Origin of the sequence: Sanguibacter sp. A247, assembly GCF_052324925.1 — a bacterium.
In the GTDB taxonomy this organism is placed as follows: domain Bacteria; phylum Actinomycetota; class Actinomycetes; order Actinomycetales; family Cellulomonadaceae; genus Flavimobilis.
Window position 1 is genome coordinate 228886 of sequence record NZ_JBQPRE010000001.1, and the last position, 57671, is coordinate 286556.

Below are 57671 nucleotides of genomic sequence, written 5' to 3' on the forward strand. Positions count from 1 at the left end.
GGCTATCGGTCGAGTGGGCCGCGCTAAAGTTCGAGCGTGCCACTTCTCTCGCTAGGACGAGCCGCTGCCGCTCGCTATTCGGAGGGCAGCATGGTGGATGCGCAGACATCGGTGCTCGCCGACGTGCCATGGGGCATCTGGTTGGCCATCGTCGTCGGCCTCGTGGTGCTGCGCGTGCTGCGAGGCACCCTCCGGAGTCGGCGGCGGAGTCGGCGGCGTCGAACTCCGGCGCTGCCGTCTCCTGGCGAGTACTGGATGGCCCACGTCCCCTTCCGTGACGGCACCGGGAGCAAGGACCGGCCCTGCCTTGTCGTCCGGTCGAACCATGGCGAGTACCGGGTTCTCTACGTGACGTCGCAGGACAGGTCTGCCGACGATCGGTACGTACCCGTCGACACCCAGGCGTGGCGGGGAGGCGACGGCCGTCGAAGCTGGCTGCAGACCACGGAGCGCCGCGACGCCGACCCGACCATCGCCGTCGCGCGCGAGGGCTTCCGCCGGTACCTCGGCCCTGTCGAACCCTTCAACCGTTGGGTGGTCGAGGCCCACAAGGCGTAGCCCAGCCGCAGCCCGGCCCCGAGCCGGGCATTGATAGCGGATCGGGACACCTCCCGTGCGCGGATCGGCTATCGAGGGGGTTGGGACGCCTCTCGTGTGCGGATCGGCTATCGGTTGAGCGCACCCCGGCCCGGCCCGGCCCGGCTCCGAGCCGGGCCTTGATAGCGGATCGGGACGCCTCCTGTGTGCGGATCGGCTATCGAGTGGGGGTCGGGAGACCTTCCGAGTGCGGATCGGCTATCGGTTGAGCGCACCCCGGCCCGGCCCCGAGCCGGGCATTGATAGCGGATCGGGACACCCCTCGTGTGCGGATCGGCTATCGAGTGGGGGTCGGGACACCTCCCGTGTGCGGATCGGCTATCGAGTGGGGGTCGGGACACCTCCCGTGTGCGGATCGGCTATCGAGTGGGGGTCGGGAGACCTTCCGGGGGTGGATGAGCTGCCGTTCGTGGGGACAGTGGCCTCACTGCTCGACCGCTCGCAGGTCGAGGAGCAGTGCCTGCGCGGGAGCGAGCGTCGGGAGGGGCACCCCGACATGGGTGAGCATCGACCCGGGCACGACCACGCCCGCCGTCGTCCCGGCGAACCACGCCGGGTCCGTCACGACGGCACGCGCCGCGGGCCCGGTCTCGGGCCGCACGCGCACGACGTAGTCGAGCGCGGGATCAAGTCCGGGGAACGTCACCCGCTCGGTCACGCCGGTCGCGCTCGTTACCGTTCTCCCCCATGCAAAGACCCCGTCGCGACGATCGCGCGACACGACACCGTCAAGGAATGCACCCGCGTCCACGTCATCGGCATGCACCACCCGGCCGGAGTGCAGCAGTGGGCGCAACTCACGGTAGAGACGAGCCCAGCGCGTCAGCATGTCGAGCTCGTCGGGCGGGCACGCCGTGAGGTCCCACTCGATGCCGGCATGCCCGAAGAGCGCCGTGATCAGCCGGAACGACAGTGACGTTGCGCGGTGCGTCGTGTGTGCGGTCGGGGGCCCGACGTGTGACCCGACGACCTCCGGTGGCAGCACGAGCGACGTCCACCGCTGGATGCGCTGACGCTCGACCGGGTCGTTCGTGTCCGAAGCCCACACGCGCTGCGTGTGGGAGAGCACGCCCAGATCCACGCGCGCCCCGCCCGAGGCGCACGACTCGATCTCAAGCCCTGGGTGGCGCGCCCGGAGCTCGTCGAGCATCCGATACAGCGCGCGCGTCTGCTGGTGGATCCGCCGCGCGCCGCGTGCCGCCGTGAGCGATGCGTGGAGCTCACGATTGTGGTCCCACTTGATGAAGTCGACGCCGAGCGCCGCAACCGTCGCCGAGATGCGTTCCAGGATGTAGTCGACGACGTCCGGGTTGGTGAGGTCGAGCGCGAGCTGGTTGCGCCACGTGAGCCCCTCAACCTCGCCGAGCACCCAGTCCGGGTGAGTACGCGCGAGATCCGAGTCGGGGTTCACCATCTCGGGTTCGAACCACAGGCCGAACTCCATGCCGAGGCTGTGGACGTACTCTGCGAGCGGCTCAAGCCCACGTGGCCACACCGTCGCGTCGACATACCAGTCGCCGAGGCCAGCTGTGTCGTCGCGTCGGCCGCGGAACCAGCCATCGTCGAGCACGAACCTCTCGACGCCCACCTCGGCTGCCCGGTCGGCAAGCGTGGTGAGGCGAGCAAGGTCGTGATCGAAGTAGACGGCCTCCCACGTGTTGAGGACGAGCGGGCGTGGCGTCGCGGGAGCCGAAGGGAACGCCCGCACGTGCGCGTGAAAGCGCTCGGAGAGGCCGTCGAGCCCTGCGTCGGACCAGGCGAAGACCGCATGGGGCGCGCGATAGGACTCACCCGGGGACAAGACGACCTCGCGCGGCTCAAGCAGCTCGCCGCCGCCGACGACAGAACGCAAGACGCCCGCACCTTCAGGAAGTCGCTCGACGATCTGTGTGCGGTCGCCTGACCATGCGATATGCGCCCCCCACACCTCGCCCCGCCGTGAGGTGAAGCCGGACGTCCCGACGACGGTTGCCCCCGGATCGTCGTGCCCAGGCCGGCCGCGCCGCACGGCGCGCAGCCATGTCCCGTCGGCGACCGGACGCCGTTGCGGGTGGCGCTCCCCGCCCCACCGCCCCGTGAGATCGAGGATCTCGGCTGCGCGGCCGGGAAGCGGCAGGAGCGCGGTGAGCGCGCGGACATCAAGGGTTGTGCCCGTCGCGGTGATCGTGGCGGCGACGGACAGGACGCCGGCCGCGTCGATCGTGAGCGTGAGCTCAACGGCTCCTCGCCCGTGAGCGTCGCGGAGCGCGAGGACCGCGGAGGCCCCTGCACGCACGACCGGGTCGGCTGCGAGAGGTGAGTCTGAGGTGGTCGTGCGTGCCGGGGCGACGCCACCGTCGCGAACGGTGACACCCTCCCAGACGAGGGGTCCGAAGGTCGCGCCCTGCGCATCGACGACGTCGAGCGCGGGAGTTCCCGACCAGCCATGGTGACGGGTCGCGGTCAGTGCGAAGGTGCGCGGAACTTCGAAGGACGACGGCATGATGGCGGGTGCCGACGTTGCGACGAGTGCGCTCACGTCGCGGTCCTCGAGCGCGCGACCCCAGTGCATGACAGCCGGCTGCCCCCACTGATCGGCGGCGACGAGCACGCTCGTCCCTGCGGCGCGCAGGTGGATGGGAACGGCTGGGGTGGGCGACATCGCCAGTCCTCTCGAGGTCGCGCGGCATGGATGGCGCCGCGCATCGGAACAAGGCTTCCCCGCGAGGGTGTCGGCGTGCAAACCGAGGGTGCGATCTGTGGGGTGAAGGTGCCGATGCGAGCCGGTGGTCATGGTGCGGGAGCGGCGCGACGGCACCGTCGTCGTCGGGCACTTGCGCCTGCCCCTGGGGCAGGCCCTAGCGTCAGCGTCATGCCGCTTCTGACGACTGGATCCCTCGCCCGAATCCTTGGTGTCTCCGAGAAGGCCGTGCGCCTCTGGACCGACCGGGGACTCCTTGCCGCCACACGCGATGGTGACGGGCCGCGGAGCTATGACGTCGACCAGGTGGTCCGGGGCCGCACCGTCGTGCTCCTGCGTGCGCTCGATGTTGCACTCTCGGACGTCGCCGCCGTCCTTGACGCGACTGATCCGGTCGCCGAGTTTGACGAGCTGTGGGATGCGGCTCGGGCGACCCTCGAGGGGCGGCTGGCGGCTGCGACCTATGTGCGGTCCGTGCTCGCGGGCCGGCCGGCCCTCGACCTTGAGCACGAGGTGCGCGAGGTTCCGGCGCGGCTGCTGCTCACGATCGGCTCAACCGCGACGCTCGGTGAGCTTGCCGGGTGCATCCCGGCGCTCACCGAGCGGCTCTTCACTGCGCTCGAGGAGGCTGGGGCTGCGCTCGCCGGTGCGCCGGCCGTCGTCTATCACGAGCGCGCGACGGAGCACTCGGCCGCGCGGATCACGGTGCAGGCTCCCGTCGGGGAGCCGCTCGCGCCGCCCCCGGGCATGGCGCTCATCGCGGACGAGCCGGGACGTGAGCTGGTTGTCGGGCTCAACCAGGAGCAGGCCGCTGACCAGTCGTTCGTGGTTGCGGTGCACGACCATGTGGCACTGGGTGCGGGCGACGGGACGCTCGCAGTGGTCGGTGACAACCGCGAGACGTACCTGCCGTCGTGGGGGCGTGGGCTCGGCGGACCCGTGATGGAGGTCTCGGCGCCCGTGACGCCACGCTGATCCTCGCGACGGAGCGACGCGTTCCCGCCGTCGAACGGCGAGGAGGCCCCAAGCCATCAAGGCTTGTTCTAGTTGTGTGCGAACAAGTATGATGATGTCATGCTTCTGAAGATCGACCCCGCCGCTCCCGAGCCGCTGTTCGAGCAGCTCGCCGCGCAGGTGCGCGCCGCGATCGCCGCGGGCGAGCTTCACGCGGGCGACCGCCTCGCCCCAGCACGCGACGTCGCCGCAAGCCTCGACGTCAACCTCCACACCGTCCTGCGCGCCTACCAGGAGCTACGCGACGAGGGCGTCGTCGAGCTCCGCCGGGGCCGCGGCGCCACGGTCGCGCACACGCTCGACGACCCTGCCCTGCGCGCCGCCATCAACCAGCTCGTCACCGAGTCCCACCGCCTCGGGCTCGACCCCCGCACCACGACCGCACTCGTCAAGGAAGCGCTGCGATGAACACCACGACGACCCGAACAGCTCCCCACCGTCACGTCACGACGCTCCTCACGCTCGCCCTGCCGCTCGCCATCATCACGGCCGCGGTCGCACTCGTCCTCAGCTGGCGCGACGAGCTCCCCACCCAGGTCGCCACCCACTGGGGCAACGACGGCGTCGACGCAGTCGGATCGATGGCCAGCGTGATCTTCCCGTTCACCGTCATCTGCGTGGTCCTCTCCGTCGGCATGTGGGCCCTGGCCCGGTTCTCGGGGCAGGCCGCCATGACCCGACGGTTTGCGAGCGGGATCGCCGTCTGGCTCGCCGTCTTCCTCGGCGGACTGCTTGTCGTGACGTTCGACGCCCAGCGCGGCCTCGACGACGCGACTACCGCGACCGGCATCGGCGGCGGCGTCCTCCTCACCGTCGGAGCTTCCTTTGTCGCGGGGATCGCTGCCGGCTGCGTCGTCCCCCGCGACCCCGCGCGACCCGCCGCGACGACATTGCCCCCCACGACCGCGACGCTCGCCCTCAAGGCCGACGCCCGCGCGGTCTGGGTGCAGACCGTCGGGCAGAGCATGGCGACGACGCTCACGTTCGCTGCGCTCGTCGTCGCTGGCGGGGTCCTGCTCGGCATCGCCACCGCCTGGTGGATCGGTCTCGTCCTCGCCGTCGGGCTCCTGCCGCTGCTCGCGCTCATGCGCGCTACCGTCATCGTCGACCGCCGCGGCCTCACCGCGCGCACCATGGTGCCCTGGCCCAAGATCACCGTCCCGCTCGACGAGATCGAAGACGTGAGCGTCACCCACGTGAAGCCGCTCAGCGAGTTCGGCGGTTGGGGCATCCGGACGGCGCTCGACGGCAGCATCGGCATGGTCCTGCGCAAGGGCGAGGGCATCGAGGTGCGCGCGACGGGCGGACGCCGGATCGTCGTCACGGTCGACGACGCCGCGACAGGCGCGGCCCTCCTCGCGACGCTCGCGGGGCGGGGGCGCTGACGAACGTCAGGGACTCGTCACGCCGTCGCGTCGAGTAAGGCCGGCCAGCGCCGCCGAGCGTCCCAATGCTGCCTCGCCCGCGACCCGGGGGCACGAGCCGAGCGCCGACGCCTCAGCCCGCGAGCAGTCCGCGGATCCGCTTCTCCGAGACGGTGCCGTCCGTGCCGAGCTGCTGCGCGAAGAACGACACGCGCAGCTCCTCGAGCATCCAGCGCGCCTCGTCGAGCGCCGCGAGGCGGGCGTCGTCGGGCTTGCCCGCCGCGTACGCGGCTCGCGCGCGGTCATAGACGTCCTCGATGTCGCGGATCTTCCACGCGAGCTCTGCGTCGCGGTTCGGGTTCTGCTCGGCCTTCGTCAGGCGGTGCGAGGCCGCGCGCAGGTACCGCGGCAGGTGGCGCAACCGCTCGGGCGGGGTCGCGGTGACAAAGCCGTCGAACACGAGCCTCGCCGCGTCGTCGCGCACGTCCGTGAGCGTGTTGAGCAGCGCGAGGCTTGTCGATCCACGGACCTGCGTGTCGAGCTCGCGCGCTGCGGCCAGGGCCGCGACGACATGCCCGACGATCTCGTGGACCCGCTCCTCGAGGCGCTCGCGGACGACGGTGCGCGCGGCCTCGTATGCTGCGCGCGAGCGGATCGTCGACGCCTCGGGGATCCCGGGCTCCGTGCCCCACGTCAGCGCGGCGATCGCTGCCTTCTGCACGTCGGCGACGAGCGCGTCGGTCGTGCGGTACGGGCTCGACGCGAGCGTGAGCGCCTGCTGACCCGTCCACCGCGTCGTCACGCGCTGCGTCTGCAGGCCGGTCTCCGCGAGGAGGAGTGCGCGCACGCCCGCCGCGTGGTCGGGTGCCTGGCGGCGGCGGTCCGCGAGGATGCGCAGCGCGACGGACTCGACGTTGCGGCCGCCCTGCGCGCCCGCCGGGCGCTTGCCGCCCGCCCCGGACCCGCCCGACGATGCGCCCTTCGCGCCCGCGGGCGCGAGCTCGACGACGAGCGTCGGGTAGCCGCGCACGGTCGTGGCCGACGGGCCTGCGCCGAGTCGTGTGACGACCTCGTCAGGCAGCGCGTCGCCGGGGACAGGCTCGCCGGTGGGCGTCGTGAGCGTCGGCCAGGTGGTGAGCCGCTCCTGCTCGGCGAGCAGCACGGCCGCCTCCTCGACTCGGAGGTCTTCAGCACCGTTCGATGGTGCTACGACGCTACGAGTCGTTTCAGGGGACGCGACTTGGAGGTCTCCAGCACCGTTCGATGGTGCTGCAGCCCGACGAGTCGAGCCCGTGGAGGGTGACGACGCGCTCGACTCCCGGAGGGCGTCGGCCAGAGCCGTGCGGACCGCCGTCCGGACCTCCGCCTGCGTCCGCGACCGTAGCCGGCGTTGCAACGCGAGCAGGTCGGCGCCCTCGTCAACGATCGTTCCCCGCGAATCGACCACCCGGAACTGCATGCGCAGATGGTCCGGCAGCGTCGCAGCACCCCACGCGTCGTCGGGAACGACGACGTCCCGCAGCGCGCGCACTGCGCGCGCGAACGCCTCATGGAACGACGGAGCCATGTCACCCGCACGCGTGACGTCGAGCCACTGAGCCTCGTGCTCGCGCAGCCACGCCACGACGTCACGTGCGACGTCCGGCGCCGGAACAAGCTGCACGCGAACGCTCTTCGGAAGAGCCCGGATCGTGGCCGTCGCGAGCTCATCCCACACGCCGGGGACGAGCCAGTCGAAGCCGTCGGGCACCACGCGGTCGAGGACCGCGAGCGGCACGTGGACCGTGACGCCGTCGGACTGCCGCCCCGGGGAGAGCTCGTACGTGAGCGGAAGCCGCAGGTCGCCCTGCTCCCACGTGTCGGGATAGTCAGCGAGGTTGACGTCGGTCGCCGCGGGGACGAGGAGCTCGGTCGTGAACGTCAGCAGATCCGGATCGGTGCGTCGAGCATCCTTCCACCAGCGGTCGAAATGCTGGGCCGAGACCACGTCCGCGGGCACGCGCGCGTCGTAGAACGCGTAGAGCGTGTCGTCATCGACGACGAGGTCACGCCGCCGCGTGCGCGCCTCAAGCTGTTCGGCCTCGTCGAGCAGCTCGCGATTGCGCGCGAAGAACTCGTGCCGCGTGCTCCACTCACCCTCGACGAGCGCCTTGCGCAGGAACATCTCGCGCGCACCCACCGGGTCGACGCGCGAGAACAGCACCTTGCGCTGCGCAACGACCGGCAGACCATGCAGCAGAACCTTCTCGAAGGCCTGCGCCGCCCCCTGCTTTGAGGACCAGTGCGGCTCGGAGTACACGTGCTTGACGAGGTGTGCGCCGACCTCCTCGGCCCACTCAGGTTCGATGCGTGCAACCTCGCGCGCCCACAGGCGGCTCGTCTCGACGAGCTCACCCGCCATGATCCACGCGGGCGGCTTCTTCGAGAGGTGCGAGCCCGGGAAGATCGCAAAGTGCGCGTTGCGCGCCCCGACGTACTCGTTGCGTGCCTGCCGCGCCGCCCGACGATCCTCGCGCGCGGGCCGCCCCGGCCGCTGCGCGCCGACCTCGGTCACCTGCTGCATACCGACCTGCGAGAGCATCCCCGCGAGCAGCGCGCGGTGGATCGTGTCGCCGTCCCAGCGGAAGCGGTGCGTCTCGGCCTCCGGGGCCGTGCCCCCGTCGCGAGCCTCGGCCTCAGCCATGGCCTCGGCCACCGTGAGCGCCCGCGCGCCGGGCGCAGAACGACGCACGACGCCCGAGCCCGAGCCGTCCGCGACGACCGCGCGCGACGCCGGCTTGATCTCGAGGTCGAGCTGCTCCGCCATGTCCTTGAGCTGCCCGACGAGGTCCTGCCACTCGCGGACCCGCAAGAAGTTGATGAACTCCGCCTTGCACAGGCGGCGGAACGCCGACGACGACAGGACGCGCCGCTGCTCCTTGAGGTACTCCCACAGGTTGAGGTACGTGAGGAAGTCCGACGTCGGATCAGCGAAGCGCCCATGCATCTGATCGGCGTGCTGACGCTGCTCGGTCGGACGCTCACGCGGGTCCTGGATCGACAGGACGGCCGCGACGATGAGGACCTCACGGCCGACGCCACGCCGGGCACCTTCGATGATCATGCGGCCCAAGCGCGGATCCATCGGCAGGCGCGCAAGCGTGCGGCCCGTCGGCGTGAGGCTCGCGCCCTCACCGAGGGCACCGAGCTCGGTGAGGAGGTTGACGCCGTCGCGCACTGCGCGGACGTCGGGCGGGTCGACGAACGGGAAGCTCGCGACGTCGGCGGGCCCGGTCGCCACCCCCGACGAGATCATCTGCAGGATGACGCTCGCAAGCGAGGTCCGCAGGATCTCGGGGTCCGTGAACTCTGGGCGCCCGTCGAAGTCAGACTCGGAGTACAGGCGGATCGCGATGCCGTCGGCGACGCGTCCACAGCGCCCCGACCGCTGGTTCGCGCTCGCCTGGGAGACGGGCTCGATCGGCAGACGCTGCACCTTCGTCGCCTTCGAGTACCGCGAGATCCGGGCCGTCCCGGGATCGATGACGTACCGGATCCCTGGGACCGTGAGCGACGTCTCCGCGACGTTCGTCGCGAGCACGATGCGTCGGCCGCCGTGCGACTCGAACACTCGGTGCTGTTCAGCGGCCGACAACCGCGCGTACAGCGGCACGATCTCGACCGACAACGGCGTGCCACGCCCGTCGACACGGTCACCGAGGTGACCGCGCAGCGCGTCGGCCGCGTCCCGGATCTCACGCTCACCCGAGAAGAACACGAGGATGTCACCGGGCCCAGCGGCGAAGAGCTCGTCGACGGCCTCGCACACCCCCGTCATGAGGTCGCGCTCGACGGCCTTGGCCGGGCGCTTCTTCTTCGCGGCCTTGCCCCCGCCGACCGCGCCCGTGGACGTGCCCTTGTCGTCCGCGGGATCAGGCAGGTCCTCGACGAGCGGCCGGTAGCGGATCTCCACCGGATACGTGCGGCCGGAGACCTCGATGACGGGTGCTGGCGCCCGAGACCCGTCGGCCGCCACGGACGCGAAGTGCTCCGCGAAGCGTTCCGAGTCGATCGTCGCCGACGTGATGACCAGCTTGAGGTCGGGGCGCTGCGGCAGCAGCTGCGTGAGGTAGCCGAGCAAGAAGTCGATGTTGAGCGAGCGCTCGTGCGCTTCGTCAATGACGAGCGTGTCGTACGCGCGCAGCAGCGGGTCGCGCTGGATCTGCGCGAGCAGGATGCCATCGGTCATCACCTTGACGAGTGTGCGGTCCGAGCTCTCGTCCGTGAACCGCACCTGGTAGCCGACGACGCCGCCGGTGCGGCCCCGCCGCACCTGCCCGTCGGAGCCCGTGTGCTCGTCGCCGACCTCCTCGGCGATGCGTTCCGCTACCGTGCGTGCCGCGAGACGGCGCGGCTGCGTGTGGCCGATCTGACCCGCCCGGCCCCGGCCGAGGTCGAGCAGGATCTTCGGCAGCTGTGTCGTCTTGCCCGAGCCCGTCGCGCCCGCGACGATGACGACCTGGTGGTCGCGGATCGCGTTCGCGATCTCCTCACGCTGCGCCGAGACCGGGAGATTCTCCGGGTAGGTGATCGCGGGGACGTCGACGAGCGCGCGGACCTCCGCGGCGCGCGTCGCCCGCGCGAGAGCGCGGACGTCGAGCACCTCGCGGTCGAACGTGTCGCGCCGACCGCGACCCCGACCCTTGCCGCCGCCCCGCGACGGGCCCTGCGGGGACCCCTGTGCCGGGCCGCGACCGCGGCCGCCGCGACCCCGACGGGGACGCCCCTCGGACGCGTTGGAACCGGACGGTGTGCTCACGGGCACCCATTCTCCCAGGGCGATGCAACCTCGATTCTCGGCGGCGCCCCGAGCATCAGCCCTGGAGGTTCCCGAGGAGGCTCTCGAGCTCGGCCTCGACCTTCGCGAGCGCCTCGTTCGCCGCCTTCCCGGCGGCCGAGTCGTCCTTCTCCAGGCGCTCACGGGCCGCGTCGAGGTCAGCCTTCGCCTTGTCGAGCGCCTCGCGAGCGTCGGCGACCTTTGCCTCCGCGTCGCCCTTCGCGGACTGAGCCACCCCGAGCGCCGAGCGGGCCTGCTCGGCTGCACCCTGCGCCTCGCCGACCGCCTTCTCCGCGAGGCCTCGTGCCTCGCCGGTCAGACCCTCAAGACCCGCGCGGGCCTCGTCAGCCTTCGCGGCGAGCTCCTTGGCGCGTTGCGTGCCCGAGTCGATCATCTGCTTGAGCTGGTCGCCCGACGGTAACGTCACCGACCCGTCGTCGGAGCATCCGGCGAGCACGGACGCACCGAGCATCGCGGCGACGGCGAGAGCGGTGAGACGACGGGCGGTCATGGGTCCTCCGTGAAGTGTGGGGGCGTGACGGTCCCGAGCCTAGTCGGGGGCACCGACACTGGCGCAGAACGCCCGCGGAGATTCAGCGCACCTCGAGCCGGAGCCATGTGTTCCGGACGCGGACGGGGCAGGATGGTGCACATGAGCGTCGACCGCCCCGTCACCTATGCCCGCACGGGCCAGCGCTGCACGCCGCCCGCGCCGGGGGACGCGACCGTCGGGCTGCTGCTCCTCGTGCTGCCGCTGCTCGCGCTCGTCGTGTGGGTGAAGGACGAGGACTCGGAGCTGACGAAGGGGTGGCTGCTCGCGTTCGCCATCGTCTACGCAGCTGGCGTGACGATCGCACTGCGCGGGTTCACGTCCGACGCGTCGCCGCTGCGCATGGACCGGCGCTTCGTGCCGATGCGATTCCTCGTCCTTGCCGGCGTGTGGGCGGTCGGGCTGCCGTGGGGCGTCGCGATGCTGCTCGCGCCCGGGACGGCCGCGGCCCAGGAGGCCGCGACCCGAGGCGAGATTCTCGGGACGCCGACGCCCACCGCGACCGCGTCCGACGGGTCACTGCTGCCCGTCGAGCCGCCGTCGGACCTCGAGCTGTGGGTCGCGTCGGGCGGGACCGTCATGTACGGGCAGGTTGTCCTCATGCTCGCGTTCGCGGCGTTCGTCGTGCTCGTCGCGCTGTTCGTGCGGGCGCGTCGGGCGCAGCTCGCGCAGTTCCCGCGCATCCCACAGGACCCTCGCGCCGACGAGACAGAGATAGGCGCGCGTGCGGGGGACCGCGCGGGGGACACAGCCGGCGCACCCGCGGGTGGGCTGGACCTGGACCTGGACCCGGACCCGGACCCGGACCTGGACCCGGACCCGGATCGGGACCCGGATCGGGAACGGGATGGGGATCGGGACCGGGATGGGAACGGGGATCGGGACCGGGATCGGGATCGGGACGGGGATAGGGACCGGGGCCGGGATGGGGATCGTCGAGGATACGACGCATGACCGCCTCTCCCGACGGCGCCTCCCGCGCCCGCGCGGCCCTCGAAGCGGCCGGCCTCACCTTCACGATCACGACGCACGGGCGCGTGTCCTCGCTCGCGGAGGCCGCCGCGGCTCGCGGCGTGGAACCGTCGGGCATCGTCAAGACGCTCGTGGTGCGGCGGGGGGAGGGCGACTTCCTTCTCGTCCTCGTCCCCGGCGACCGGCAGATCTCCTGGCCCAAGCTGCGCGAGCTGCTCGGCGTCACGCGCATGTCGATGCCCGACGCCACGACGGCGTTCGAGGTCACCGGCTATGAACGCGGCACGATCACCCCGTTCGGCTCGACGACTGCCTGGCCCGTCGTCGCCGACACGCGGGTCGTCGGACAGGTGTCGATCGGCGCAGGTGCGCACGGCACAGCCGCGACCGTCGACGGGGCGGACCTCGTGCGCGTGCTCGCCGCGACCGTCGCGGACGTCACGGACCCCGCCTGACCGAGCCGGCGTGACCGAGCCGGCCTGAGCGAGCGGGTCTGAGCGAGCTGCTTGCGTCCAGGCACCCCTCGGGGGTGCCTCGGCGCAGTCTTCTCGTCTACGTCGGCGAGTACGTTGCGTGTCGGCACCTCCTGGGGGTGCATGGACGCAGCTAAGCGGGCGCGGACTTCGGCGCGGGCGGGGCTTCGTCCCTCGGCGCAGTTTCCTCGTCCACGTCTGCGAGTACGTTGCGTGTCGGCACCCCCTGGGGGTGCGTGGACGCAGCTAAGCGGGCGCGGCCTTCGGCGCAGACGTGGGCGCAGTCTTCTCGTCCACGCCTGCGAGTACGTTGCGTGTCGGCACCTCCTGGGGGTGCATGGACGCAGCTAAGCGGGCGCGGACTTCGGCGCAGCCCTCGGCGCGGCCTCCGGCGCGGGCGGGACCTCGTCCCTCGGCGCACGGCGCCGTCCGGAAATGTCTGTGGCTCGGGGTAGCGTGCGGCGCATGCGGATCCTCCACACCTCCGACTGGCACCTCGGGCGCACGCTGCACGGCGTCGACCTGCTCGGGCACCAGGCCGAGTTCCTCGACCACCTCGTCGGGGTCGTCCGTGAGCGTGAGGTTGACGCGGTCGTCGTCGCGGGTGACGTCTACGACCGCGCGATCCCGCCTGTCGAGGCCGTCCGCATGCTCTCCGACGTGCTGCGACGCCTCTCCGAGGTGACGCAGGTCGTCCTCACCCCCGGCAACCACGACTCCGCGACGCGCCTCGGCTTCGGGGCTGAGCTCATGCGCGACGGCCTCCACGTGCGCGCGTCGGTCGCGGACGTCGGTGCGCCCGTCGTCCTGCGTGACCGCGACGGCGGCGTGGGCGCGTACGTCTACGCACTGCCGTACCTCGACCCCGACGACGCTCGCCACCGGCTCGCCGAGCCCGGTGATGAGCCGCTCGCCCGGTCGCACGAGGCCGTGACGGCCGCCGCGACCGCCCGGGTGCGCGCAGACCTCGACGCGCGGCGCGCCGCCGATCCCGCGCGGGTTCCGGCCGTGCTCATCGCCCACACGTTCGTCGTCGGCGGCGAGGCGAGCGAGTCCGAGCGGGACATCCGCGTCGGCGGCGTCGACAACGTGCCCGCCGGGGTACTGCGTGGGGTGGACTACGTCGCGCTGGGGCACCTCCACGGCCCGCAGCGCGTCCCCGTTGCCGACGGGCCCGGCGGTACGCGCACCGTCGCTCGCTACTCAGGGTCGCCGCTCGCTTACTCCTTCTCCGAGAAGGACCACCGCAAGTCGACCGTCCTCGTCGAGCTCGGCTCCGACGGCGTCGTCGGCGAGCCCGTGCTCGTGCCCGCACCCGTGCCGCGCCGGCTCGCCGACGTGCGCGGCACGTTCGACGAGGTCACGGGCGCGCTCGGTGCGGCGCACGCCGCGGACTGGGTGCGTGTCACCGTCACCGACGCGCAGCGTCCCGAGCACCTCGTCGCGCGCGTCAAGGACGTCATGCCGCACGCGCTCGTCATCCTCCACGACCCGCCCGAGCGCGGCGCGGCCTCCGGCCCGCGCACCGTCACCGCCGCCTCCGACCCCTTCGACGTGTGCTGCGACTTCGTCGAACACGTCCGCGGCGGTGCGCCTGACGACGCCGAGCAGGCCGTCCTCCGGGACGCGCTCGAGGCCGCGCAGCGCACGGAGGTGAGCGCCTGATGCGCCTCCACACCCTCACGTTCCAGGCCGTCGGTCCCTACCCCGACCGCCACACGATCAACTTCGTGCGCCTCGGCGCGAGCGGTCTCTACCTGCTCGAAGGCCCGACGGGCGCCGGCAAGTCGACGATCATCGACGCGATCGTCTACGCGCTCTACGGCAAGGTCGCCGCCGACGCCGCGAGCGACGACCGGCTCCGCTCCACGCACGTCGGGCCTGGCACCGAGTCGTACGTCGACCTCGTCCTCGAGACCGGAGCAGGCCTCTATCGCGTGCGTCGCAGCCCCGCGTACGACCGTCCCAAGCAGCGCGGCAACGGCACGACGAGGCAGCAGGCGACCGCCAAGCTCTGGGAGCTGTCCACGACCGACCTCGATGCCCTCGACCTCGACCGCGACCTCGGCGACCAGACCCCGGGCACGTTCCTCTCCGGGCGCGCCGACGAGGTCGGCACCGAGATGACGCGGATCGTCGGGCTCACCCGTGAGCAGCTCGTCCAGACGATCGTTTTGCCGCAGGGCGAGTTTGCGAGCTTCCTCCGGGCCAGGCCCGAGGACCGCTCCACGCTCCTCCAGAAGGTCTTCGGAACCGAGATCTACCAGCGTGTCCAGAGCGGGCTCGTCGACGCCCGCAAGGCTGCGCTCGCCTCCCGCAAGGACTCTGACGCCCAGATCACCCTCGCCGTCGCAGCGTTCGCGAGCGGCCTCGACGAGGCTGCCGCCGCCGAGCTGCGCGCGCTCGCTGCCGCGCCCGACTCCTCCGAGGCGCTCCTCGCGCTCGTCGCCGCGCACCAGGCCCGCCTCGAGACCGAGCACGGCCTCGCGCTCGCCGCACGCGACACCGCCACGGCCACGCACACCGAACGCGAGGGGGTTGCCCGGCTCGCGCGATCCGCGCTCGCGCTCGTCACGCGGCGCGAGTCCGCTGCCAGGCGTCTCGCCGAGCTTGACGCGCGTGCTGAGCAGCAGGCCCACGACGTCGCGCGTCTTGCCGCTGCCCGACGAGCCGCGAGCGTCGTCGCCCGGCTCGACGACGTGGAGAAGACCACGACCGCGCACGCCGCTGCGACGCATGCGCACGACGACACCCTCACGAGCGCACGCGAGCACCCCGTCGTCGCCGCGCTCCTCACCGCCCCCGACGCTGACGCCGCAGTGCTGGCCGCCGCGCGTCGCACCGCTGCCACCAAGCTCGAGCATCTCGTCGAGCTCGAGGCAGGACTCACGGAGCGAGCAGCGACGCTTGAGACACGTGTCGTAGCGCTCGCGCGCCAGCGTGCGACCGCCGAAGCCGACGCCGCAGCGCTCGCCGCACGCCCCACCGAGCGCGCCGCGCTCGCTGAACGCCTCGGTGAGGCGCAGCAGGGCGCCGCGCTCGTCCCACAGCGCGAGGCCGACCACACCGCAGCGCTCGCCGCCCGACGCGCGGTCGACGCGCTCGCCGCCCATGACCAGCGCATCGCCGAGGCCGACACCGTCCTCGCCAACCGCCTCGCGGCCGCCAGAAGCTCCGTCGAGCGTGAAGCAGCGTTGCGCCTCGCACGGATCGACGGAATCGCGGGCGAGCTTGCGCGCGACCTCGTCGACGGCACGCCGTGCGTCGTGTGCGGGGCGACCGACCATCCCGCCCCCGCACCGCGCGGGGACGACCACGTCTCGCCCGAACAGGTCGAAGCCGCAGCTGACGCCCGGGTCGCAGCCGAGGCGCAGGCCCAGGAGGCGCGCGACGCACGCTCCGCACTCGACGCCGAGCGTGCGACGCTCGTCGAACGCACCGGCGGGCTCACCGCCGTCGACGCGGACGGTGCCGTCGACGCGGCGGCCGCGGCGCTCGCCGCCGCGACCGTCGCCGCGCGCGACGTCGAGACCCTCACTCGGCAGATCGCCGACCACGACGTCACAACCAACGCCCTGCGCACCACGGTCGACGCCGAACGCGACGCCGCGAACACCGCCGAGGCCGCGATCGAGGCCGATCGAGCCAACCTCGTCGCCGACACGGACAAGGTCGCCGCGGCATGCGCTGAGCATGCCGCACCGGACGCAGAACCACCGACGCTTGCCGCCGTTCATGACGACCTCGTCGATCAGGAGGAGCATCTCGCAGCGGTCGCCGCCGCCCGATCCGCTGCAGAGCTCGCCGCCGGAGCGCTCGATGCCGCTCGGATCGCGCTCGCGACCGCGCTCGCCGAGGCCGAGCTCGGCGACGCCGACGAAGCCCGGGCCGCTGTCCTCGACCGCACATCGGTCCAGGCCCTCGAGTCGTCGACCACGCTCTACGACCAGCAGGTCGCCGCGGAACGCGCGGCACTCGCCGAGCCCGAGATCGCAGCGCTCCCCGCCGAGGTCGACACCGCCACCGCAACCGCAACGCTCGCGGCCGCCGAGGCCGCTCTCGACGAGACCCGCGCACGACGCGACGCAGCCGTCGCCGCCGCCGCCACCGCGGACGGCGCACACACCCGCGCCCGCAGCGGCGTCGCCGACGTCGTCGCGGCCGTCACCGTCGCCGCAGGCACCCACGCATCGACGGCCCCCATCATCCGCATGGCCAACCTCGCCGACGCGTCGACGTCCGACAACGCCGCGGCACTCACCCTCTCGACGTACGTCCTCGCGCGCCGCTTCGACGAGGTGCTCGACGCCGCCAACGATCGGCTCCGCCAGATGTCCTCCGGCCGCTACGAGCTGCGCCGCTCCGACGCTAAGGAGAAGGGTGGAGGGCGCAGGCTCGGCCTCGCGCTGCGCGTGCGCGACCACAAGACTGAGGACGACCGCGAACCCACCACGCTCTCGGGCGGTGAGACGTTCTACGTGTCGCTGTGCCTCGCGCTCGGCCTCGCCGATGTGGTCACCGCCGAGGCCGGCGGCATCGACCTCGGCACGCTCTTCGTCGACGAAGGCTTCGGATCCCTCGACCCGGACACGCTCGAGCTCGTCATGACCGAGCTCAGCCACCTCCAGGCCGGCGGACGCACCGTGGGCGTCGTCTCTCACGTCGACGCGATGAAGCAGGCGATCGCGGACCGCATCTCCGTGACGCGTCGCCCCGACGGCTCCTCGACCCTCGACGTCATCGCAGGAGGCTGACGGTGAGCACCCCTCCGGAGCGCAACCTGCGCATCTTGTGGTTCGTCGGCGCAAGCGGCTCGGGAAAGTCCGACGCGTCGTACTGGACGTACTCGACGCTCCTCGAACGCGGCATACACGCTGCCCGTATCGACACTGACGACCTCGGCATGTGCCGGCCCGCGCCCGCCGACGACAGCGCCAACTTCCGCGTCAAGGCCGCCGGCCTCGCCGCGATGATCGGCGTCTACCGCGCTCACGGAGCCGATGCCGTCGTCGTCTCAGGGTGCGTCAGCACCGGCGCGCAGGCTGCGCTCCACACCGACCTCGTGCCCGGTGCCGACTGGACGATCGTCCGCCTCCACGTCGACGCCGCAACGCGACGCGAACGCCTCGCCGCCCGCGAGCGAGCTCGACAACGAGACGACGCATGGATCGACGCGATGTACGCGAGCTCCCTTCGCGACGACGACGAGCTCGACGCAGCAGGCCAGGGGACTGCCCCCTTCTACGACCACCGTATCGACGTCACACACCTTGACCGCGCCGCCGTCGCGACGCACGTCCTCGCCGTCACCGGGTGGCCGGGCGACCCGGTGATGGCGGTAGCGCCCACTCGCCAACGACCCGAGTCGTACGACCGGGCCCGGCGGTCAACCTCCGGGTGGACGCCACCCCCGCGACCAACGCCCTAACCTCCCCGCATGAGAGTCTTCCGCCGTTGTGTCGCGGTCTTCGTCGTCGCACTCGTCGCCGTCGTCGTCGTCGCCGTCACCATGAAGTCCACGACAGCGGGCTCGACCGACCCCACCGGCGAACCGACCGCGCAGACCGCGCAGACCGCAGCCAACGGTCGCCTCCCGCAGGACGACCTCGCCCTCATCTGCGAGGGTCACGCCCTGCGTCGCGATGCCGCTACCGCCTTCGAGTCCCTGCGGAGCGCCGCCGCAGACGCGGGCGTGACCTGGACCATCAACTCCGCCTACCGCGACTACGACACGCAGCTGCAGATGGTCGAGAAGTACGGCCTCCTCGCCGACGGTGGCCGCGCCGCCCCACCCGGTGAGTCCGACCACGGCCTCGGCCTCAGCGTCGACCTCACGCTCGACTGGGACGAGGTCGAATGGATGCGCGCGCACGCAGCGGCTCACGGGTTCGTCGAGACCATCGCGGACGAACCCTGGCACTGGACCTACCGGCCCTGAAAGCCGTCCGGTCAGCGTGCCGTCCGGTCAGCGTGCCGTCCGGTCAACGGGCCGCGCGTGCGAGCGTGCGCGGCGGGTGCGGTGCCGTGAGCAGAGAGAACAGGTCGTCGGGGCGTCTGCCGGCGCTGGCTGCAGCGACGATGTGCGCCCACGGCGGCGCACCGCGATGGTGGCGCAGGTAGAACGCGAACAGCTCGGCGGTCGCCAACGTGTCACCGAGCGCCGAGTGCGCATGAGTGTTGACGATGCCCGCCTGCTCGCAGCAGATCGCAAGCGTCCGCTTCGGCCCGGGAAGGTAGTCGGGCGCGAGCCGCTGCGTGCACAGCGTCCCGCCGAGCGTGAACGGCTCGTTCACCGCCTCGAGCTCCGCGGTGAGGAAGCGGAGGTCGAAGTCGATGTTGTGCCCGACGACGACGTGCCCGGCGAGCAGGCCCGTCACGTGCGAGGCGACCTCGCTGAACTCGGGCGCGCCCGCCACGTCGGCTGCCGTGATGCCGTGCACGTGCGTCGCACCCACGCTCCGGCGCGGATTGAGGAGCGTCTCCCACGTGTCGACCACGTCCCCGCTGTCGTCCAGACGGACGACGGCGATCTCGAGCACGCGGTCCCCGGTGCGGGGCGAGAATCCAGTGGTCTCGGTGTCGATCACGGCGTAGGGCACGGCCCGATCCTGCCACGAACGGCCTTGCCGGTGGCGGAGCCGCGCGTGCCGCGCGTGCCGCGCGTGCCGCGCGTGCCGCGCGGGTGGTGGCCGCGTCAGCCGTCGGCCCGGAACACCTCGACGCCCCGCACCCACGTCGCCACGACGCGCGCGGCCCCGATCTCCTCAACGCCACCGGCAAAGATGTTGCGATCGATGATCGCGAGGTCGGCGAGCAGACCCGGCGTCACGGTGCCAGACTCGTCCTCGCGATGGTTCGCGACCGCCGAGCCGTACGTGTACATGCGCACCGCATCGGCGAGTGTCAGGGCCTCAGCCGGGTAGAGCGCCGCACGGTCCTCACCGAACAGGCGCCGCGTCACGGCCGTGTGGATGCCCTGGAGCGGGTCAGCGGTCGACACCGGCCAGTCCGAGCCGCCCGCGAGCTGTGCGCCCGCGGCGGCGAACGACGCGAACGGGTACTGCCACGCGGAGCGCTCCTCACCGAGGAACGGCATCGTCAGCTCGGTCTGCACGTCCTCGCAGTTCGCCCACAAGGGCTGCGCCGAGACGACCATGCCGAGGGGCGCGACGCGCGCGCGATCGTCGGGGTGGACGACCTGGACGTGCGAGAGGATCGGCCGGACGTCCCGCCCGGACCCGTCGGGATGGGGTGCGGCGTCGAGCGTCGCTCGCGCGTGCTCAACCGCGTCGATGCACTCGCGCACCCCGCGGTCACCGATCGCGTGGAAGTGAGGCTGGAAGCCCTCGGCCATGAGGGCCGTGACGAGCCGGTCGAGCTCGGCAACCGGGTGGTAGGAGTCCCCGCAGTTGTTCGACACCGTGCCGTCGACGTCGAGGTAGGGGTCGAGCATCGCCGCGGTGAGCGACCCGTCGACGACCCCGTCTTGCATGATCTTCACGCTCGTCGGACGGAACCGGGACGAGCCCTCGCCGCGCGCACGCGCGCGGTCCTCGACGTCCCGCCGACGCTCGACGAGCTCGGCCACCTGCTCAGACCCGCGCTCGTGCTCCCAGCGCAGCGCGCCGACGACGGTCGCGACGAGCGTGCCCTGCGCGGCGGCGAGCTCGTACACCTCCTGCTCGGCCGGCCGGACCGACGCGTCCTGCCAGGCGGTGATGCCCTGGGACAGGAGCGTGCGCTGCCCCGAGAGCAGGTGGGTGAGCCGGTCGGCGAGCGGTGCGTCGGGCACGTGCTTCTCGACGAGGCCCGTCGCCCACTCGATGAGCACGCCGGTGGCCTGCCCGTCGGCGTCGCGCTGCACGTACCCGCCGGGCGGGTCGGCGGGCGGGCGGCCCGTGCCGTCGTCGTTGAGGCCCGTGAGCTCGATCGCGCGCGTGTTCACCCACGAGGCGTGGCCATCCGAGCGGTGGAGGAACGCGGGACGGTCAGGTACGAGCGCGTCGAGCTGCTCGCGCGTCGGGAATCCGCCCTCGAAGTGGTCGGCCTGCCAGCCCCACCCGGTCACCCACTCGAGCTCGGGGTGCTCGGTCGCCCACGTGCCGATCGCGGCGAGCGTGCTCGCGAGGTCAGGCTGCCCGAGGACGTTGAGCCGTGCGTCCATTCCGGCCGCGAGGATCGGGTGAACGTGTGTGTCCTGGAATCCGGGCACGACGAGCCGTCCCGTGACGTCGACGATGCGCGTGTGCGGGCCGGCGAGTGCGCGCAGCTCAGCGTCGGGGCCGACGGCCGTGATGCGCTCGCCCGTGAGTGCGACGGCGGCGGCGACGGGAGCGTCGACCCCGGGCGTCGCGGCGAAGACGTGCCCGCCGACGAGGACGACGTCGGGGGCGGGCTGGCTGGTCATGTGCTGCTCCGGTCGTGCTCGGCTGGGAGGGGTTCCCCGAACGGTACCCGGCCCCGGCCCGGCCCGCCCGCGCCGGGCCCGCGCGGGCCCGGCGGGGCCTTGGATAGCGGATCTGCACAGCTGAGATGTGCCGATCGGCTATCGAGGGCCTGGTGAGGAGCTGCTGGGGGACTATTGGGTGGGAGGGGGCGGGGCGGTGGGGGATCCCGGGACCGCCGCGAGGAGCGCGCGCGTGTAGGGGTGCGCGGGCTCGGCGAGCACCTGCGACGTCGCCCCTGACTCGACCACATGCCCCGCGCGCATGACGTAGACCCGGTCGGTCACCTGCTGCATGACCGTGAGGTCGTGGGAGATGAAGAGGATCGTCAGTCCGAGACTCCGGCGCAGCTCGCTCAGCAGGTCGAGGATCTGCCCCTGGACCGACACGTCGAGCGCCGAGACGGACTCGTCGCACACGAGCAGCCGCGGCTCGGGCGCGAGGGCGCGCGCGATCGCGACACGCTGCCGCTCACCGCCCGAGAGCCGGGCGGGGAGGCGTCGTGCGTACGAGGTCGGCAAGCCGACCATCGTGAGGAGGTCGTCGACCGTCCGCGACCGCGGCCCCACCGCCAGCGCCTCGTCGAGCATCGCACCGATCGTCAATGCTGGGTTGAGCGCGGAGTACGGGTCCTGGAAGACGATCTGGACGTCGCGAGGGTCGCGTCCGGTCCCGTGCGGCGCCCGTGAACGCCGCCCGACGGCGCCCTTGCGCCCACCATCCGAGCCCGGGGCGGAGCCCGTGCCGGAGCCCAAGCCCAAGCCCGTGTCCGAGCCCATGCCCGTGTCCGAGCCGGAGCCCGTGCCCGTGCCCGAGCCGGAGCCCGTGCCGGAGCCCGTGCCGGAGCCTAAGCCCGTGTCCGTGCCGAAGCCGGAGCCCGCGCCCGCGCGACCAGCGTCGGCCCGCACCTCGTGCTCCGCGTCCGCGAACCGCACGACCCCGGCGTCCGCAGTTTCGAGCCCGACGATGATCCGGGCGACTGTCGTCTTGCCCGACCCGGACTCGCCGACGATTCCGACGCACTCGCCAGGTGTGACGTCGAGTGAGACGTCGGCAACGGCTGGCCCGGCTGCCCCATGGAACGTCTTGCGCAGGCCTGAGACCTGCAACAACGCACCCGAGGCGGGTGCGGCTCCGGCGCGCACGCGGCCCACGGCTGCCTCGTGCAGCTGCCGCGTGTATGGGTGCCGTGGGTGGGTGAAAACCTCGTCAGCGGTACCGTGCTCGACGATCTCGCCCGCGCGCATGACGGCGATGTCGTCGCAGCGCTCGCGGGCGAGCGCAAGGTCGTGCGTGATGAGGACGACGGTCATGCCGCGTGCGGCCTGGATGCGACCGAGCAGGTCGAGAATTTCGCGCTGCGTCGTGACGTCGAGCGCTGTCGTGGGCTCGTCGGCGAGAAGCACGTCGGGGTCGGCGGCGAGCGCCGCGGCAAGTGCGACGCGTTGCCGCATGCCGCCTGAGAGCTCGTGCGGGTACTGCTGCCCGACGTGTGCGGGCAGCCCGACCTCTGCAAGACGTCGCGTGATCTCGGCCGCGTGATCGGCGCGGGCCGTGCGCGACCAGCGCCGTGAGTGCTCCGTGCGGCGCCCGGCAAGGATCTGCGCGCCGCAGCGGCGCATGGGGTCGAGCGAGGTGAAGGGATCTTGCAGCACGAGGACGATGCGGCGTCCGCGGACTCGCGACCAGGCGCGGGGGCTGCCGTTGAGCGCGAGGCGCGTCCCGTCGAGCTCGTACGTTCCTGTGGCGGTGACGCCCGCGGGCAGGAGTCCCGTGAGGGACCGCACGAGCATCGTCTTGCCGGATCCTGACTCGCCGACGATGCCCAGGGTGCGGCCGCGCGGCACCGTGAGCGAAACTCCGTGCACGATCTCTCGGTCGTGCGCACCTGAGCGCGCAGTGATGCGCAGGTCGGTGAGGGTGAGGGCCGCGTCGGTCATGCGTCCTCCCCTTGGTCGAGGCGTTCGGAGAGATGGTCGCCGACGATGTTGACGGCCGTCGCCACGAGGATGATGGCGAGCCCCGGGATGACCGACGCCGCCGGATTTGTGTAGAGCAGATCGCGACCGTCGGACAGCTGCAGGCCCCAGTCGGCTGCGCCCGGGCTGACGCCGAGCCCTAGGTACGTGAGGCCGGACATCGACACGAGCGCGTAGGCGATGTTGAGGAACATCGTCGTGAGCACGAGGGGTCGCACGTTCGGCAGGATGTGGCGCATCATCACGCGCCAGGGCGAGAGGCCGAGCACGCGCGTCGACTCGATGTAGGGCCGGTGGGCGTGCTGCAGCACTGCGCCGCGGATGATGCGGATGTCGCTCGGCGAGAAGAGGACGACGAGCACTGCCACCGTGATCCAGTAGCCCCCACCGATGACGCCTGCGACGACGATGGCGAGCAGGAGCGCGGGCATGGCGAGGGTGAGGTCGACGTAGCGGGACACGACGGCGTCGATCCAGCCGCCGCGGTAGCCGGCGAGCGAACCGAGGATGATGCCGAGGAGCATCGAACCGAGCGCGACGACGACTGGCCCGACGACCGCGGACTGCGCGCCTGCGAGGGTGAGTGCGAGGACGTCGCGCCCGAGGTTGTCCGTTCCGAGGGGGTGCCCGGGGGTTCCCGCGGGGGTCGTGCCGAGCAGGATGTCCTGGTCGAGGGCGTGGGGCGCGAACGGAACGATGACGAGGGCGGCGACGCCGAGGAGCAGCAGCGCCGACACCGTGACGGAACCGGGGACGCGCCGCAGCGCTCGGATCGCGCGTGCGAGGCGGGTGCGCACGCGCGATTCGGTGGGTGTGCGGTGGGCCGTCGGGGTGCGTCCGGTCGTGGTCATGAGCGGCCTCCCGCGGCGTCGTCGGGCGCGGTTGTGTGCGGTCCGTGCGGGGTCGTCCCGGCTGGGTGCGTCGCCGTCGCGGCGCCGTCCGTCCCCCCGGGCAGCGGGCGACGGCTGCGTCCGTGCCCGACGGTTGCCCGACGCACGCGCGGGTCGGCGATCGCGGTGTAGAGGTCGACGAGGGCTGTCGTCACGCCGATCGTGGCGGCGACGAGCAGCGTGATCGCTTGGACGACGGCGACGTCCTTGTACGTGATCGAGTCGGCGAGCAGAACGCCGAGCCCGGGCAGCGCGAAGACGTTCTCGACGAGCACTGAACCGCCGACGAGACCGGCGACGACGAGACCGGCGCTCGTGACGACGGGGACGGATGCGTTACGCAGGTACATGCGTCGCACGGTGCGCTCAGGGACGCCGCGTGAGCGGGCGAAGGTCACGTAGTCCTGCTCGAGCTCGCGGGCCACGGCGGTCCGCGTCACCTTGACGACCATGGCGCCCGTGCCGAGTGCGAGTGCGACCGCGGGGAGCGCGAGGTGTCGCAGCCGGTCGAGCCCGGGCTCGCCCGTCCCGTACAGCGGGAACCAGCCGAGCATGACGGCGAAGACGTAGAGGAGCAGCAGGCCGACGGCGAATCCGGGGGCGGAGACGCCGATGACGGCGGAGCCGACGATGACGCGGTCGGTGAGCGAGCCGGTGCGCTGGGCTGCGCGGATGCCGAGGGGGACGCCGATGCCGATCGCGAGGAGCGCTGCGATGCCTGCGGTGAGGAGCGTGAGGCCGAGCCGGTCGCCGAGGACGGTCGTGATGTCGGTCCCCGTGCGGGCCGAGACACCGAGGTCGCCGCGCACGACCCCGCCGAGCCAGTGGACGTACTGCGCGAAGAACGGCTCGTCGAGGTGGTAGCGAGCGCGGATCGCGGCGACGGCTTCGGGGGTCGCGGGACGGGGTCCGAGAAGGTTCTTCACGAGGTTGCCCGGTGCGATGTGGAGCAGCGAGAACACGATGAAGGACAGCGCGACCAGCAGTGCGGTCAGCGCTGCGAGGCGACGCAGCAAGAAGCGGACGACGGGCACGGTGGCGGTTCTCGGCTCCTGAGGAGTGGCGGGCTGTGGCCGCGCGGGGTTGTGGCGTAGCCGGGGTGTGACACGGGGGTGGCCCGCGAGTGCGGCCCACCCCCATTGTGCGTGACGTTGCGGTGAGACGGCCCCGTCAGGCGGTGGGAACGACGCGAGTCGGCCAGGGCGTCTGGAAGAAGTACTGCGAGAAGCCGTCCGTAGCGACGCGTGAACCGATGGCCGTGGTCGAAGTGCCCCAGTAGACGGGTGCAAAGAGCTGCTGCTCGAGCGCGAGCTTCGAGGCCTCGGTCACCTTGGCGAGGCGGTCGGCGGGCGTCGCGGCGACTGCGGCCTCGGCCTGCAGGCCGGTGATCGCCTCGTTCTTGAAGCCCTCCGGATTGAACTCGCCCAGGAGCCAGTCGGTCGGCCAGTCGGTCGGGACGGGCGGCGTGTAGCTCATCCACTGGATGCCCTCGCCGTTGCCGAACGAGTTCGACCATTCGCTCACGGGGATCTGCTTGACCTCGAGCGTGATGCCGATCTGCTTGAGCTGCTCGGCGATCGCGAGCGAGGCGCGCCCGAGGGCGGGCATCGAGTCAGGGTAGGCAATCGTCGTCTCGAAGCCTGAGGGGACGGACGACGTGGCGAGCGCGGCGCGGGCAGCATCGAGGTCGAATGCGGCAACGGGCAGCTCGGCGACGGCAGCCTTGGCCGCCTCGGGGCTCGTGCCCACGGCGAGCTGGCCGGGGGCGGTGATGCCGGTGGCGGGGGTCGCCTTGCCCTTGAGGAGCCCGGTCGTGATGGAGTCGCGGTCGATCGCGTGGGCGATGGCCTGACGCACTCCGAGCTCGTCGAACGGCTTCGTCGCGGGGTTGAACATGAGGCCCTGCCACGAGTTGTCGTCGACGGTCTCGAGGCGCGCGCCCTCAACCTTGGACCACTGGTCGGCCTGGTCGACGGGGACGTTGAACGCGATGTCGAGCGAGCCCTCCTGGAAGGCGAGCAGGCGCGTGTTGTCATCGGTGATGAAGTCGAGACGCACGGTGGCGGCGCGGCCCTTCGTGCCCCAGTACTTCTCGTTGCGCTGGGCGCTCACGTGCGAGCCGGGGACGAACTCGGTGATCGTGTACGGGCCGGTTCCCACGAGAAGGTCGGCCGGGGAGCCGATCGTCTGTGCGCTCTCGAGCCACTTCTTGGGAGCGATGAACAGGCCGGCGGCGGCCGAGGGGGTCCACGCGAAGGTTGCCGACGGCGTCTCCAGGGTGATCGTCACCTCGCGCTCGCCCGTCGCCTCGACCGACTTCACTGCTGGCCAGTAGTAGGCGGTCGACGGTGCCTTCTCGGCGTCGCGGTAGTGGTTGATCGATGCGACGACGTCGTCGGTCGTCACGGGTGTGCCGTCGGAGAACGTCGCCTCGCGGAGCGTGTAGACGAAGGTCTGGTTGTCGGTCGTCGTCCAGCCCTCGGCGAGCGCGGGGACGATGGCGCCGGAGTCGTCGATCCCGACGAGTCCTTCCTGCGCGAGGACGGCGATCGTGTAGGCGACCATGAGGCCGGAGTTGGCGACGTCGAGGGTCTCAGCGCTCGCGGCGAGGCCGACGGTGAGCTGGTCGAGCTCCTTGGTCGGGTCGGTCGCGACCGCGGAGGGCGCGGTCGAGGTGCCCGGGGCGGGGGTCGAGGGTGCGCACGCGGCGAGGGCCAGGGTGAGGCCGAGCGCGAGCGTCGTCGCGAGGGCGCCGCGGGTGCGGCGGCGGGTGATGGACATCGAGGTACCGAGTCCTTTCGTGACGGTCAGGGTGTCCCTGCTCCGGGTGGTGGCGTGGTGCGCGTCGGGTAGTCGTCGCGTCGTGCGGCGCGGGGTTGGGCCCGTGCGTCGGCGGAAAGATAACGCTCGTTGGACGACACCCACAATCCTCACTGGAATAGTCCAGAAGGCGGACGGTGGTGTGCATCACGGTGTCGTGCCGGACGTGAACTCTAGTGCCGCGCGACCCCCGGCGTCACCGTGATCTCGGCGACGTCGCACGCGTCCAGCGCGCGCTCGAGAGCGCCGCGTTCGTGCGGCGCGAGCGCAAGGCCGTAGGCCGTGCGCACACGGACGCGCAGCACCGCGTAGTGACAGCGGAACGGCTGATGCGGGGGCAGCCAGGTCGCGGCATCCTGCGCGCCCTTGTCCTCGTTCGTCGGGCCGTCGACCGCAAGGAGGTTGGCCGGATCGTTCGCGAGCCTTAGCCGCTGCGGGTCGTCCCACGCCCACGCGCCTGTGCGCCACGCGTCGGCGAGTGCGACGACGTGGTCGACCTGCACGCGTGCGCTCGTCGTCGGCCCTCGACGGAACGGCAGGGTGTGGCCGGTGTATCGGTCGACGAGCACCCCGGTGAGGACGGTGCAGCCGTCGGCGTCGGTCCGCGGGTCGGTGAGGTCGCGCGCGAGGATGTCGTCGCGCGTTCCGCACCCGTTGCCGTCGACGTCCGCCCAGGGAGTTCCGAAGCGGCTGCGTTCGTACGGCTCGGCAGGTTCGGCTGTGAGCTCGGGCAGGGCGCCGAGGGCCGCGCGGGCGGAGGCAAGCTCGTCACTCGTCACGGGGTAGGTGAGGTCGGGTGCGCGCCACGGCGCCGACGCCCACCACGCGAGCGCAACCAGAAGTACGACGAGCACGACGAGCATGGCGAGAGGACCGCGGAGGGACGGGCGACCGCCGCGAAGCAGCGCCTGGCTGCGCACGCCACGGCGCACGCCGCGACGCATGCCGTTGCGCGCGCCACGGCGTTCGCCGCGGGCGGGCGTCGGACGTCGGTCGGGGGCGTGGAGCACGGGCTGAGCCAACCGCGGTCGCGGTGCGAGCGCGAGGCGGTCGCCGCTCTCCGTGGAGAGCGCGGCGCCCGGGCCCGTTGTGGGCAGGTGCGCCGGCCTGGCCGGCGGCCGCCCGCGGCAGCCCCGCGGCGGCCCCCGCGGCAGCCCCCGCGGCGGAGCCGACCGCGTGCACCGCGGTGCGGCAGCCCGCGTGTGTGAGCGGGACGGGTGCTCAGTGCCGGTGGCGCAAGCAGGGCGCCCACGCGCCCGCGAGGATGAGCCCGGCGATGGACACGCCCAGCGCGATCGCCCACTCGGCGCGCACAAGGCAGCCGAGAACGACGACGACGTGGGTGGCGAGCATCGCGATCGCCGCCCACGCGAGGGGGCGCGAGGGCGCGCCCCGTCGGGCCCGGTGCCTGATGATCGCGACGGCCATCGCCAGTGCGGCCCCGACGAGTGCGAGCAGCGCGACGATGACGAAGGTGCGGCTGAGGGCCTGGGCGCCGGGGGCGGCCCCGTATCCGGCGTCGTGCATGGTCCGGTAGGACAGGACGGAGACCCCGACGAGGCCGGCGATGACTTCAAGACCGAGGACGGTCACGGCGACCCACGCGACGGGCCGTGCGAGTTGCGCGCCGGCAGGCGGACGGACGTAGACCTCGCTCATGTGCGGCCCCCCTCGCCGGCTCGTGCCGACTCCGCACTGTCCGTGAGCGGGCGGCCGTGCGCTGAGCGCACGTAGCGATCCTCTCGCTTCCGGACAGAAAGATCACGGGGCCGAAGGTCCCTGTTCGTATCGTGGGACGTGTGCGCGTCACTCTCGCTGCCGCGCGAGCCCGCGACCCCGCGCGCCCCAGCAACGGCCTCCTACCAGCGATTCATTGCCTGTTCGGCCCACCCTTCGAGGCCGTCGACCCGCACCCGCTCCCCCTGGGCCGTCGCAACCCATCCCTCCCACACCCCGAAACACTGGGTGGTATCACCCGCGAGGATCCCGAGGTTCGTCACCGCGTGCCGTGCATGGAACGGCGTGAACGTGACGTCGAGCCGCGACCCGCGCACGCGCCACGGCCGCAACCAGTCCTCGTCGTCGTACTCCCAGACGACCTCCTCGGAGATCTTGTCGACGACGCCGTCGAGAATGAGCGCGTTCTCCGTCGAGCCTGAGCCCACGGTCCACCGGCCCCCGAGCTGCAGCCCGGTCCGCACGCCATCGACGACGCCCGACCCGGCCGCCCAGTTCCACGTGCGTGAGTACGGCCAGCGGCCACGACCGTGGTCGAGCACAGCCCACGCTCCCTCGCCGACGTCGACCGTCTCCCCGTCGACCGTGAGCGTGCCGACCAGCGGAATCGCCAGATCCTTGACGGTGTACTGGTAGCGGCCGCGCCCGAACGGCACGACGACGCCCATCGACTCCCAGCCCGGGCCGCGGACCGCGCGGACGTCGAGCTCGACGCGCGAGGTCCGCGCCCGCAGGCGCGTCGTCCGCCCCGGCCGCACCGCACCCGGCGGGAGGGCGAGCCCGGACGCGGTGACGTCGTCGGCTGGGCTGCCCGCGACCTCGTCGATCGCGAGATGGAAGCCTCGTCCGTTGCCGCGTGCGGGCCCTCGGCCGAGCGACTCGGGCAGGCGCGTGCCGCGCCCGAACGGACTGATGACAGACGCGTCGACCTCCTCGAGCGTGCGCCGGTCGAGCACGTAGAGCTGGTGGACCGCTGCGTAGTCGAGGTTCGAGATCGTCAGGCCGACGACGTGCGTCGGCGTCATGAGACCCCAGTACTCCCACCGTTTGTTGCGCCCCCAGAAGCCTGGGCCGGACGGCAGCGTCGTGTCGTGCAACGGTGTGCGGCTCCACCCGTGAGCGTCTGGGTTGAGGTGGCCGTCGGGGCCGACGAGGCGGACGGGCGCGGTGATCTCACGTTCGACGTAGGGCACGGTCTCTCCTTCGCGGCGGGGCCTCCTCGCCCCAGGTCCCAGCATCCTTGCACCTCACGGTGCGGGCGGTTGCCCGGTGCGTGCCGGGCGACGACGCTGCGAAGTGCGGCGACCCGCACTTGCGCGTACGGACGCGGGGAGCGGACGGCTTGTCACGATAGAGGTATGCCCGACGCCCCCCGCAGCCCCGCACCTGCCGCAGACGACCCGGCGCCCCGCCGCACCGAGCCGACCGCGCGCGACATCCGCCGCTGGCGCCACCACCTTGCCGACGAGCTCGCCGAGGCGGCGATCTACCGCGACTTGGCGGCCGCCCGCACCGGGTCGGAGCGTGAGATCCTCCTCGAGCTTGCCGAGGCTGAGGGCCGGCACGCTGAGCACTGGCGCACCCTGCTGGGTGCGGAACGCTCGGCGTCGGTCCGTCGGTCGCCGTACTCGAAGGTGCTCGGGCTGGGCGCCCGCCGGTTCGGGTCGGTGTTCACGCTCGCGCTCGCCCAGCACGCCGAGTCACGCTCGGCCTACGAGGTCGACACGGACGCGACCCCGCAGATGGCGGCCGACGAGCGCATCCACGAGGAGGTCGTGCGGTCGCTCGCGACGCGCGGGCGCATCGAGATGTCAGGCAACTTCCGCGCCGCTGTCTTCGGGCTCAACGACGGCCTCGTCTCGAACCTTGCCCTCATCCTCGGCATCGGCGCGACGGGCGTCGGCACGGGCACCGTCCTCGCGACCGGTGTGGCGGGCCTGCTCGCAGGTGCCATGTCGATGGGTGCGGGCGAGTTCGTGTCCGTGCGCTCGCAGGTCGAGCTTGCGCGGGCGTCGCATCCGTCGCCGCACGCGCACGACGCGCTCGCGCACCTCGACGTCGAGGCGAACGAGCTCTCGCTCGTCTACCGGGCGCGTGGCCTCGACCCGGCGGCGGCCGACGCCAAGGCGCGGCGAACGCTCGCGCTCGTCGCGCGCGCCGACGCTGCGGAGCGGCGTGCGACCGTGCCGGACGACGCCGCCGACATGGTCGACGTCGGGCTCGCTGCTGATGCGGCGGCCGTCGAGGCCGCGCTCGCGGAGTCGGCGAGCGAGCACGTCGAGGTCGTCGGCCCTGACGCGGAGCTGCTCGGAAGTGCCTGGGGCGCCGCGATCTCGAGCTTCTGCCTCTTTGCGGGCGGTGCGCTCGTCCCGCTCCTGCCCTTCCTCATTGGCATGTCGGGCGGTGCGGCGATGATCGTTGCTGCCGTGCTCGTCGGGCTCGTCCTGCTGGTCACGGGCGCCACTGTCGGTGTCCTGTCGGGGGCGTCGCCGTGGACGCGTGCCGTTCGGCAGATCGCCATCGGCTACGGCGCGGCGGCGGTCACCTATCTGCTGGGTCTCGCGTTCGGTACGACGCTCGGGTAGGTCCGAGGCGTCGACATGTCTGGATGGGGGCTGACGCGCAGGAGGAAATTCTTGGTGTGGATAACCCCCATTGTCAGCGTGACTCCGCTAGGTTGACGCTGATCCACGACAGGAGACCTCATGGCTTGGCATCCCGACCCGACCGGACGCGCCGCATGGCGCCTCGAGGACGACAACGGCTGGACCCCGTGGCTCTCCGACGGTTCCCAGACGTGGCACGATCCGCGGCCCATGCACCGTCCGCTCGGGCCTGGCGATGCCCTCGCCCTCGCGTTCGTCACGGACGTCTTCCTTCCTGAGGCTCACGCGGCCGGTGCGCTTGATCCCGCACGCGCTGACGCGCTCACGGCCGTCGTCGAGACCCTCCGGGCCGAGGTCGGCGGGCAGGCGCCCGCTGGTGCGGCCGCGGCGGTCGGTCCCGGGGTCGTGCAGACCCCTGTTGCTGCGCCCGGGGCACCCGAGGTGGCGTTCGCAGCCCCACCCTCTGTCGTTCCCAGCCCCGCCATCTCCGGCCCAGCAGTCTCCAGCCCAGCAGTCTCGAGCCCTGCGGTTCCGAGCCCTGCTCCCCAGCCCCTTGCGACGTCCACGCCGGGCGCGATCACGCTCTCGCGGGTGCCGGCAGCGGAGCGTCGGACACCCCAGGCGTACCCACCGCTCGGGCCGCCGCCGGCCCGCACCCCGCGCCCCGTCCCGGCGTGGCGCCGCGCTGTTGCGGCGTCGATCGCCGCGCACGGCCTCACGTACCTCGGCGTCGTGCTGCTCTTCGTCGGCGTCTTCGGCCTGGTCGCGTTCGCGTTCGGCGACGTGCGTCCGTCGCTGCGCCCTGTCGCGGAGCTTGCGGCCGCCGCGGTTCCGTTCATCGCGGCGTGGCAGCTGAGGCGTGGGGGCGCGACGGATGTCGCGCGTGCGCTTGAGGTTCTCGGCGGACTCCTGCTGCCGCTGCTCGTCATCACGTCGCTCGTCGACGGCTTCCAGGTTCCGCCTGACCCGCGTGGTGGCGCGCTCGTCGTCGCGCTCACCGTGGTGCCGCTGGCCTGCGCGGGCGGCTATCTCGTGGCTGACCGGCGTCGTCGGGGGACCGCTCTGCGACACGCTGTCGTGCCCTCCCTCGTTCTCGCCGCCGCGATGGCGACGATCGGCGTCGGTCGTCCGCTGCCCACGGGGCAGGACGTCGCGGAGCCGAGCGTGTGGCAGGCGGGGGCGATGGCGCTCGCTCTCGCGCTCCTCGCGGTCGTCGCGCGTGTGCGTGGCGTGGCGATCGGCCCGTCGGGTCCTGCGACCCTCGTCGTCGTCACCATGCTCGCGGCGCTCGCGCGGGCCGCGAGCGACCCGCAGGCGGGGCTCGTCCTCGCGACGGGTGCGGCGCTCGTCGTCGCGCTCGCCGCGATGCGGCCCGCGTTGCCGCCCATGCTGCCCGACGTCGCCGCGCCCCTCGCCTGGGCAGCGACGGTGCTCGCGGCGGGCGGGACGGACGGCCTGCTCGGCGAACCGGGCGCCCTGGGTGTGGTGGCCGCAGCCGGATTCCTCGTGCTCGCTGAAGAAGCAGGCCGACGTGGTCGCCCGACCGTGTCGCTCGCCATCCCCGTCGTCGGGTTGGGCGCGTCGACCCTCACGACACTCGTGGAGCCGTGGGCCGCCACTGCGGTCTTCGCCGCCGTCACCGCGTGGGCACTCCTGCGCAGGACTCGTCCGTTCGCCGGTACGCATCAGCTGTTCGACATCGTCGGTGGCGCGGCGCCCGCGCTGGGTCTCATCGCGCTCGGTTTCGCCACGCGCCCGACGATCGCGCTCGGCGCCGCTGTTGTCGCGCTCGCGGTGGCTCTGGTGCCGGAGCGCGAGGGCTACTGGCGGACGTGGCGTCGCGTGGGCACGCTGCTCGTCGTGCTCGGCGCCGTGGTGGTGCACGCCTGGGCGAACAACAGCCCTGGCGCGACATCGGCCGACGTCTGGAGCGTCGTTGCGGGGCTCGTCGTGCTCGGAGTGCTCGTCGCGTACGGCCCGTTCGTCCCGCTGGCGCGCCTGTGGGGAGCGTCCGCGCTGCTCACCTGGGCGTGGCTGACCGCCGCGGCGCTCCTCGGCCTGCCGATCGTCGTGCTGGCGGGCGTGCTCGCGCTCGTCGGCCTCGCGTTCGTCGCGTCGAACTGGACCGTCGGTGCGGACGGGGCTGGGCATGCGCTCGGCGTCGGCGCCCTCGCCCTGGTCGTTGCACGAGATCCCGCCATGAGCTGGGAAGAACGCGCCAGCGACCCGACCCTCGCCTGGGCATACGCCCTCGTCCTGGTTGCTGCGACAGCGGCTCTCGCCGTGTCGGCGGTGCGCCTCGACCGCCGCGAGTCGGCAATAGTGCTCGCTCCGGCTCCGACCCCGGCTCCGGCCACGTCTGCGGCTCTGCCGCCAGCTCCCGTGGCCGCACGCCGAGCCCCCACGCCCCTCGCCGCGCCGCGACTCCTGTGGCTGCTCGTCACCGCAGGCGTACCCGTCTCGATGCTTGCCGTCCTCGACGCGGCCTACGCCTCGGCCGGTGCCGTCATGCCCGGCTGGTGGCCGCTCGCGATCCTCGCGTCGTGGGCGCTCGTCATCGCTGCCGCGACGCACCTCATCCCGGCCTCCGAGTCCAGCACGAGCGGAGAAGCTGAGGCCCCCGCCCGACGCCCCATGCTCGGCATCGCCTTGATCGCCCCTCGCGCGGCCGCACTCGTCGCGATGGCTGCGGTCGTCCAGCGGCTTGCTGTCGGCGACACCGGATGGAACGCGCCCGACGTCACCGACCTGGTCCTCGAGGCCGTCGCGATCGCGGCGCTCGTCCTCGTCCCCGTCCTGCTGCCCGTGGAGCGGCGCCCGCGGGTGGTCGTCAACCTCGCGTGGGCCGCGGTGCCGTTCGTCGTCCTCGACGTCGCGGTCGCGTCCTCCGCGTGGCTGCGCGGCCACATGCCCGAGACCGTCTCGTTCGTCGCGGCCGCTGTGGGCGCGCTCTACGTCATGGGAGCGGCTGCGGTCGCGTCCCGCGAGGTATGGCAGGCGGTGCACCGCGTGCGTGCGCCCTACGTCTACGGGCACGTGCTGCTCGTCGTCGCCGCCCTGCTCGCTCCGTCCGGAGGCGCAGCCTCGAGCGGCGTGCGCGATGCCGCGCTGGGCGCCGTCCTCGGTGCGACCGTGCTCGGAGCCGTCGCCCTGACCCTGCTCGCATCCGGTGTGCGCTGCCGCACGCCGTGGTCGCTCGCGCTCGGCATCGTCGCGGCGTGGGCCGCGCTCCTGCGCGCATGGCCCGGACTCGTCGACGACCACCCGTGGGTGGCGCTGCTCGCCGTGACGCTCCTCGTGGCTGGAGCCGAGGCGCTCCACCGGCTGCATCGCTTCCACCCGCGCTGGTCGATCGCGATCCTCGCCTCGGCCTCACCGATCGCTCTCACGGCGCTCGACGGCGAGCTGGCCACCCACCTCGCGACGGGCGTGCTCGCCGGCGCGGTCGCCATTGTCGTCGCCCGTCGAGGCCGGCCCAGGTCCGCCGACGCCATCGCCGCCGCAGCCGTGCTCGTCGTCTCCCTCGCCCTCGACGCAGGGACCTGGGCGATCGTCGCCGCGACAGGTCTCGTCACGCTCACGGCCACCGGCCTCGCACTCGTGCGACGCGATCCTGGGCGGGCACTCATCGGTGCCGCGGGTGCGTTCGCCACGTGGGGAGCACTCATCGCCGCGACCGAACCGCACGCGCAGCAGGCGGCCGGGCTCTCGCTCGTCACCGGAGCCGCCATCGCACTCGTCGCGGCGAGCGCGCGCGTCTTCGCGCGATCGTTCTGGCCGACCGCCAAGGACCGGGCGCATCTCGCACTCGCGTGGTGGAGCACAGGACTTGCCATCGCTGTCGTCGGCGGGATCATCACCCTCGCCGTCTTCCGGGTCGACTGGCCGATCGTCGGCGGAGCCGCGCTCGTCGTCGCGGCACTCATTGCCGGGGCGCTCGCCTGGCGTGACCGGCGCGCGGTCGATGCCGCCGCCGTCGTCGGCGCGCTCACGACGCTCGCCGCCGGCACGGCAGCGAACCTCGGCCCGACGGCGCAGGTCGCCGTTCACGCCGCGGCGGCCGCGCTCACAGCGGTCGCGGCCGTCATCGTCGTCGTCACCGTGCGCGGCCCCGCCCGGCCGGTGGTCGCACTCCTCTCCCGTGCCCTCGCCGTCTACTCCGCCGCGGCGATCATCCTCGCCGCGTTCGCGGCGGTCTACGGGACCGCCACCCAGGCCGCGGACCCGCTGGGTTCCTTCGACCTCGACACCTCGCTCCCGTACGCGATCATCCTGGCGACGGCGGCCGTCCAGGTCGCGGCATGGGGCCTCGGCAAGAACGCGCTCCCGGGCCAGATCCTCAGCCCGATCCTGGCGACAGGTGCGTGGCTCGTCGTCGCACCGCACCTGACGACGGGCGCAGCCTGGTCGACCGTCCCCGTCGGTCTCGCGCTGCTCATGGTCGCTAGCCTGCTCCGCGCGGAGCGCCGCCGCCGGGTGGGGGCACTGCCGGGCGCATCGTCCCGGGTCGAGCCAGGCGGGGCTCCCGCGCCTGGTTCGCCCACCGTCCGGTCGACCGACCCCGCCCTCGACATGATCCTGGGGGCCGAGGCCGCGACCGAGCTCCTCGGCGTCGCCTTCCTCGTGGGCGCGTTCGTCGTTCGGGCGGTCGACGAGTCGGTCGCCTGGGCGCTCGCGGTCCTCGTCATCGGTGCGGCCATCGCCGTCTGGGGCCTCACGTCCAAGGTGCGCCGCCGTGTCATGACCGGTGCAGCGCTCGTCCTGGTCGCAGCAGTCCTGCTCGTCGGCGTGCCGCTCGTCGCACTGCTCCCCGGCTGGGGGTCAGCCGGGGCATGGCTCGTCGTCGCCGGGCTGGGCGCGATCGCCGTGCTGGGCGCGACCGTCATGGAGAGGAGCCGCTCGGCGGTCACCGGCATGTGGCGGCGCCTCGGCGACGACACCGAAGGGTGGGAGTAGGCCGGCAGGGCAGAGAGCAGGCGGGCGGAACGCAGAACAGGCGGGCACGGTCGAGAGCAGGGCCCGGGCTACGCCCGCGCCAGCTCGTGCCGCGCGAGCAGGAACGTCGGGTCCTCACGCAGCAGGGGCACGATGACCTCGATGTACCCGCGTGCTTCGACGAGCGTCGCCGCACCCGCGCCGACCACCCCGTCGCGCTGCATGCCCGCGGCCCGCAGCGGCGCCGCCGCACGGTCGAAGTGACGATCCCAGCCCCACAGGTGCAGGCGCCCGCGCACGACGACCTCGTGGCCGTCGGGCATCACCACGACCCCGTTGGTCGGCTCGTCCTGGAGGTGATGCGGGACGCCCGCACGCTCCTCGGCCCCGTGCAGGGACGTCGAGCTCTCGTGCGTCACCCCACCGAGCAGCAGCACCCGGCCCCTCCCGTCCGCCAGCAGGCCATACGGGCTCGAGGCGTCACACGGCGTGACCGAGCGCGCATGCCCTGCGGTCAGCTCGCGCGACCGAGCGCCGATCGCGACGACCGAGTGCGTCGGATGCGCCGACCGCACCGCGCCCGGCCAGAGTCGGGCGGCCTCGGGAATCGCACCCGTCCACCCGGGGGCGGTCGCGAGGTCCAGCCGTGGCGGATGAGCGGGACCGTGCTCGGCCGTCGCGGTGATCGTCGGGAACAGAACCGTCCCGTCCGGACCCACCGCGTCGATGAGCGCGGCGACGACCGTCGTGGCGCCGCCGTCGACGTACCCGAGGCCACGCAGCGAGGAGTGCACGAGCACGTCGTCGCCCGGTCCGACGCCAAGCGTCCGCAGGGCGTCGACGAGATCCGTGCGCGTGAGAGGTGAGGGCATCATCGTCCTTCCGTCGCCGTCATCCTAGGCACGTCGCAGCGCGCATAGGCTCGTGCGGTGCCCCGCCTTCTCATCGACACGAGCCCACTGCGCCAGTCGCCCGCGTTTGCCCGTCTCTGGTGGGGACTCGGGCTCTCGAGTCTCGGAACACAGCTGACCGTCGTCGCCGTCGGGCTCGAGGTCTACGACCTCACGGGCTCGACGCTCGCCGTCGGCGGGCTTGGCATCGCAGCGCTCGTGCCGCTCATCATCACGGGCCTGTACGGGGGCGCGCTCGTCGACATCCATGACCGGCGCAAGGTTGCCCTGCTCACCTCGGCGGGGCTGTGGCTCGTCACCGTCGTGCTGGCTGCGCAGGCGTGGTTGCGGGTCGACGAGCTGTGGGTGCTGTACGCGCTCGTGGGCGCCCAGGCGGCGGGCTTCGGGATCAACAACCCGGCGCGGTCGGCGATCATCCCCATGCTCGTGCCGCCCGCGCGACTGCCCGCCGCGAACGCGTTGCAGACGCTCTTGTTCAACACCTCGCTCATGCTCGGTCCCGTAGCGGGCGCGGTTCTCGTCGCGCACTGGGGGTACGCGGTCGCGTACACGATCGACGCGGTGCTGTTCCTCGCAGCGCTGTGGGCGCTGCTCAAGCTGCCGTCGCTGCGCCCGGGCACGATCGCGTACGCGGAAGCGGCCGACGCCGGTGCGGCAGTGCCCGACGACGCGCCCGCGCCCGCCGGTCTGCCACGGGAAGCCGCGGCTCCCGCCCGGCGTCGGGTCGGCCTGACCTCTGTCGTCGAGGGCTTGCGCTACCTCGCCACGCAGCCGAACGTCCGCATGACCTTCCTCGTTGACCTGGCGGCGATGGTCCTGGCGATGCCGCGTGTGCTGTTCCCTGCGCTCGGCGTCGTCGTCCTCGGTGGCGGTGAGCAGACGACCGGTTACCTCACTGCCGCGATCGCGGTCGGCGGGATTGCCGCGGGTCTGCTCTCGGGTGGCCTCGTGCGCATGCGCCGGCAGGGCGCGATCATCGTCTGGGCGATCACGGTGTGGGGGCTTGGCGTCGCGGGCTTCGGTGCCGTTCTGCTGAGCGCGGGCCGTACGGTTCCTGACGTCGTGCTGTGGCCTGCGCTCGCTGGCTCCCTCGTGCTGCTCGCCGTGTGCGGGGCTGCTGACAACGTCTCGGCGATCTTCCGTACGTCGATTTTGCAGAGTGCCGCGCCGGACCAGATGCGAGGTCGGCTGCAGGGCATCTTCATCGTGGTCGTGGCGGGTGGTCCGCGCGCGGGCGACGTGTGGCTGGGCGCGCAGGCATCGTGGTGGGGGGAGGGTATGGCTGCGGTCGTCGGCGGGCTCTCGTGCGTCGTCGTGCTGTGGCTCCTGGTGCGGCGCTGGCCGCGCTTCTATGCCTACGACGCCGTTCACCCCGAGCCGTAGCTCCGGCGCGCCGGGCGAGAGCCCGGCGGACTCCGGCCGGGCTCTTGGGTTAGCGCGCGTAGCGCAGCGCCCGTGCCCGGATTCCTCGAAGCATCTGTTGCGTCATGAGCCAGCTCGCGAACGTCACGGGTTCGACGATGAACGCGGCCGACGACGAGAGGTACTCGTAGCGTTCGCGCACGACGAGACGGGTCGAGTCGCCGGGCAGCTCATCGAGCACGAAGGCCCAGGTGAAGCGGAACGGCATGGTCGCCCCGGGGCCGCCGGTGTTGTCGTCCTCGGGGAGTCCGGCGAGGACGAGGGCGTGGCCCGGCTCGAGCGTGCGGACCTTGAGGGCCAAGCCCTCGGCGAGCTCGACGAGGTCACCGACAGCGAGGCCCTGCAGGCGCGCCTCGATGCGGTCGGTCGACCGGATGCCCAGGCCCGCGAGGTTCTCGAGGACGTCGTAGGAGTAGAAACCGCCGCGACCCCGCCCGAGCTGCACGAGCCAGGGCCAGACCGCTGCGGCGGGTGCGTCGATCGTCACGGCGCGTGTGACGACGTGGTGCGCGGCAGGGGTGAGCTCGTCGCCGGGGAGCTCTGCGTCGAGCTCGGCCTCGGTCGAGCCCCACTGCATGGCCCACGTGCGCAGGACGGGTAGGGCGCTCAAGGCAGTGAGGACGGCGCCGGTCGTGGCGACCGCGCGCAGGGACGGGCGACGGATCATGCCCCCATCGCATCACGAACTGGGCCCTCGGGCTAGGTCCGCAGGTCCCGGACTCCGCCTGGGACTATGGTCCTCACCTGCGACAACGCTATTGACGGCCTGTCAATAGCGAGGCTAGCGTCTGCGGCATGACGACCGCGAAGGCTCCACGCAGCCCCCGTACCGCGCCTGACGTTCGCTCTGACGAGCTCGTCACGGCCGCGCGCGAGCTGTTCGCGGAACAAGGGCTGACACGCACGACGCTCTCGGACGTCGCCCGACGCGTCGGGGTTGCCCGCACGCTCGTCTACCACTACTTCCCGAGCAAGGACGCGCTCGTCGACGCGGTGCTCGACGGCTACGTCGAGCACTTCGTCGAGTGCGTGCGTGCATGGGACGCGGACCGCACGACCGGTGACATCGAAGGTTCGCTCATCAGCGCGATCGCGCTCTTCCGCACGCAGCTGCGCGCGATGGACCCGATCCGCCCCGACCTCGAACGCGTCGAGGCGACGGGGATGTACAACGCGTTCCTCGACCGCGCGGTGCGCGCGATCGTCGACTGTCTCGAGGAGACGACGGTCCGGGCGTACGCCGCTCGCCACCGCATCCGCATCGACCACGTGCGCGAGACGTTCTACGTCCTCGTGTACGGACTCGTGGGCCTCGCACGCAACACGCCGGGCATCGACGACGGCCTCCTCGTCGCGCTCGTCCGCCAGGCCTTGCGTCTCGAACCGGAGGAGGCCCCCGGCCGCTGAGATCCGACGCGTCGGGCGAGCCGACGCACACGTGCGCAGGTCCTTCTCGGTGCGCCGGGACCATTCTGCGCGAGGGGAAGGCGCACCTTCTCACGGCGGCAGCGCCGCCCCGTTTCAAGGAGTGGTGACAGGTGTTCCTGTTCGACTCGATCCCCTGGTACTCAGCCCTCATGTGGCTGGTCGTCCTTGCGGTTCTCATCGGGCTCAACGAGCTCGTCCGTTGGTCGAAGATTGCCGCCGTGGCGATCTTCATCGTTCTTCCGGTCGTCCTGACGATCTTCGTGTGGCCGATGACGGCAGGCGCGGGCAGCTCGACCGGTTCGTGGTTCCACTGGGTCAAGGTCTACTCAGCCCTGGCGGGCTGTATCGGCTTCATGCTCATCCGCTACAACAAGCGCATCGCCGCCAACAAGTACGCGCTGTGGTTCCCGCCCGCGATCCTCGCGCTCAACATCGCCGAAGCGGTCGTGCGTGACTTTGAGGTCGCGAACCTGCAGGGCATGCACGACGGCGTGTTCATGGTCGGTGGCGTGTGGAACTACATGAACGGCGTCGCGGGCATCCTCAACCTCGTGACCATCTGTGGCTGGGTCGGCATCTTCGTCACCAAGGACCGGTTCCAGGACATGGTGTGGCCGGACATGCTGTGGTTCTGGATCATCGCGTACGACCTGTGGAACTTCGCCTACGTGTACAACTGCGTGGGAGACCACGCCTTCTACGCAGGCGCTGCGCTGCTCATCTCGTGCACCGTCCCGGCGTTCTTCCTGCGCAAGGGTGGCTGGCTGCAGCACCGTGCGCACACGCTCGCCTTCTGGATGATGTTCACGATGGCGGTCCCGTCGTTCGTCTCGGACTCGAAGTTCTCGGTCGAGGCGTCGCACGACCCGAAGGCCCTGTTCATCGTGAGCCTGCTCGCGCTGCTCGCGAACATCGCGGTCTTCGTCTACCAGATCCGCACGATCATCGTGAAGCGCCGCAACCCGCTGCGCGACGAGCTCTTCACGCACCTCGAGGCCTACCTGGTGCTCAACGCTGAGCGTCCTGTCGCGGAGGGCGCGGAGGGCGTGGAGGTCGACGCTGACGCGGAGGCTGCCGCGGCCGCCCCGACTGTCTAGGCAGGGGAGAACGCCACGTACGTGAGGGCGGACCGGGGAATCCCGGTCCGCCCTCACGTATATGTGGCGTCTCGCATATGTGGCGTCTGCCCGACGGGGCCGCTGCGCGGTCGCCGTCAGCCGAGGTCGACGACGAGCCCCTCGGCAGTCTTGCGGACGTTGACCGCTGAGTAGACCGTTCCGTCGGGTCCGACGAGCGTGATCGAGTCCTTCGCCGGGCCGGTCGACGTCGCACGGGCGAACGTCAGCTGGCGCAGGAAGCCCTGGGAGTCGAGCGCGTCGGCCGGAGCAACGTACGCAGCGGGACTCGGTGCGGGTGCCTCGACGGGCAGTGCTGCCGTGGCTGCGTCCGGCTCGGCCGGTGCCGCTGCTGCTTCCGGTGCTGCTGCCGGCTCGGCCGGTGCCGCTGCCGGTTCCGGAAGTGAGGACTGGGCGGCGAGCGCAAACGCGGAAACCCGGGTGGGGGTCTCGCCTGCGGGCTCGTCGATGAGGAGGGGCGCACCGTCGGTGGTCTCAGGTGCGAGTGAGCCCTCGGTCGTGACCTCGGGAGCGGCCTGGGCCATCTCGGGCTGCGCGTCGGTCAGCCAGGCGGGCAGCTCGGAGTCGGCGCGCTCTGCGTCACGCACCTCCTCCTCGAGGTCGAGGGCGACCGGCTCGTCGCCGTCAAGGCTCGCCCACGGCGACTCGTCCGTCAGGGAGAGGAGCGGGGCCTCGTCGACGGCCACAGGCTCGGGGGCGTCGACGGACGCGTCCGCTGCGGCGGGCTCGGTGGGTGCGGACCATTCGTCGTTGGTGAGTGCCGCCGGGGCGGTGAAGCCCCAGTCGGGCGTGGCGATCGGCGTTGCGGGCGGCACGAATCCGGGCTCCCACGGCGCGGGCGCCTCGCTCGCGGCAACCCCGTCCGCGGCAACTCCGTTCGCAGCGACGTCGCCTGCAGCAAAGCCGCCTGCACCGTCTTCGCCTGCAGCAATGCCGCCTGCAGCGTCTTCGTCCGCAGCAACGTCGTCTCCAGCGTCTACACCCGCAGCGTCTTCGCCTGCGGCGACGTCGCCGGTGTCAGCGAGCTCGTCGACGTCGCCCGTCTCGTCCACGGCCTCGGCCCCGGAGGTCGGGGCCGTCCAGCGCGTGGCCTCGGGCGGAGCCCACGGCGAGGTCTGCTCGGTCGGCTGAACCCAGTCGTCACCGTCGGCAGGAGCGGGCTCGCCGTCGGGCTCAGGTGCGGTGCCGAGCCCAGGCTCTCCGTCGAGCGCGGGCTCGGTGGAGAGCACGTCGACGCTCTCGAACGTCAGTGCCGTGTCGGGTGCGGGCTCACGGTCGAACGCGTCGTCCGTGGCGAGTGCCGCGTCATCGAACGAGCGGGTCTCGTCGTCTGCAGCGGCCGCGGGCTCGAGCGGAGTCACCACTGTGGGGGCCGGAGCCTCCCATGGGGACGGCGTGACGGCGGTGCTCACGGGCGGAGCCCACACGGGCTCAGCGGGGAACGTGCCAGGGAAGGTGTCGTCCGAGGGAGTGTCGGCAGAGAAGGCGTCAGAAGTGAGCGCGTCCGCCGCGCCGGCCTCGGCGACGTGGTCCTCGAACGCGGCGAAGCCGTCCGAGAGGGTGTCACCCGACGGGGCGACCTCGTCGTCCGACGGAGCGACGTCGGCGCTCGACGGAGCGACCTCGTCGTCCGCGGGGGCCGCGGACTCTGCCCCGGTGTCGTCGAGCTCGGCGTCGGTGCCGTCGACGGCACCCGCACCGACAGGCTCGTCCTCAGCAACGCCGGCCGCGTCGTGCGCAGAGGGCATCGGCTGAACAAGCGGCTCGCCGCGTTCGGCGCGCCCGATGTACGTGTTGAGGGCATCGATGATGCCGTCGAGCAGGTCATCGACCTCGTCGACGAAGTAACCCTCGGTGAGGTGGGTGGGGCTGAAGCGGGCGCCGAGAAGATCGGCGGGAGTCAGCAACGGCGTTCCGTCGGCCTCGACCGTGAGCCCTTGCTCAAGGTGCTCGAGAGTGCGGGCCGAGCGGGCGAGGAACTCGTCGACCTCGACGATCTCGTAGCCGGACCGAAACTTGGTCGCGGTGAAGCGCGCAGAGCGCACATCGGCGGCGGTGAGCATGCGGTGTCCCCTGACGTCGTGGACGAGTAGTGAGGCGATAGTACCGAGGACGCCCTGGTCCGCGTAGCACGGGCTGCTGACGACAGCGGCCGCCCCGTGTCGCGGGGCGGCCGCTGCGGGCGCTGCTGGTCAGGCGTCCGGCGTCGAGCCCGGCTCTGCGGGACGCTGAACACCCAGCGAGGCGCCTGCGACACCACCGATGAGCGTGGACAGGTCGATGCCCAGGAGGTCCTTGACGATCTGCTTGCCCTCGCCGAGGACGGTCGAGACGTTCTTCGTGAGCGCTGACGCACCGTCGGTCGAGATGACGGTCATGGTGCCGACGGCGGCCATGGGCTCGGCGGCAGCGCGGACGATCGCGGGCAGACGCTCGATGAGCTCCTGTGCGAGAGCTGCCTCGCCGTACTTCTTGAGCGCTTCAGCCTTGGCGTCCGTGGCGGCAGCCTCGGCACGGCCCTCGGCCTCGGTCGCGGCCGCGCGGGCCTCGCCCTCGGCGCGAATACCGGCGGCGAGGGCGACCTGGCGGTCACGCTCGGCCTCACCGGCGCGGCGGACGGCCTCAGCCGCGGCCTCCGCGTCCTGGATCGCTGCGGTCTTGTTGGCCTGGGCGATCGTCGTGCGCTTGAATGCGTCGGCCTCGGTTGCGGCGTTGGCGGCGTCGCGCTCGGCGTTGGCCCTCTGAACGGCCGCGTAGGCGTCGGCCTCGGCAGGCTTACGGATCGAGATGTCGAGCTCTTCTTCCGTCACCTTGGCCTGCTCGGTGAGTGCCTCGCGCTGCTCGAGCGCGACGAGGCGCTCCTGCTCGACGCGTGCGAGCTGACCGGCGGCTTCGGCCTCGGCGTTAGCGCGGTCCGTTGCGGCCTTGATCGTGGCCTTCTTGAGGTCGAGCGCCTTCTGACGCTCGGCGATCTGCTCCGCGGCCTCGATGACAGCGAACTCGGCGATCCGGCGCGCCTCGGCTTCCGAGACCTCTGCGACCTGGCGGGCGCGCGCGTTCTCGGCGCGGCCGAGGTTCGCGAGGTAGTCGGAGCCGGGCGTCGAGATGTCAGAGATGTTGAGCAGGTCAACCTGCAAGCCCTGCTCGGCGAGGTCCGTCTTCGTCGAGTCGACGACGCGGTCCGAGAGCCCCTTGCGGTCAGAGATGATCTGCTCGATGGTCATGTCGCCGACGATCGAGCGGAGCGAGCCCTCGAGGGACTCCTTGATGATCTCGGTGAGGGCGTCCTGCTGGGAGAGGAATCGCTGAGCCGCGCGGCGCACGCCGTCGTCGTCGCCCCGAACCTTGAAGTTGATCGACGCCTTGATGGCGATCTTCACGCGGTTCTTGTCGACGCCCTCGACCGTGATGCCGATCTGGCGCTGCTCGAGAGAGATCGCGAAGCCCTGCTGGAGGATCGGCCACACGAAGACGCGGCCGCCGACGACGACGCGCTGGCCGCCGACGAGATCGGGCTGGTTCTTGCCCGCGCCGCGACCGACGATGACGAGGGCCTCGTTCGGTGGGACGCGCCGGATGCGCTTGGCGATGAACGTGACGATCGCGATGAACGCGATCGCGAGGAGCGCGACCCCGACGACTGTCCAGAAGTTGGGATCGGTGCTGCTGGCGGGCATGCGGCGGTCCTTCCGTGGCGTGCGGTCCGCCCGACGGTCGTCGGCCGGAGGTGTGTCTGTCCCGGCGGTGCAGGGTGCAGTGCCGAGGGAGCGAGGTGCCGGCTGTGGCCGGCTGGCGACGGCGGTGCCGTCGCCGCGTGCTAGGCGACGGCTCCGTTGCCCGGGGCGACCTTGACCCGTGAGCCTTCGTGGGCGACGACGACGATGCGCGTGCCCTCGTCGATGGGCGCGTCTGACCAGGCCATACGTCGTTCGATCTCTTGCGGTGCGTCGAGGAAGACCTCGCCGCGCTGCGGCGTGATGTCGGACTTGGCGACGCCCGTCATGCCGACGAGGTGAAGGGGCTGCCCGTCCTCGGTCGCCTGGACGCGTGTGATCGTGAGCTGTGCGAGCCACAGGGCGAGGATTCCGGCGAGCGCTGAGCCGCCGTAGACGAGCCAGGTCGGCAGGTCGTTCGCGGTCGTCATGATGCCGATCGCGCTGAAGACGATGGCGCCGACGCCCAGGCCCGTGCCTGAGACGATGCCGTCGCCGAAGTCGATGAACTCGCCGAGCAGCATGGAGCCGATGACGAGCAGCAGCCCGACCACGCCGATGATGACGAAGATCGTCATGTTGGACCTCTTCCCCCTGGGTGGCACACCCTTGTGCCGAACGATAGCGGAGGCGGGGGCCCGATGTCCGGTGACGAGCGCAGCCGGAGGATGGCGCCACGTGCGTCACGGATGTGGTCAGGGTGACGCGAAGCGGTCGAACCGATGAACGTCTGGCGACGTTCGCCCGGATCGACACGGCCCGGGTGGTGCGACGTGCAAGATCGATCCATGATCACGCGCACCATTGCCCCGCACCTTGACGGCCGCCGTCGGGAGACGGCGATCGACCGTGTCGACGACCCGTTCGTACCCGTCGGGCGCCTTGCCGTGCCGATCGACGTCGTCGACGCGACGACCCTCTACCCCGTCGTCGCCGAGATCTTCCGGTCCGAGCACGTGACGTCGATCGCGGTCGCCCGCCGCGACGACCCTGGCCGCGTGGGCCTCATCTCACGCGAGCGCCACACTGCGGTGAGCGCGGGGACGCTCGGCTACGGCCGCGCGCTCCTGGCGCGACGCCAGGTCGGGGAGGTCGTCGACTGGGAGCCGCTCGCGGTCCCGCAGGCGATGCCCGTCGTCGAGGTGGTGCGCCGTGCGATGGCGCGCACCGAGGCCCGGCGCTTCGACGACGTTGTCGTCTACGACGTCGTCTGGCGGGTCGTCACCGTGCCCACGCTCGTCCGGGCGCTCGCGGACGTGGTGACGGCGCGCTGGCGCGCCTGACCGTCCACACCCAGCGCCCCGTCCCGCCCTACGCGACCGGGGCCGTGGCGCGTGCGACGCGACCAGCCGCCCACGCCCCGAGCACGACGAGGAGCGACGCCGCAGCGATCGCTGCGAGCAGCTCGAGCAGCACGGGGAGCTGCTGGAACGCTCCGACGCCGATGACGGGTGCGAGCAGAAGCATCATCGTGGCCGTCGTTAGGCCCACCGAGGCGACGAGCGGGATGGTGGTCTCGCGCAGGCGCGCCCGGTCCAGAGTGCGCGGTTCGCTCCCGGCGAGGACGAGCGCCGCAGTGGCGTCCCGCTGGTCGATCGCGCGTCCGGCCTGCATGACGCCCGTCGACACGGCCGCGAGCACCCCGGCGATCCCGAGGGTGAGGAGCGCTCCCGTGCGCACGTCGGAGTAGAAGACCGCGTCCCAGTGCGAGGCAGTCTCGTCGGGACTGAACAGTGCGGTGAGGCTGGCGAGGCCCGCGATGAAGGTGGCGAGCGCGACTCCGCCCACGGAACGCCAGGCGGTCCGCGGGTCGTCGACGAGCCGGCGGCTCGCGAGAAGCGTCTCGACGCGTCGTGCGTAGCGCACGGTGAGGCGCCCGACGATCTGCAGCGCGAACGGCCCGACGGCGCCGAGCGCCGCGAAGCCGAGCAGCAGGATGCCGACGATGACGATGATGCCGACGGTTTGCGAGCCGAACGAGGCGCTCGCAGCGATGGGCATGGCGACGAACGCGAGGACGAGGACGAGGACGCGCCGGGAGCGCAGCGCGGGCGGAGTGGTGCGCCCCGCGACACCGAGCGGGGTGACGACGACGCGGCGCAGGCTTGCGAGCGCGGACGACAGCGCGACGACGGCGACGACGACGATGACGGCCAGGATGGTCGGCACCCCGACCCACAGCTCGCCGAGGGAAAAGGTGCGGTCCTGGAAGCGCAGCAGCGAGACGAGGGGGAGGAGCACGAGGTAGCCGCCGACCCCCGCGAGCGCCCCTGTGAGTGCCTGGGCGGCGGCGTCGAGGGCGGTGAGGGTTGTCACCTGTGACGTCGTCGCGCCTGCGAGGCGCAGGGTCGCGAGCCGCTCGTCGCGGCGTGCGACGGCGAGGCGGGCGGCTGCCCCGCCGAGCGTGATGAGCGGGACGAGGAGCAGGAGTGAGGCGACCGCGGCGAGCGTCGGGTAGAAGTCCGCGTCGGGCCCGGCGGCGGGGTCGTCCACGCGTCCGGCGAACGCGCCGTACCCTCCCGCGACGATGAGCAGCGCGGCGGTCGCGGTCGCGAACGCGACGACCGCGAGCACTGTGGTGAGGCGTTGCGGGTCGTTGCTGTCGGCGGTGCGCCTGCGCAGGAACCACCAGAGGCCGAGCGTCGTCACAGGGCACCGCCCTGTGCGGTGTGGGGGGCGGCGGGCCGGGCGGCGAGGTACTCCCCGTCGATGCGTCCGTCGCGCATCGTCACGGTGCGTTCGCAGTGCCGGGCGACGCCTGCGTCGTGCGTGACGACGACGAGCGACGCGCCGTTGGCGGCGACGGCGGCGGTGAGGACGCTGAGGACGTCCTGACCTGTCGTCTGGTCGAGGGCCCCGGTGGGTTCGTCGGCGAAGACGATGCCGGGGCGGCCGACGAGTGCGCGGGCGATCGCGACGCGTTGCGCCTGACCGCCGGAGAGCTCGCCTGGGCGTCGCGATTCGAGCCCGCCGAGGCCGAGGCGGCTGAGCTCGGCTGCGGCTGCGGCGACGGCTTGTGCGCGAGGCACGCCTGCGAGCATGAGGGGCAGCGCGGCGTTCTCGACGGCGGGCAGCTCGGGCAGGAGGCGGCCTGACTGGAAGACGAAGCCGAAGTCGGTGCGGCGCAGCTGGGTGCGCGCACTGTCGGGCAGGGTCGCGAGGTCGGCCCCTCGCCATGCGACGGAGCCAGATGTGGGGGCGAGAATCCCTGCGAGGACGTGCAGCAGGGTGGTCTTGCCGGAGCCGGAGGGGCCCATGATGGCGAGGGACTCGCCGGGCTCGATGGTGAGGCTGACGTCGTCGAGCGCACGGGTGGCGAAGGGGCCGTCGCCGTAGACCTGGGTGAGGCGGTGGGCGACGAGGCGGTCGGGGCGGGGGGCGTTCATACCCTCATCGTGCGCGGGCGGCGGCTGCTGGCGCGTCGGGCCTGGGACGGGTGGCGGCCGGACGCGTGCGACCGTGGTGGGAGGCCGCTGGTCCCCCCAGGGGAGGACCAGCGCTCGCGGTCGTGCGTTGCGGGGCGGCCCGAAGAGTCAGAGGGCTGCTGCGGCGTCGGTGGCGTCGGGCTCGACATCGCGGCGTGTGCTTGAGCGGCGCAGGACCGGTGCGGAGGCGATGACGCAGAGCGCACCCACGCCGGCGGCGACGATGGCGACGACGAAGCCCGCGTGCGCGCCTGCGGCGTCGATGCGGGAGCCGGCGATCGACGAGCCGAGGGACACGCCGACGCCGAGAGCGGTGCCCACGTACGTGAGCCCTTCGGTGAGCTGCGTGGGCGGCACGACGAGCTGGACGAGCCCGTTCCCTCCGATGAGCGAGGGCGCGATCATGAGGCCGGTGACGAACATGACGCCGGCGAGCGCCCACAGCGAGTCGACGAGCGGGAAGAGGGCGACGCCCGCGGCGAGGCCGAGCATGGTCGCCGTGAATCGGGCCCAGAGCGGGGTGATCCAGTGGCGGGCGCCGTACCAGAGGCCGGCGACGAGGGAGCCGCAGGCGAAGACCGCGAGGACGAGCCCGGCGGCCGCCTTGTTGCCGTGGTCCTCGGCGAACGCGATGGTGGCGACGTCGGTCGCACCGAAGACGCCGCCGAGGGCGACGAACGACAGGACGAGCGAGACCATCGCGCCGAAGCGGAGGACGGTCGGCTGGCGGGTCGCGCGCGACTGGGCTGTGGGGACCGGCTCGGAGTCCTTGAGCGAGAGAAACCAGTAGCCGCCGACGAGCATCGCCACGACGGGGAAGACGATTCCGGCCCACGGGGTGACGGACGTGGCGAGCCACGTGGCGAGGACGGGGCCGATGACGAAGACGACTTCGTCGAGGGACGCCTCGAGGGAGTAGGCGGTGTGGAGCTCGTGGGGGTTGGAGCCGACGAGCTTGGACCAGCGTGCGCGCACGAGCGTGCCCATTGAGCCGATCGTGGAGCCGCCGAGCGCTGCGATGACGTAGAGCGCCCAGTCAGGTGCGTCGAGGACGGATGCGACGATGAGCCCGGTGATGCCCGCGGCTGAGACGGCGAGGAGGGGCCGCATGACGCGTGCCTGGCCGTGCCGGTCGATGAGCCGCGCGATCTGGGGTCCGCAGACGGCTTGCGCGAGGACGTAGACGGCGGAGACGCGGCCGGCGAGGGCGTAGGAGCCGTGCAGGCCCTCGATCATGAGGACGATGCCGATGCCGACCATCGCCATGGGGAAGCGTGAGATGACGCCTGAGATCGAGAATTGTGCCGCGCCCGGGCGCGCGAGGATCGCCCGGTAGGGCCCGCCGATTGCCATTGCCTCAGTCTCTCACCCGTCAAGCGGTCCCAGCTCGTGAGATTCGCCACCGCTCAGGTGGTGCGAACACCTGCGGACGTGTGCGCAAACGCAGGCGGTGAGGGCCGCCGCGTCGCTCCCGCATGTCGTCTCGTGCCGAACCTCCCAAGTGACCGACCCCGAGGTGTCGGTGCAGGTCAACGGTGCTATCTTTCCCGTCGTCACCGGCCGGTGACCGGATGTCTGACCGCGTGGAGGGCTCGGATGAAGACGACGACCAGGACGACGCTCGTGGCGGTGGCGGGGATCGCCATGGTGCTCGCAGGGTGCTCGGGCGGGACGCCAGGTGCGACGTCACCGTCGGGGGTCACGGTTGCCCCCGTGACGCCGGCGCCCGCGGGCGCCGATGCGACGTCTCCCGCGACCGCGACCGCGCCCGCCGCCGAGCGGCCGGGAGCCCGTCAGCTCCCGGCCGAGTGCGCGAGCCTCGACCTCGCGCCCGGCGCACACCTGGGCGGCAAGGGGCTCGGTGCGTGCGTGTCGCGAGCGCTCGTCAGCTACGGCTCGGGTCGCATGGAGATGACCGGCGAGCAGCTCGCTGGCACCGTGGCCTTCACGTACGACCCCGACTACGCGTTCCGGGTCGAGGGCGAAGGCGCCACGGGCGCGATCCGAATGTCCTACGTCGACGGTGAGATCTGGCTCGATGACGGCTCCGGGCCGGTCCGGGGTGATGCGGACTCGGACGACATGGGCACGCGGCTCGCGGGCTTTGCGGGCGAGGCCTACCGCGCCCTGTCCGACCCGGCGCTCACCGCTGACCTCGTGGCAGCGTCGGACGGCTGGACGGTCGCCGCCGACCGCGAGTCCCGCACGCTGCCCGACGGCTCGACGGTCGAGGCTTTTCGAATCGTCAGCGACAAGCCGTTCACGTGGAACGAGATGCCCGTGACGGAGTACGTCCTCTGGTACGGCGACGACTGGGTCCCGGTGGGTGCCCAGGGCACGGTTGCGGTCTTCGGCACGAGCGCGACTTCCGTCCAGACGTTCTACGACCTGGGTGCGGACATCACGATTGAGCCGCTCGGCTAGCTCGCTCCGTCTGCCGCTGCGGTCCGGCCCGGGGTGCAGCGCGGCGAGGGTGCCGCCCGGCGAGGGTGGGGTGAGGATGGGGGTATGGACCTCACCGTCGTGCACGACCCTGACTCCGAGCTCTTCGAGGCGCGCTCTGCCGAGGGTGAGCGCGTCGGCGACGTCACCTACCGTCGCGATGGCGACGTGTGGGACCTCGTCGGCACGCACGTGCCCCCCGCGTTCGGTGGCCGCGGCGTCGCCACGGCGATGCTCCGCGACGTCCTCGCGCAGATCCGCGCCGTCGGCGGATCAGTCCGGCCGACGTGCCCGTTCGTCGCGACGTACCTTGACCGCAACCCGGACGAGGCGACCCGGGTCTGACGCCTCGCCGTGGCGACAGTGAGGGCCCGCGCACGACGTTCGTGTGCGGGCCCTCACCATCGACGGGTCACGGAGTGGCCCGGTCTGCTCAGCCGAGGGCGTCCGCGACGACCTGCTTGGCCTCTTCCTGCACCTGAGTGAGGTGCTCGGCAGAGACGAACGACTCGGCGTAGATCTTGTAGACGTTCTCGGTGCCCGACGGGCGAGCCGCGAACCACGCGTTCTCGGTCGTCACCTTGAGGCCGCCGATCGCTGCCCCGTTGCCTGGCGCCGTCGTGAGCTTGGCAGTGATCTCCTCGCCCGCGAGCGAGGTCGAACGGACCTGTGAGGGGTCGAGCGCCGCGAGGGTCGCCTTCTCCTCAAGTGTTGCGGGCGCGTCGACGCGTGCGTACCAGCTCTCGCCGTACGTCTCGACGAGCTCGGCGTGGCGCTGCGACGGGCTCGATCCCGTCGTGGCCTGGATCTCGGAGGCGAGCAGTGCGAGCAGCAGGCCGTCCTTGTCGGTTGACCACACGGTTCCGTCCTTGCGGAGGAACGACGCTCCGGCGGACTCCTCGCCGCCGAACCCGACGTCGCCCGTGAGCAGGCCGGGCACGAACCACTTGAACCCGACCGGAACCTCGAGCAAGTGCCGGCCCTGGCCGGCTGCGACCCGGTCGACGAGAGCCGAGCTCACGAGCGTCTTGCCGATCGCGGCATCCGGGCGCCAGCCGGGACGCGCCCCGCCGTAGAGGTAGTCGATCGCGACCGCGAGGAAGTGGTTGGGGTTCATGAGCCCCGCGTCGGGCGTGACGATGCCGTGACGGTCGGAGTCAGCGTCGTTGCCCGTGGCGATGTCGTACGGGGCGCCGCCGCCGGCGGCGGGGCGCATCGTGCGGACGAGCGACGCCATCGCGTTGGGGGAGGAGCAGTCCATGCGGATCTTGCCGTCCCAGTCGAGCGTCATGAACGCCCAGCGCGGGTCGACGCTCGGGTTGACGACCGTGAGGTCGAGCCCGTAGCGCTCGCCGATCGCGCCCCAGTACTCGACGGCTGCGCCGCCGAGCGGGTCGGCGCCGATGCGCACGCCCGCGGAGCGGATCGCGTCCATGTCGAGGACCGAACCGAGGTCGTCGACGTAGGCGGTGAGGTAGTCGTGCCGGCGCGTCGTCGGGGCGGCGAGCGCGGCCTCGTACGAGACGCGCCGCACCTGGCCGACGCCCTGGGCGAGGATCTCGTTGGCGCGCGCTGCGATGACCTTCGTCGCGTCCGAGTCGGCGGGGCCGCCGTGGGGCGGGTTGTACTTGAACCCGCCGTCGCGCGGCGGGTTGTGCGACGGGGTGACGACGATGCCGTCGGCGAGGCCGGGGCCTTCGACGCGGACCCCGGCGGCGGTCGTTGCGCCGTTGTGGAGGAGGATCGCGTGGGAGACGGCGGGCGTCGGGGTCCAGGAGTCGCGCGCGTCGATGCGGACCTCGACGTCGTTCGCGGCGAGCACCTCGAGCGCGGAGCGGAAGGCGGGCTCGGACAGGGCGTGGGTGTCGCGGCCGATGAAGAGGGGGCCGTCGGTCCCCTGGCTGCGGCGGTACTCGACGATCGCCTGGGTCGTCGCGACGATGTGGGCCTCGTTGAAGGCGCCGTCGAGGCTCGAGCCGCGGTGGCCCGAGGTCCCGAAGACGACACGTTGGGCGGGGTCGTCGAGGTCGGGCGCGCGGTCGTAGTACGCGGCGAGGAGGGCGTCGACATCGATGAGGTCGTCGGGCAGTGCGACGGTTCCGGCACGTGGATGCATGGTCTGATCCTGCCATCGTCCGGCGTGCTTCGTCGTGCCCCGTCCGGCCCTTGCAGAAGGCTCGGCACGCGTGGCAGGGCCGTGGCGTCGGTAGTCTGGTCCCATGGCGAAGAACTCCTCCCCCGCGCTCGTGCTGCGCCCGTTCGAGAACCTCCCCGGCGAGGCCGACTGGGTCGCGTTCCGCGAGATCGTCCCGGCCGCGACCGCGACCGCCCGTACGACCGCTGAGCACGGCGCGCGCGACGTCGTCGTGACGACGTCGCTGCCCGACGGCTGGCCCGCGCTCCACCGCACGGACGGCACGGTCCTGCTCGCGCTGCAGAACGTGCTCGGCGGCGGCGACCTCAGCCGCACGCTCGCGGCGAACCTTCTGGCGATCCTCGACTCTGAGCCGGGCACGTCGCTCACGCACGTCGAGGTGCCGGCCGAGGACGGCCCGCGCCTGCAGGATGTCCTTGACCTCACCGTTCCGTTCACCGTGACGATGCACGACGGCTTCGACTACTGGTTCGGAGCCGACCAGACCATCGACTCCGACCTGCGCGCGGCGCTCAACGACGCGGCCGCGTCGATCATCCCGACCGAGCAGCTCGCTGGCGTCGACTCCGCGTACCTCGCGACGTTCGGTCGCCGCCGCTACCTGCGGTGGTCCATGGCGGTCGACGAGGACCGTCTGGTCGACGGTGTGGCACGGCTCCACGCGAAGCGTGAGTCGGCTCTCGGGGCGTCGCGGTTCCTCGGGATCTTCCGCGCGTGCGGGATCGTCGTTCCCGTGTGGGACCTGGCCGACGGCGTGACGATCGAAGAGCTCGAGACCCTTGCTGAAGAGATGCGTCCGCGTCTTGAGGCCGCGATCGCGACGACGGACGCCCTCACGTCCGACGAGCGTCGCGCGCGGGCGGGAATCGTTGCGCGTCAGGTCTCCTTGCGCTGACGCCCCGGGCGTCGCCGCCGTGACCTGCGGCGACGCCCGAGATCGCACCTCGTGGGGGCGCCTGCAGGCTTCCCTGGGATTTTGCGTGGTCTTGACGCTCGAGCCCGATTCTGCATCGGTTCGTGGTCTCCACTAGGCTGTGACTGTGGAAAGCGCGCGTGGCCCCGAGAGTGCCGACGACGTCCGCGAACCGGCTGACGACGTCGTCAGCGGAGCGACCGGACGGCCTCCCTCACGCGACCTCACAGAGCTTCCCGTCGCCCGCACGCCGCGGCCGTCGGGCGACGCTGCGCGAGGGCGCCAGCGCGTCGCCGTCGTCATCCCGGCGAAGGACGAAGCGCGGCGCATCGCTGCAACCGTGCGCGCCGCGCGCGCCATCCCGTACGTCGACATGGTTCTCGTGGTCGACGACGGCTCGGTCGACGACACGCAGCACGTTGCCCGCGAGGCTGGCGCCGTCGTCGTCCGGCACCCGCACAACCGTGGCAAGGCCGCCGCGATGGAGACGGGCGCGAGCGTCGTCGCGATGCGCGACGCCGCCGACCGTCCCGCGCGGCTCCTCCTCTTCCTCGACGCCGACCTGGGCGAGACCGCCGTCAACACGGCCCCGCTCATCACCCCGGTCCTCAAGGGCGCAGCCGACATGTCGATCGCGCTCCTGCCGCCGCAGCCGGGCGCGGGCGGCCGCGGGATCGTCGTCGGAGCAGCGCGCCGCGCGATCGCGAGCCTCACGGGCTGGACGCCCACGCAGCCTCTCTCCGGGCAGCGGTGCCTCACGCGTGAGGCCTTCGAAGCGGCGACGCCGCTCGCGCGCGGGTGGGGCGTCGAGACGGGCATGACCATCGATCTCGTCCGCCAGGGCTACGTCGCGGTCGAGGTCCCGTGCGACCTGCGCCACCGAGCGTCCGCGAAGGATCTCGCGGGCAACCTGCACCGTGCCGCGCAGTATCGGGACGTGTTGCTCGCGGTCAACGCGCGCAAGATGCGCTCAGTGTTCCGCGGCGCACCGCAGGGCTGAGCCTCGGCGCGCGTCCGCGGGCGGCGTCAGACCGTCGCGGGCGTGCCGCCGTCCGGGTGCCGCGTCCACACGACGAGAACGAGCGGGATGGCGAGGGCCAGGCCGACGAGCGGCACGAGGATCCCTGAGTCGTTGACGGCAAAGCCGATCGCGAGGGTCGCGCACGTCCCGGCGAGCGCTGCCCCGAGCAACGGCTCCGTGCGGACAGCCTCGCGCACGGGCTCGGTCGGGATGATGCGCCACCGCAGGCCTGCCCAGATGAGCAGGGCCGCCGCCGCGGCGCCGGCGAGGGCCGGCGGGGAGGTGACGATGCCGCCGATGTTCTGCGAGAGCTTGCGTGCCACGACGTCGAGCCCGTCACCGTCGAGCACCTGCTGCACGAACGCGCCCAGGTGCGTGCGCGCGGCCGCGGGCCGCAGCCAGTCGAGGACGGCGAACAACGCGACGACGAGCGCACCGGACGCAAGGACGACGATGACGCGCCGCCATGTGAGCCGCACTCCCGCGACGAGCAGTGCGGTGACGGCGATCCCCGGGACGAGTGCGGGTGGTCCGCCGAAGTCGGCGCCGAGCGAGGGAAGCCCGTCGACCGCGACGACGACGAGGCCCACGACGCCGACGACAACCGCGCCCAGCCAGCGACGGCCGCGCGCGACGAGCGGGGCAGCGAGGGCCACACCCGCCACCGTCGTCGCGGCTCCCAGCAGTGCGAACGAGGTGTTGTTGACTCCGTAGAAGCGACCTGCGACGAGCGCCTGCGTGCCGATGACCCCGTTGAGCTGCAGCCGCGATCCGGTGACGACGTCGGCGAGGAGCACCGTGATCGTCAGCCCTGCGATGAGCCCGACGCTGCCGAGGGGTGCGCGAGCGAGGGGGCGCACGCGAGCGAGCGCAGCGATCGCTCCCGCGACGGAGAGGATGACGGCCACGAGCGAGAGCCACGGCACGGGGGTCCGCCACCAGGGCACGAGCGCGGCCAGCGTCGCCGCGACGGGGACGGCTGAGGCGACGAGAGCCGCGCTGTGCAGGACTCGCGTGGTGCGGGGGGACGCGCCGACGGTCGCACGGCGACGGACGACGGCGCCTGCGACGAGCACGGGTGCGATGACGAGGAGGCCGTAGCCGATGTAGTGCGGGCTCACGAGGGCGCGCACTGCGACGGTGCGCACGGCGTCGTCCCGAACCGCAGCAAGGGCGTCCGCGGCGCTGCGCTGCGGGGGTGTGGTCGTGACGACCGCACCCGTCGTGCGGACGCCTGCGTCCGCGTCCGCCGCTGCGAGCAGGGTGCGGGCCCAGTCCGCGGTGATGACGTAGCCGGGCTGCCGCGTCGACGGGCTCGTGAGCATCGACCCGGGAGTGGGGGAGCCGACGGCGACTCCCGACGCGGCACCGACCTGGAGGCGCGGTGCGGCGAACGCGTCGGCGAGGGACGCGACGAGCAGGGTCGCGGGCGGCGTCTCGTCGAGGGCTGTCCGTACAGCGCCCGCCACCTGCTCGACCGCCGCGACGCTGTCTGCGCGCTCGTCGGGCGTCGTGCCTCGCACCGCACCCATGTCGATGACGACGACGTCGGCCTGGGTCGACGCACGCGCCGTGGCGTCCGTGAGCGCAGCCGGGTCCGTGCGGTCGACGGGCGCATACGCGCCCGACACCCGACCGTCCGACCCGGCGAGCGCGATCGCGGCACCGGGGCCGAGCGCCGCGGTCGTCCGGCCGCGCGCGGCCAGTGCGTCGCCGAGCGTTCCGGGAACAGCGCCGTACGAGCCGCGGGCCTCGACCGACGTGAACGCGTCCCACGCGGGCACGTGCCCGTCAGCTCCTGGGTCGGCGAGGGCGCGGCAGTCGCCGAAGGGCAGGAGGTCGATGTCCTGGGTGTCGGCGCGCAGCTTCTCGTCGGCGGCGCGGGTGGCTGCCGAGAGCGAGAGCCAACCGTCGGCCGGGCACGTCGACGTGCGAAGCGCCCGCACGGCGGTCGAGCCCACCGCACCGCGCGTCACCAGGTCGTGGAGCGCGGGCGTCGTCGCAGGGTCGACGTCCTCCCACATGAGACCGGTCGCCCCGAGCAGGACGACCGTCGCCCCAGGCGCCGCTGTGGCGTGCGGACCTGCGGCAAGAACGGGGGACGGCGCTGACGTCGAGGCCGCAGCGACGGAGGCCGGGGCAACAGCGAGCAGAAGCGCCGCACAGGTGGTGAGGAGGAAGGCGCGCACGAGCCTCAGCCTACGGGCGGCCACGCCCGCGCCGCCGCGGGAACGCTCAGAGGGTGATCGTGCGCGGGACCCGCACGATGAGGTCGCCGGGGTCGACCCAGCACTCGAACGCGCTCGCGCGGCCGATCGGATCGCCGTCGACCTGTCCCTGAGCGCCTCCCGGGACCTGGGCCGTGATCGTGCGGCACTGCGTGTGGTCGATGCGACCGATGCGGTTGGTCGCGAGCGGCTGCACGCCGAGCCCTTGCATCACGACCTCTCCGAAGAGCTGGGCCCACCCTGCGACGCCGCCGCGGGTATCGATCGCTGCGACATCGAGGATGCCGTCGTCAAGTCGGGCGTCCGGCAGAAGAGTGATGCCACCGGGGAGCTTGCCGCAGTTGCCGACGAGCAGCGTGCGCAGCTTCATCGAGGAGCGCCGACCGTCGTCGAGGTCGACGTGGGCCTCGAGACGGCGCCCGTGAAGGTGGCGCATGCCGCCGAGGAAGTAGGCGATCCAGCCGACCCGGGCCTTGAGCGTCGTGTCGGTGTCCGCAATCATCGCGGCGTCGAACCCGATCCCGGCGATGACGAGGAAGATATGCGTCGACCCGACCTCCGCCCCGTCCTCGTCGGGTGCGTCGGTGACCCGCAGCCATGCGACGTCGATCGCACGATCGCGGCCCTCGAGCGCAATCTCGAGGCAGCGCGAGAGGTCGGCCACGGGAATGTCGAGGTTGCGCGCAAGGAGGTTGCCCGTGCCGACGGGGAGCAGGCCCATGGGTGTGCCCGACCCTTGGAGCGCGGTTGCGACGGCCCGAACGGTCCCGTCGCCGCCCGCGGCGATGACGACCTCAGCCCCCGCTTCGAGCGCCTCGCGCGCTTGCCCGACGCCCGGGTCATCGACCGTCGTCTCGAGCCACAACGGCTCGAGCCCCAGCAGGTGGCACGCGGCCTCGACAGGCTCGCGCAGCTGCGCGACATCGGGCTTGGAGGGGTTCGCGACGAACGCCACGACGCGGGGAGGCGAGGGCTCGTCGTCGGGCGCGGGGATCCGGGT

The 57671-nt window shown here is 72.2% G+C and carries 43 protein-coding genes (1 of these 43 running past the window's edge); 20 read left to right on the forward strand and 23 right to left on the reverse strand.

All coding sequences use genetic code 11. From position 1 onward, the window contains the following. Nucleotides 1–255: 255 nt before the first annotated feature. Entirely contained in the window at nucleotides 256–558 is a 303-nt protein-coding gene (locus tag ACTVCO_RS01010) for a hypothetical protein (protein WP_443726524.1), read from the forward strand. Between the two features lie 463 nt (nucleotides 559–1021). Here the strand turns inward: ACTVCO_RS01010 and ACTVCO_RS01015 are convergent, their stop codons facing one another. Beyond that, a complete protein-coding gene (locus ACTVCO_RS01015) occupies nucleotides 1022–3238 on the reverse strand; it encodes an alpha-galactosidase (RefSeq protein WP_443726525.1) in 2217 nt (738 codons plus the stop codon). A 210-nt stretch (nucleotides 3239–3448) separates the two neighbouring features. On the opposite strand from ACTVCO_RS01015, the gene ACTVCO_RS01020 reads away from it, so the two are divergent. The 3 genes from ACTVCO_RS01020 (at nucleotide 3449) to ACTVCO_RS01030 (ending at nucleotide 5676) form a co-directional block, all read left to right on the forward strand. After that, nucleotides 3449–4252, forward strand: a complete 804-nt coding sequence (locus ACTVCO_RS01020) for a MerR family transcriptional regulator (RefSeq protein ID WP_443726526.1) — start codon at nucleotides 3449–3451, stop codon at nucleotides 4250–4252. 99 nt (nucleotides 4253–4351) lie between these two features. Beyond that, nucleotides 4352–4699 (forward strand): GntR family transcriptional regulator, encoded by a 348-nt coding sequence (locus ACTVCO_RS01025; protein ID WP_443726527.1) that lies wholly within the window; start codon nucleotides 4352–4354, stop codon nucleotides 4697–4699. Further along, nucleotides 4696–5676 (forward strand): hypothetical protein, encoded by a 981-nt coding sequence (locus ACTVCO_RS01030; protein WP_443726528.1) that lies wholly within the window; start codon nucleotides 4696–4698, stop codon nucleotides 5674–5676. The genes ACTVCO_RS01025 and ACTVCO_RS01030 overlap by 4 nt, the downstream gene beginning before the upstream one ends. Before the next feature lie 112 nt (nucleotides 5677–5788). Here the strand turns inward: ACTVCO_RS01030 and hrpA are convergent, their stop codons facing one another. Together hrpA and ACTVCO_RS01040 are read right to left on the reverse strand one after the other, a co-directional pair. Continuing rightward, nucleotides 5789–10453, reverse strand: a complete 4665-nt coding sequence (gene hrpA / locus ACTVCO_RS01035; RefSeq protein ID WP_443726529.1) for an ATP-dependent RNA helicase HrpA — start codon at nucleotides 10451–10453, stop codon at nucleotides 5789–5791. Between the two features lie 55 nt (nucleotides 10454–10508). Continuing rightward, the gene (locus tag ACTVCO_RS01040) at nucleotides 10509–10982 is read right to left on the reverse strand and encodes a hypothetical protein (RefSeq protein ID WP_443726530.1); all 474 of its coding nucleotides are present in this window, start codon (nucleotides 10980–10982) and stop codon (nucleotides 10509–10511) included. Nucleotides 10983–11123: 141 nt separating this feature from the next. Between ACTVCO_RS01040 and ACTVCO_RS01045 the strand changes: the two genes are divergently transcribed. The 6 genes from ACTVCO_RS01045 (at nucleotide 11124) to ACTVCO_RS01070 (ending at nucleotide 18404) form a co-directional block, all read left to right on the forward strand. Next, on the forward strand, nucleotides 11124–11975 hold the full coding sequence (locus tag ACTVCO_RS01045; protein WP_443726531.1) for a hypothetical protein: 852 nt from the start codon (nucleotides 11124–11126) through the stop codon (nucleotides 11973–11975). Continuing rightward, nucleotides 11972–12448 carry an aminoacyl-tRNA deacylase gene (locus tag ACTVCO_RS01050; RefSeq protein ID WP_443726532.1) on the forward strand — a complete coding sequence of 159 codons (477 nt, stop codon included), beginning with the start codon at nucleotides 11972–11974 and terminating at the stop codon, nucleotides 12446–12448. The genes ACTVCO_RS01045 and ACTVCO_RS01050 overlap by 4 nt, the downstream gene beginning before the upstream one ends. 483 nt (nucleotides 12449–12931) lie before the next feature. Then, a complete protein-coding gene (locus tag ACTVCO_RS01055) occupies nucleotides 12932–14131 on the forward strand; it encodes an exonuclease SbcCD subunit D (protein WP_443726533.1) in 1200 nt (399 codons plus the stop codon). Then, nucleotides 14131–17220 (forward strand): AAA family ATPase, encoded by a 3090-nt coding sequence (locus ACTVCO_RS01060; protein ID WP_443726534.1) that lies wholly within the window; start codon nucleotides 14131–14133, stop codon nucleotides 17218–17220. Before ACTVCO_RS01055 ends, ACTVCO_RS01060 begins: the two co-directional genes overlap by 1 nt. A 2-nt stretch (nucleotides 17221–17222) precedes the next feature. Then, nucleotides 17223–17894: an AAA family ATPase gene (locus ACTVCO_RS01065; protein WP_443726535.1), complete on the forward strand. Its 672-nt coding sequence runs from the start codon at nucleotides 17223–17225 to the stop codon at nucleotides 17892–17894. Between the two features lie 9 nt (nucleotides 17895–17903). Continuing rightward, nucleotides 17904–18404: a M15 family metallopeptidase gene (locus ACTVCO_RS01070; protein WP_443726536.1), complete on the forward strand. Its 501-nt coding sequence runs from the start codon at nucleotides 17904–17906 to the stop codon at nucleotides 18402–18404. A 43-nt stretch (nucleotides 18405–18447) separates the two neighbouring features. Here the strand turns inward: ACTVCO_RS01070 and ACTVCO_RS01075 are convergent, their stop codons facing one another. From ACTVCO_RS01075 to ACTVCO_RS01115, 9 genes are all read right to left on the reverse strand, one after another. Further along, entirely contained in the window at nucleotides 18448–19065 is a 618-nt protein-coding gene (locus ACTVCO_RS01075) for a 3'-5' exonuclease (protein WP_443726537.1), read from the reverse strand. Nucleotides 19066–19160: 95 nt separating this feature from the next. Continuing rightward, nucleotides 19161–20873 (reverse strand): amidohydrolase, encoded by a 1713-nt coding sequence (locus ACTVCO_RS01080; protein WP_443726538.1) that lies wholly within the window; start codon nucleotides 20871–20873, stop codon nucleotides 19161–19163. Nucleotides 20874–21044: 171 nt separating this feature from the next. After that, the gene (locus ACTVCO_RS01085) at nucleotides 21045–22850 is read right to left on the reverse strand and encodes an ATP-binding cassette domain-containing protein (RefSeq protein WP_443726539.1); all 1806 of its coding nucleotides are present in this window, start codon (nucleotides 22848–22850) and stop codon (nucleotides 21045–21047) included. Then, nucleotides 22847–23740 (reverse strand): ABC transporter permease, encoded by an 894-nt coding sequence (locus ACTVCO_RS01090; RefSeq protein WP_443726540.1) that lies wholly within the window; start codon nucleotides 23738–23740, stop codon nucleotides 22847–22849. The genes ACTVCO_RS01085 and ACTVCO_RS01090 overlap by 4 nt, the downstream gene beginning before the upstream one ends. Beyond that, the gene (locus ACTVCO_RS01095) at nucleotides 23737–24813 is read right to left on the reverse strand and encodes an ABC transporter permease (RefSeq protein WP_443726541.1); all 1077 of its coding nucleotides are present in this window, start codon (nucleotides 24811–24813) and stop codon (nucleotides 23737–23739) included. Before ACTVCO_RS01095 ends, ACTVCO_RS01090 begins: the two co-directional genes overlap by 4 nt. Nucleotides 24814–24949: 136 nt before the next feature. Beyond that, nucleotides 24950–26560, reverse strand: a complete 1611-nt coding sequence (locus ACTVCO_RS01100; RefSeq protein WP_443726542.1) for an ABC transporter substrate-binding protein — start codon at nucleotides 26558–26560, stop codon at nucleotides 24950–24952. Between the two features lie 212 nt (nucleotides 26561–26772). Next, nucleotides 26773–27609 carry an HNH endonuclease family protein gene (locus tag ACTVCO_RS01105; RefSeq protein ID WP_443726543.1) on the reverse strand — a complete coding sequence of 279 codons (837 nt, stop codon included), beginning with the start codon at nucleotides 27607–27609 and terminating at the stop codon, nucleotides 26773–26775. Nucleotides 27610–27820: 211 nt separating this feature from the next. Next, nucleotides 27821–28258: a hypothetical protein gene (locus tag ACTVCO_RS01110; RefSeq protein ID WP_443726544.1), complete on the reverse strand. Its 438-nt coding sequence runs from the start codon at nucleotides 28256–28258 to the stop codon at nucleotides 27821–27823. Between the two features lie 200 nt (nucleotides 28259–28458). After that, nucleotides 28459–29529, reverse strand: coding sequence for a DUF2804 domain-containing protein (locus ACTVCO_RS01115; protein ID WP_443726545.1), 1071 nt, complete (start codon nucleotides 29527–29529; stop codon nucleotides 28459–28461). Nucleotides 29530–29694: 165 nt separating this feature from the next. On the opposite strand from ACTVCO_RS01115, the gene ACTVCO_RS01120 reads away from it, so the two are divergent. Next, nucleotides 29695–30921 (forward strand): VIT1/CCC1 transporter family protein, encoded by a 1227-nt coding sequence (locus ACTVCO_RS01120; RefSeq protein ID WP_443726546.1) that lies wholly within the window; start codon nucleotides 29695–29697, stop codon nucleotides 30919–30921. A gap of 120 nt (nucleotides 30922–31041) precedes the next feature. Continuing rightward, nucleotides 31042–35898 carry a hypothetical protein gene (locus ACTVCO_RS01125; RefSeq protein WP_443726547.1) on the forward strand — a complete coding sequence of 1619 codons (4857 nt, stop codon included), beginning with the start codon at nucleotides 31042–31044 and terminating at the stop codon, nucleotides 35896–35898. Nucleotides 35899–35966: 68 nt separating this feature from the next. Here the strand turns inward: ACTVCO_RS01125 and ACTVCO_RS01130 are convergent, their stop codons facing one another. Further along, a complete protein-coding gene (locus tag ACTVCO_RS01130) occupies nucleotides 35967–36752 on the reverse strand; it encodes an aminoglycoside N(3)-acetyltransferase (protein WP_443726548.1) in 786 nt (261 codons plus the stop codon). Between the two features lie 54 nt (nucleotides 36753–36806). On the opposite strand from ACTVCO_RS01130, the gene ACTVCO_RS01135 reads away from it, so the two are divergent. After that, entirely contained in the window at nucleotides 36807–38171 is a 1365-nt protein-coding gene (locus tag ACTVCO_RS01135; RefSeq protein ID WP_443726549.1) for an MFS transporter, read from the forward strand. Between the two features lie 49 nt (nucleotides 38172–38220). Here the strand turns inward: ACTVCO_RS01135 and ACTVCO_RS01140 are convergent, their stop codons facing one another. Then, complete coding sequence (locus tag ACTVCO_RS01140) at nucleotides 38221–38877, reverse strand: SRPBCC family protein (RefSeq protein ID WP_443726550.1); 657 nt, start codon at nucleotides 38875–38877, stop codon at nucleotides 38221–38223. A gap of 128 nt (nucleotides 38878–39005) precedes the next feature. Between ACTVCO_RS01140 and ACTVCO_RS01145 the strand changes: the two genes are divergently transcribed. After that, nucleotides 39006–39617: a TetR/AcrR family transcriptional regulator gene (locus tag ACTVCO_RS01145; RefSeq protein ID WP_443726551.1), complete on the forward strand. Its 612-nt coding sequence runs from the start codon at nucleotides 39006–39008 to the stop codon at nucleotides 39615–39617. Nucleotides 39618–39748: 131 nt separating this feature from the next. Next, on the forward strand, nucleotides 39749–40735 hold the full coding sequence (locus tag ACTVCO_RS01150; protein ID WP_443726552.1) for a DUF5692 family protein: 987 nt from the start codon (nucleotides 39749–39751) through the stop codon (nucleotides 40733–40735). A gap of 116 nt (nucleotides 40736–40851) precedes the next feature. Here the strand turns inward: ACTVCO_RS01150 and ACTVCO_RS01155 are convergent, their stop codons facing one another. The 3 genes from ACTVCO_RS01155 to ACTVCO_RS01165 form a co-directional block, all read right to left on the reverse strand. Then, nucleotides 40852–42837, reverse strand: a complete 1986-nt coding sequence (locus ACTVCO_RS01155; protein WP_443726553.1) for a DivIVA domain-containing protein — start codon at nucleotides 42835–42837, stop codon at nucleotides 40852–40854. 129 nt (nucleotides 42838–42966) lie between these two features. Beyond that, a complete protein-coding gene (locus ACTVCO_RS01160) occupies nucleotides 42967–44451 on the reverse strand; it encodes an SPFH domain-containing protein (protein ID WP_443726554.1) in 1485 nt (494 codons plus the stop codon). Nucleotides 44452–44591: 140 nt separating this feature from the next. After that, nucleotides 44592–45065, reverse strand: coding sequence for an NfeD family protein (locus ACTVCO_RS01165; RefSeq protein WP_443726555.1), 474 nt, complete (start codon nucleotides 45063–45065; stop codon nucleotides 44592–44594). Nucleotides 45066–45275: 210 nt separating this feature from the next. On the opposite strand from ACTVCO_RS01165, the gene ACTVCO_RS01170 reads away from it, so the two are divergent. After that, on the forward strand, nucleotides 45276–45770 hold the full coding sequence (locus ACTVCO_RS01170) for a hypothetical protein (protein WP_443726556.1): 495 nt from the start codon (nucleotides 45276–45278) through the stop codon (nucleotides 45768–45770). Between the two features lie 28 nt (nucleotides 45771–45798). On the opposite strand, the gene ACTVCO_RS01175 is transcribed toward ACTVCO_RS01170, so the two are convergent. The 3 genes from ACTVCO_RS01175 to ACTVCO_RS01185 all read right to left on the reverse strand — a co-directional run bounded on the left by ACTVCO_RS01175 (nucleotide 45799) and on the right by ACTVCO_RS01185 (nucleotide 49265). Further along, nucleotides 45799–47136 carry an FtsX-like permease family protein gene (locus tag ACTVCO_RS01175; RefSeq protein WP_443726557.1) on the reverse strand — a complete coding sequence of 446 codons (1338 nt, stop codon included), beginning with the start codon at nucleotides 47134–47136 and terminating at the stop codon, nucleotides 45799–45801. After that, nucleotides 47133–47873, reverse strand: coding sequence for an ABC transporter ATP-binding protein (locus ACTVCO_RS01180; RefSeq protein WP_443726558.1), 741 nt, complete (start codon nucleotides 47871–47873; stop codon nucleotides 47133–47135). Before ACTVCO_RS01180 ends, ACTVCO_RS01175 begins: the two co-directional genes overlap by 4 nt. 147 nt (nucleotides 47874–48020) lie before the next feature. Then, a complete protein-coding gene (locus ACTVCO_RS01185) occupies nucleotides 48021–49265 on the reverse strand; it encodes an MFS transporter (protein ID WP_443726559.1) in 1245 nt (414 codons plus the stop codon). 243 nt (nucleotides 49266–49508) lie between these two features. On the opposite strand from ACTVCO_RS01185, the gene ACTVCO_RS01190 reads away from it, so the two are divergent. Beyond that, on the forward strand, nucleotides 49509–50336 hold the full coding sequence (locus tag ACTVCO_RS01190) for a hypothetical protein (protein ID WP_443726560.1): 828 nt from the start codon (nucleotides 49509–49511) through the stop codon (nucleotides 50334–50336). An 84-nt stretch (nucleotides 50337–50420) separates the two neighbouring features. After that, complete coding sequence (locus ACTVCO_RS01195) at nucleotides 50421–50699, forward strand: GNAT family N-acetyltransferase (protein WP_443726561.1); 279 nt, start codon at nucleotides 50421–50423, stop codon at nucleotides 50697–50699. 88 nt (nucleotides 50700–50787) lie between these two features. Here ACTVCO_RS01195 and pgm read toward each other — a convergent pair whose 3' ends face one another. Next, nucleotides 50788–52470 carry a phosphoglucomutase (alpha-D-glucose-1,6-bisphosphate-dependent) gene (pgm, locus tag ACTVCO_RS01200; protein ID WP_443726562.1) on the reverse strand — a complete coding sequence of 561 codons (1683 nt, stop codon included), beginning with the start codon at nucleotides 52468–52470 and terminating at the stop codon, nucleotides 50788–50790. A 103-nt stretch (nucleotides 52471–52573) separates the two neighbouring features. Here pgm and ACTVCO_RS01205 point away from each other — a divergent pair, with 103 nt between their 5' ends. Both ACTVCO_RS01205 and ACTVCO_RS01210 read left to right on the forward strand, forming a co-directional pair. Further along, a complete protein-coding gene (locus tag ACTVCO_RS01205; protein ID WP_443726563.1) occupies nucleotides 52574–53404 on the forward strand; it encodes a DUF5926 family protein in 831 nt (276 codons plus the stop codon). 145 nt (nucleotides 53405–53549) lie between these two features. Further along, a complete protein-coding gene (locus ACTVCO_RS01210) occupies nucleotides 53550–54422 on the forward strand; it encodes a glycosyltransferase family 2 protein (RefSeq protein WP_443726564.1) in 873 nt (290 codons plus the stop codon). Between the two features lie 26 nt (nucleotides 54423–54448). Here the strand turns inward: ACTVCO_RS01210 and ACTVCO_RS01215 are convergent, their stop codons facing one another. After that, the gene (locus tag ACTVCO_RS01215) at nucleotides 54449–56632 is read right to left on the reverse strand and encodes a hypothetical protein (protein WP_443726565.1); all 2184 of its coding nucleotides are present in this window, start codon (nucleotides 56630–56632) and stop codon (nucleotides 54449–54451) included. A gap of 46 nt (nucleotides 56633–56678) precedes the next feature. After that, nucleotides 56679–57671, reverse strand: the 3' portion of a protein-coding gene (locus tag ACTVCO_RS01220) for a diacylglycerol/lipid kinase family protein (protein ID WP_443726566.1). Its footprint extends 123 nt past the window's final position; the window shows 993 of its 1116 coding nt (coding positions 124–1116); the start codon falls outside the window, past its right edge; the stop codon is at nucleotides 56679–56681.

What these genes read in the sequence shown, in the direction of transcription:
- ACTVCO_RS01050 (WP_443726532.1), top strand. Translation starts at nt 11,972, where the DNA reads ATGACCGCCTCTCCCGACGGCGCCTCCCGCGCCCGCGCGGCCCTCGAA.
- ACTVCO_RS01030 (WP_443726528.1), top strand. Translation starts at nt 4,696, where the DNA reads ATGAACACCACGACGACCCGAACAGCTCCCCACCGTCACGTCACGACG.
- ACTVCO_RS01130 (WP_443726548.1), bottom strand. Translation starts at nt 36,752, where the DNA reads ATGATGCCCTCACCTCTCACGCGCACGGATCTCGTCGACGCCCTGCGG.
- ACTVCO_RS01185 (WP_443726559.1), bottom strand. Translation starts at nt 49,265, where the DNA reads ATGGCAATCGGCGGGCCCTACCGGGCGATCCTCGCGCGCCCGGGCGCG.
- ACTVCO_RS01015 (WP_443726525.1), bottom strand. Translation starts at nt 3,238, where the DNA reads ATGTCGCCCACCCCAGCCGTTCCCATCCACCTGCGCGCCGCAGGGACG.
- ACTVCO_RS01085 (WP_443726539.1), bottom strand. Translation starts at nt 22,850, where the DNA reads ATGACCGACGCGGCCCTCACCCTCACCGACCTGCGCATCACTGCGCGC.
- ACTVCO_RS01155 (WP_443726553.1), bottom strand. Translation starts at nt 42,837, where the DNA reads ATGCTCACCGCCGCCGATGTGCGCTCTGCGCGCTTCACCGCGACCAAG.
- ACTVCO_RS01190 (WP_443726560.1), top strand. Translation starts at nt 49,509, where the DNA reads ATGAAGACGACGACCAGGACGACGCTCGTGGCGGTGGCGGGGATCGCC.
- ACTVCO_RS01140 (WP_443726550.1), bottom strand. Translation starts at nt 38,877, where the DNA reads ATGATCCGTCGCCCGTCCCTGCGCGCGGTCGCCACGACCGGCGCCGTC.
- ACTVCO_RS01060 (WP_443726534.1), top strand. Translation starts at nt 14,131, where the DNA reads ATGCGCCTCCACACCCTCACGTTCCAGGCCGTCGGTCCCTACCCCGAC.
- ACTVCO_RS01205 (WP_443726563.1), top strand. Translation starts at nt 52,574, where the DNA reads ATGGCGAAGAACTCCTCCCCCGCGCTCGTGCTGCGCCCGTTCGAGAAC.
- ACTVCO_RS01100 (WP_443726542.1), bottom strand. Translation starts at nt 26,560, where the DNA reads ATGTCCATCACCCGCCGCCGCACCCGCGGCGCCCTCGCGACGACGCTC.
- ACTVCO_RS01195 (WP_443726561.1), top strand. Translation starts at nt 50,421, where the DNA reads ATGGACCTCACCGTCGTGCACGACCCTGACTCCGAGCTCTTCGAGGCG.
- ACTVCO_RS01070 (WP_443726536.1), top strand. Translation starts at nt 17,904, where the DNA reads ATGAGAGTCTTCCGCCGTTGTGTCGCGGTCTTCGTCGTCGCACTCGTC.
- ACTVCO_RS01045 (WP_443726531.1), top strand. Translation starts at nt 11,124, where the DNA reads ATGAGCGTCGACCGCCCCGTCACCTATGCCCGCACGGGCCAGCGCTGC.
- ACTVCO_RS01090 (WP_443726540.1), bottom strand. Translation starts at nt 23,740, where the DNA reads ATGACCACGACCGGACGCACCCCGACGGCCCACCGCACACCCACCGAA.
- ACTVCO_RS01125 (WP_443726547.1), top strand. Translation starts at nt 31,042, where the DNA reads ATGGCTTGGCATCCCGACCCGACCGGACGCGCCGCATGGCGCCTCGAG.
- ACTVCO_RS01055 (WP_443726533.1), top strand. Translation starts at nt 12,932, where the DNA reads ATGCGGATCCTCCACACCTCCGACTGGCACCTCGGGCGCACGCTGCAC.
- ACTVCO_RS01010 (WP_443726524.1), top strand. Translation starts at nt 256, where the DNA reads ATGGCCCACGTCCCCTTCCGTGACGGCACCGGGAGCAAGGACCGGCCC.
- ACTVCO_RS01170 (WP_443726556.1), top strand. Translation starts at nt 45,276, where the DNA reads ATGATCACGCGCACCATTGCCCCGCACCTTGACGGCCGCCGTCGGGAG.
- pgm (WP_443726562.1), bottom strand. Translation starts at nt 52,470, where the DNA reads ATGCATCCACGTGCCGGAACCGTCGCACTGCCCGACGACCTCATCGAT.
- ACTVCO_RS01120 (WP_443726546.1), top strand. Translation starts at nt 29,695, where the DNA reads ATGCCCGACGCCCCCCGCAGCCCCGCACCTGCCGCAGACGACCCGGCG.
- ACTVCO_RS01040 (WP_443726530.1), bottom strand. Translation starts at nt 10,982, where the DNA reads ATGACCGCCCGTCGTCTCACCGCTCTCGCCGTCGCCGCGATGCTCGGT.
- ACTVCO_RS01165 (WP_443726555.1), bottom strand. Translation starts at nt 45,065, where the DNA reads ATGACGATCTTCGTCATCATCGGCGTGGTCGGGCTGCTGCTCGTCATC.
- ACTVCO_RS01025 (WP_443726527.1), top strand. Translation starts at nt 4,352, where the DNA reads ATGCTTCTGAAGATCGACCCCGCCGCTCCCGAGCCGCTGTTCGAGCAG.
- ACTVCO_RS01160 (WP_443726554.1), bottom strand. Translation starts at nt 44,451, where the DNA reads ATGCCCGCCAGCAGCACCGATCCCAACTTCTGGACAGTCGTCGGGGTC.
- ACTVCO_RS01180 (WP_443726558.1), bottom strand. Translation starts at nt 47,873, where the DNA reads ATGAACGCCCCCCGCCCCGACCGCCTCGTCGCCCACCGCCTCACCCAG.
- ACTVCO_RS01080 (WP_443726538.1), bottom strand. Translation starts at nt 20,873, where the DNA reads ATGACCAGCCAGCCCGCCCCCGACGTCGTCCTCGTCGGCGGGCACGTC.
- ACTVCO_RS01020 (WP_443726526.1), top strand. Translation starts at nt 3,449, where the DNA reads ATGCCGCTTCTGACGACTGGATCCCTCGCCCGAATCCTTGGTGTCTCC.
- ACTVCO_RS01110 (WP_443726544.1), bottom strand. Translation starts at nt 28,258, where the DNA reads ATGAGCGAGGTCTACGTCCGTCCGCCTGCCGGCGCGCAACTCGCACGG.
- ACTVCO_RS01145 (WP_443726551.1), top strand. Translation starts at nt 39,006, where the DNA reads ATGACGACCGCGAAGGCTCCACGCAGCCCCCGTACCGCGCCTGACGTT.